This is a genomic window from Micromonospora sp. NPDC085948 (genome assembly GCF_040686315.1).
GTDB lineage: Bacteria > Actinomycetota > Actinomycetes > Mycobacteriales > Micromonosporaceae > Micromonospora.
Genome location: NZ_JBFBJW010000003.1, coordinates 454,929 through 510,879, shown reverse-complemented (window position 1 = coordinate 510,879; position 55,951 = coordinate 454,929). Strand labels below are relative to the sequence as shown.

Here is a 55,951-nt window from a genome sequence, read left to right as displayed (position 1 = left end):
CGACCAGTACAGGACGTTGATGGACGGGATCGTCTCTCCGGAGCTGCCGCCGCCGGTGACGAAGTCCGTGGAGACGACGGTGGCGGTCCAGTTCGGCGTGAGCGAACCGCGCTGGTCCAGGACGGTGACCGGACCCAGCTGGCCGGAGACGGTCGTGCCCTCCACGCCGTTTCCGATGTTCGCCGTCGCGGGCACCGTGATCGAGAGGCCGCCGGCGGCGTTGACGGTGAGGGTCACGATCGTGTCGCCGGTCGTGTCCGCGGCGGCTGGCCCCGCGAGGGCGGCGGCTGCGGCGATACCGGCCAGGCCGGCGGCGAGAACTTTCCTGCGCATCAAGTCTCCTTCATCCTGAAATCCCCCATGGGATGCACCGAGAAGACTATGTGCGCAAGGAGCCTAATACCGGATAAATAGGATGCATTCGCCCATCGAGGGACCATGGGCCCGAGCGAGATGAAGGTCAGGCCGGCACCACGTACGGGAAGCTGGCGGCGCGGGCGGCCTTGGTGACCTCCGGGGTGAGGCCGGACGTGGTGCCCGTGTTGAGCACCAGGGAGAACATCACCTCCGGTGCGTTGTCGGCCATGCCGCGCCCGTTGCGGACCGCGAAGCCATAGTTGGCCGCCGTGCCGACCCGGTACGAGAGTAGGTCGGGGTAGAGCTGCCGGGCGACGCTCCACCCGTACGCCTGCGGGTCGGGGGCGGTGCCGTTCGCCTTGACGACGCCGGCGACGGCGCTCGCGATCTCCTCGCCGTTCTCGGAGAGGTCCTTGCTGGGGTGCCGGACGTTGGCGGGGTCGGAGAAGTCGGTGTCGTGCGGCCAGAACAGGGGCCACATCATCGGGTGGCCGGCGCGGTTGATCTGTCGCCACCCGCCGGCGTCGGTGGCCAGCATCGTGCGGCACCAGACGCCGATGTCGGTGCGGTCGCGCAACAGCGGCTCGTCGTGGGAGACCTCGAGGACGATCGACTCGACTGTCGTACCGGCGAAGCTGTTCTTGGCCTGGTCCATCCGCCAGGCCGACCGGTCCACCCGGGCGCCGTTCTTGATCGCGCCGTTGATGGTGGCGAGTTCGTCGAGGTCGACGTAGAACGGGTCGGTGATCCGCCCGGCCCAGATCCGGACGTTGCCGCCGGTCGACACCTCGCCGGTGTGTCCCTCGGCGATGGGAGTGCCCATCGCGGCGTCGTCGCGGGCATCCGCGCCGGCGAGCTCGTACAACTGGAAGGTCTGCCTGCCGTTGCCGTCGGGCTCGCCGAAGGCGAACCGGTAGGTCAGCCCCTCCATCTCCGCGCCGTTGAAGTGGATCTTGATCTCGTACCGCGCCTCGGCGTGGAAGCCGCGCTTGATGTCCGCCTTCGTCACCGAGCTGTTGACATCCATGACGAACACCGTGGCGCGGTCGCCGTTGAAGACGTACAGATCGTCGATGTAGAGCTGGCCGCCCTGCGCGGCGAGGGGGGTGTCGAGATGGTGCGACATGAGCTGACTCCCGAAATGCCGGATTCTGGACGTATCCGAACATAGCGGGGCGTCACGCGGTCCTTTGTCCTATCGAGGTAAACCCGAGCACCGGACGGTGGTGGGCCATCCGGAGGTGCTGTCGGACGGCCCACCCGCTCGTGTCGGTGTCCTCAGACGCGGGACCACTTCTGGTTGGCGGCCCCGATGCAGTCCCACAGGTGCAGCTTGCCGCCGTTGTTGGGATTGGCCTCCCGCACGTCCACACACCTGTTGGCGTTGACGTTGACCAGGTCGCCGGCGCCGTTGAGGGTGAAGCGCTGCGCGGTGTTGCCGTTGCAACTGACCAGGTTGACCTCGGTGCCGTTCGCCGTGCCGGCCCAGGCGGGGTCCATGCACTTGCCCATCGCGCGGACCGTCCCGTCGGAGGCGAAGGTCCAGGACTGGGCCGCGGTGGTGTTGCAGTCCCAGATCTGGAGCTTGGCGCCCTCGACCGGGTTGGCGCTGGGGATGTCGATGCACCGCCCGCTCTGCGCGCCCCGGATCCGGCTGGTGCCGGGAGTCGGCTCGCCGCCGCCGGAGGTGTAGCTGGACACCCGGACGTAGTCGACGAGCATCTGCTGCGGGAACTGCGTGGAGCCGTCCGGGTAGCCGGGCCAGTTGCCGCCCACCGCCACGTTGAGAATCATGAAGAAGGGGTGATCGAACACCCAGCGGTTGCCGCCGAGCCGCGCGGGGTCGACCCGGTGGTACTGGACCCCGTCCAGGTACCAGGTGATCACGTTCGGCTCCCAGTCCACCCGGTAGGTGTGGAAGCCGTCGGCGAGCGGCGCCCCGATATTGCGGCTGCCGGTGATGCCGCCGCCGCCGGAGTAGCCGGGCCCGTGCACGGTGCCGTACACGGTGTTGGGCTCCCGGCCGATGTTCTCCATGATGTCGATCTCGCCGGCGTCGGGCCATCCACCGCCTGTGCCGAGCATCCAGAACGCCGGCCAGATGCCCTGGCCGCGTGGAATCTTGATCCGGGCCTCGAACCGGCCGTACGTCTGGGTGAAGGTGGCCGCCGACAGCAGCCGCGCCGACGTGTACTCGCAGCGCCCGTAGTGGCACTGGTAGTTGGCGGGATTGTCCCGGCGGGCCGTGATGACCAGGTTGCCCTGGCCGTCGTGGACGGCGTTGCTGGTGCTGCTGGTGTAGTACTGCCGCTCGTTGTTGCCCCAACCACTGCCGCCGATGTCGAAGCGCCACTTGTTCTGGTCGACGGGCGTGCCGGCCGGGGAGTTGAACTCGTCCTGCCAGCTGATCGAGCCGATGGCGGCCTCGGCTCGGTCGGGATGGGCCGGGACGAGCGCCGCGGCGGTCGCGACGAGGGCGACCGCCAGGAGTACGAGGGGACGAGACCGGGTGCGGGCTGTGAACACGGGAGGCTCCTCGGCGGGGAGTGGTGGAGGCTGCGCGGCGAAGGGCGGAGAGCGCTCTCCGTAGAGAAGCATGTCGATATCAAGTCTTTCTGTCAAGAGTGTTTCCAATACGCCCGCAACGCCCTTCGCGCCGTCGCCGTCGTCGTCGGGCGGGGGTTACTCGATAGCGGTCGAATCGACCCTTCCTATTGCCGTGGGGTGTCCACCCGGGACAGGATGGCGAGGCGTGCGGGAAACCTTCTCGTAACCCGCGCGCTGCTGGTCTCTGTCACAAGGAAGTGGGAGTCAGTCATGAGCGACGCGTCGACGGCGCTGGGTGTGCGCCTCTACCCGGATCTGGTCGAGCGAGGTGGTCTGGCCCCCGCGCTCATCGACACCGCTGCCCGCCACGGGCTCGAACTCGGCCAGGTCACCGCCCCCGAGCAGGGGCGGGGCCGTTTCACCTGCGCGGAGTTGCACTCCGGGAAGGGCGAGGTCTGCGTGAAGCTGGGATCGCAGGCCCGCTACTTCATGATCGATCTGCGGGTGTCCGGCGAGGTGCTGGCGCGCGGCGACGTGATGGACCTGTTGCAGGTCGCCAAGGTGGCCGCGGCCTGGCAGGCCGGGCTGACCATCGCCGAACTCACCGCCCAGTTCCCGTTCATGGAGGAGATCAGGCACCGCCCGGCACCGGTGGTCCAGGTCAGCTAGCCGCGCCGCCTCGTCCGCGTCAACACCGCAACCGCGGTGGCAGCGACGCCTCGACGCCGGCACCACGGTCCAGGTAGGTCGACTGGACGAAGGCGACGAACCGTTCCGCGTCGGTCGCGGTGGACGCCAGCCCGAACGAGACACGGACGGCGCCGCCCGTCGGCAGGCGCAGCGCGGCAAGGTACTGGTCGATCGTGTCGACCTGCGCCAACAGCCGCCGCCGCACCGAGTCCCGGCTGATGCCGAACGCGCCCTCGCCCGCGCCCGGGTTGCAGAAGCAGCCGGTTCGCAGGGCGAAGCCGGCCTCCGCCGACTCCCGCGCGACCAACCGCTCGTCGACCAGGGCACCGTCCGGGTCGCGCAGGTTGAACGTCACCGTGCCGCCACGGCCCGCGCCCGTCGTCGGCCCGTACACCTGCACCAGGGGTTGACCGCTGGCGTGCCGCAGCGTGGTCAGCCGCGCCAGCAGCCACTCGGTGAGCAGACCGACCCGGGCGTGCACGAGGTCCACGCCGATCGTGTCCAGCCACCGCAGTCCGAACTCCACGTCCGGGATGCTCAGGAAGTTGAGCGTGCCGTCCTCGAACGCCGACTCGTCGTCCATCGACCGGTGCCAGTCACCCTGCACGCTGACCGCGCGGATCGTGCCACCGGCGAACCACGGCCGGCGCAGTCGGGCCAGCGCGTCGCGGCGGGCCAGCAGCGCGCCGATCCCGGTCGGGTAGCCGAAGAGCTTGTACCAGCTCAGACACACGAACTCCGGCCGGACGACGCGGAGGTCCAGCCGATTCGTCGGCGCGAAGGCGGCAGCGTCGAGCAGCACGTCGTAGCCGTGCTGGTGGGCCACCTCCACCCAGTCCAGCGGGTGCCGCACGCCGGAGAAGTTGCTCTGCGCCGGGTAGGCGAACAGGCCCCGACCCCGCCGCGCGCCACGGCCGGCGTGCAGCACCGTGGCCAGGTCCGACTCCGCGACCCGCAGCTCCGGCCCACTCAGCGGTACGTAACGTACGGCCGCGCCGGCCGCGCGGGCGTACTCGCGGATGCCGTTCACCGAGTTGTGGTTGTCCCAGGTCAGCACGAGCGGAGCGGTGCGGCCGAAGTCGTACGCCTCACCGACCAGTCGGCAGGCGCCGCTGGCGTTCGGTGTGAAGACCACCGCGTACTCGGACGGGTCCGCGTGGAAGAAATCGAGAACCGCGCGTCGTGCCGACTCCACCAGGGAACCGGCCGCCGCGCTGCCGGGGTTCTCCGAGTGCGGGTTGCCGTACAGGCCGGCCAGCAGCCGGTCGTGATGCTCGCGTACCTGGGCTCGCGCCACGACCCCGGCACCGGCGTAGTCGAGGTACACCTGCCCGGCGGTGTCCAGGTGGCGGTACTCGGTGGCGCGCAGCTCGTCGATCCGGCCGGTGGCGGCGTATCCCGGCAGCGCCGCGGGGGAGGCGTGCGGGATCAGTTCAGGACGCATGACGGGAGTCCCGTCGGGCCAGCACCGCCCAGGCGGCGACGAGGAAGAGCACCGTGAAGCCGCCGAGCACCAGCCAGTTCACCCAGACCGGCCGGGAGAAGCTGTCACCGTACGTGGCCAGCAGCGGCGGGCCGAGCGGGGAGCCGCCGTCGCGCCAGAGCCGTTCCACCCCGGCGGTGTGCCCCAGACCCTCGAACGCCCAGCGGTTCGACATCGCGACACTGAGCCACTGACCGCCGACCGCCATGGCCGGCACCGGCAGGATGGCACCGACGAAGAGCACCTGCGGAAAGCAGAGCATCGGCAGCAGCAGCGTCGCCTGGGCCGCGTCGGAGACCGCCGCCGAGCACAGCAGGCCGAGGGTGAGCGCCGCCGCCGAGGAGAGCAACAGGGTCGCGTACAGGGCCGCGAAGTCGGTGCCGACGACCGGCGGCAGCCGGTCGATCCCGCGCAACACCCCGAGCAGCGCCAGGTCCACCAGGGCCAGCAGCGGCAGCAGCACCGCGACCTTACCCAGCAGGTACGGCAGCAGCCGGACACCCGCCAGTCGCTCCCGGCGCAGGATCGGCAGCTCGGTGCAGATCTGCAGTAGCCCGTAGGTCAGCCCGAAGAAGAAGCCGCCGAACGCGATCCAGAACAGGATCATCACGGTCACGGTCGGGCTCGGTCGGGTGGGCTCGAACGCCCCCGGACGGAACAGCAGCGCGAACATGCCGAGCACCAGCACCGGTGAGCCGAGCAGGATCGCCAGGGTCAGTCGACTGCGGACGACGATCTCCGCGTTGCGCGCGGTGAGGACGGCCCACTGGCGCAGCCGGCCGACCCGCCGGGGCGCTGGCAGGGCGCTGTCACCGTCGCCGATCGCACCGGCCGCCGGGCTGGCGTCACGCCGCGCGGCGAAGCGGTCGGGCCACTCGGCCGGATGTGCCGCCTCGTCGAGCCGCAGGTGCACCTCGACGAGGGACGGCAGGTCGAAGAACTCCCGGGCGGCGGCGGGCGTGCCGGTGAACGCCAGACGGCCCTGACGGGTCAGCACGACAACCCGGTCGCAGCGGTCCACGTCGGTGATCTGGTGGGTGGTGAGCACCACAGTGGTCCCGGAGTCGGCGAGCGTACGCAGCACCCGGAGCAACTCCACGGCGATGGCCGGGTCCAACCCCGAGGTGGGTTCGTCCAGGAAGAACACGCCGGGCCGGGTGAGCAGCTCGACGGCGATGCTGGCGCGTTTGCGCTCGCCACCGCTGAGCAGGCCCACCGGGGTGTCGGCCCGGTCGGTGAGGCGCAACTCGCCGAGCACCTCCGCGACTCGGTGGGTGGCCTCGGCCGGCCCGGTGCCGGGCGCCAGACGCAGCCGGGCGGCGTAGCGCAGGGTGCGGGCCAGGGGTAGCTCGCGGTGGATGATGTCGTCCTGCGGGACGAAACCGACCGCTCCCGCCGGGGCGGTGCCGTCGTAGGTCACGGCGCCCGCCGTCGGTCGCCGTACCCCGGCCAGCAGCTCCAGCAGACTGGTCTTGCCGGCCCCGCTGGCGCCGATGATCGCGACCAGTTCGCCAGGTGCGATGGCCAGCGAGACGTCGGCCAGGATCTGGCGACCGCCCCGGACGCTCTGGCCCAGGGCACTGGCGGCGATGCCGACGCCGGTACGTGACGGAGAGGTGGTCTGCTCGGTCGTCATGTCGGGTGCCCGATCCGGTCGGGGGAGTGGTCCGCACGAACATCGTCCCCTGCCGATGCTACTGAGTGACAACGCAGTTTTGTGCGACCGTTGGCCGGTGATCACCACACGGTTGGTCACGCGGAAGGGGACTGTCTCGTGGATCTGCCCGATGACCTGCTCACGCTGCTGCGCGAGCCGAGCACCTGCTTCGTCACGACGCTGATGCCCGACGGCTCGCCACAGCTCACCCAGACCTGGGTGGACACCGACGGCACGCACATATTGATCAACACGGTGGAATCCCACCAGAAGACGCGAAACGTCCGGCGGGACCCACGGGTGGCGGTGGCGATCTCCGACCCGCAGAAGCCGGGCCGCTACCACGAGGTTCGGGGGCGGGTGGTGGGGACCAGCACCGAGGGCGCCGCCGAGCACATCGACACGTTGGCGCAGCGCTACCTCGGTGGACCGTACCCGTGGTTCGGTGGCCGGGACCAGGTCCGGATCATCCTCACCATCGAGCCCGACCGGGTGCGTTCGATGGGCTGACGGCGGTCACCGTTTCGCGGAGTCACCGGCGAAGAACTGCCGCAGGGCGTCGGCGACCAGGGTGGGTGCCGTCATGGTCACGAAGTGCGACTGGCCCGGCCAGACGACGTGGCGGGCTGCCGGAATCGTCCTGGCGAGAGCGTTCATCGTGGTGGGCATCGGCTCCCAGGTGTCCGCGCCTGCCAACAGGAGAGTCGGCACGGCGATCGCGGACCACCGCGCGATGTCGGTGCTGTCCTGCGCGAGGGCCTCGAGATCGTGCAGCCAGCCGATCGCCGAGCGGCGCGCCTCGACCGGGTCGGGCACCCGATCGGCCGCGCCGGCGGCGATCGCGGCGACGATCTCGGCCGGGACCCGCGTCACGTCGTTCAGAACCGCTGCCATCGCGGCGGCGTCGTCCCGCTCGAAGGCGGCACGGTACCGGTCGAGCAGCGGCACGATCTCCGCCCCGGCCGCGAAGAGCGGTGGTTCGAAGATGGCCAGGGAGCGGACGTGGCGCGGATCGGCCAGGGCGGTGTGCAGCGCCACCGTCGCTCCGTAGGAGGCGCCGACGAGATGGACCGGTCGGCTCGAGGATTGGCGGGCCGCCTCGATGACGGCGTGCAGGTCGGCGGTCTCGTCCCGGAAGGATTTGGTGCCGGCCGGGACGTCGCTGGGGCCGTAGCCGCGCCGCGCCGGCAGCCACACCTCGTGGTCGTGGGCGAGGTGCTCAGCCACCGTGGCCCAGGAGTGCAGCCCGCCACCCGAGCCGTGCACCAGGATGACGGGGTCTCCGACGCCCAGGCGTCGCACCACCAGGCGGGTGCCGTCGGCCGACTCGGTCGACTGGTCACGACTGTTCACTGCTGCTCCCGTCTGTGGGTTGGCCAGGTGCTCAAGGTGGTGTGGACCGCGTCGAGGATCGAGTGCCACGACGCGTCCACGGCGCGCGGATGCCCGAATCCGTCGACGACTTCGAGACTCGCGAAGCCGTGCAGGGTGCTGCGGACGAACCGCATCGCGTCGGTCAGCGCCGGCTCGTCGAGCCCGTAGCCGCGCAGCATCGCGTAGCTCAGCTCGATCAGGCGCAGATGCCCGGCCGAACTCGTGCCGACCTCGGGCGGAAGCGGGAGCTGCGTCGCGGCGTACTGCCCCGGGCGCGCCACGGCGAACGCGCGCCAGGCGTCGGCGAACCCGACGAGAGCCCGGTGGCCCGATCGTCCGGCCACGGCCATCGCGAGCTCGTCGGCGAGCGCGGCGGCCGCCCGGACGGCGACCTGCTCGATCAACGCGTCGCGACTGCGGACGTGCACGTACAGCGCGGCGTCCGAGACGCCGAAGTGCCGGGCCACGGCCGCGACGGTCAACCGGGACAGGCCGACCGCGTCCGCCAGTTCGGCCGCGGCGGCCGACACGCGCGCGCTGGTGAGTCCCTGCCGTGGCATCCCGAACCTTTGTCTCGCTAGGAAGAAACTTAGGAGCCCTAAGATAGCACCGCGCTCCAACGCCCCCGGGCATGAACGGCCCGGTCGGGGGAAGACCGGCTCTTTCGTCAGCGAACGGGAGAACGGGATGCGAGCCGTCGTCTACACCGACGTCCGGACCGTCGCGGTGCGGGAGGTGCCCGACGCGACGCTGGAGGCGGAGACCGACGCCCTCGTGCGCATCACCTCCACCGCGCTGTGCGGCACCGACCTGCACATGTACGACGGACGGACCGCTGCCACCCCCGGGCTGGTGCTCGGCCACGAGCCACTGGGCGTGGTGCGGGAGGTGGGCCGGGCGGTGCAGACGGTCCGGCCGGGCACCCGGGTGGTGATCCCCACGCACCTGTTCTGCGGGACGTGTGTGATGTGCGCCCGAGGGCTCTCGGCTGCCTGTCTGCGGGCGCGGGCGGAGGGGCCGGGCGCGGCGTACGGCTACGCCGGGATGGGCACCTATCGCGGTGCCCAGGCCGACCTGCTGCGCGTGCCGTGGGCCGACGCCAACTGCGTACCCGTGCCCGGTGAGCCGGGGGACGGGTACGAGGACGACTTCGTGCTGCTGGCCGACGCGTTCGTCACGGGGTGGCACGCCGCCGCCACCCTCGCCGGGGTCGAGCCCGGTGACACGGTGGCCGTCTTCGGGGCCGGAACCATCGGCCTGCTCGGCGCCTACGCGGCGCTGCTGCGGGGCGCCCGGGTCGTCTACTGCGTCGACGGTGTCGACGCTCGGCTGGACAAGGCCGGGGAGATCGGTGCCGTGCCCGTCGACTTCCGCCGGGGGGATCCGGTCGAGCAGATCCGCGCCGACCGGGCGCGGGTGGGGCTGCCGCTCGGGGAGGAGAAGCTGGGCGGAGTCGACAAGGTGATCGACGCGGTCGGGTTCCAGGCCCGCGACCGGGAGCGCCCCGACCGGGAACGCCCGGACCAGGTGATCGCGGACGCCGCCCGGCTGGTCAACCCCGCCGGGGCGATCGCGGTCGCGGGCGTCTATCCGGAGAAGGACCTGCGCCCCGGACCCGGCGCGGACGCCCACGAGGATCTTGTCGCACCGTGGGGGACGCTGTTCGCCAAGGGCGTCGCCGTCCGGTTCGGCCGCACCCACGACCGCCGCTACACCGTGCTGCTGCGCGACCTGGTCGTCGCCGGTCGCGCCCGGCCCAGCGTCGTCGTGACCCACCACGGCACCCTGGCCGACGCGCCGGAGTTGTACCGCCGCTTCGACCGCCGCGACGACGGGGTGATCAAGGCGGTGCTGCGCCCGAGTTGACCGGTCGGCACCGGGGCGTGAGCCCGGTCGGATGGCCCCCGATCCGCCCTTAAGGGACGTTAAGCCACGGATCCGTCTCCTGGTGGCGGCCCTGAGGCGACGATCATCGTCGATCCGTCCCGGCGATTGAGGCGCGGGTCACACCCCTGCCCGGCGGTCGCCGGGCCGTTCCGGGCGCGGCGTCGGTGTCGCGGTTTCATCATGATCATTCGATGGTGCCGAGCGCGCGGCGTGGCACCCCCTTTCCGGCCTGCCGCGGATCGTGGCTGGTCGCGGGCCTGTCGAGGAACAGGGGAGCCGGGCGCGGCGTTGTCTCCATTTGACAACGTTGCCACCGACGGGCCAAGGTGCCGGGAGGGGCTGCGGAGGCGGCTGTGACAGGCGAAAACTGTGCGTCGTCGATATTGCCGGATTGTTACATTTTCAACAGTCCCTCGCCTTGCGGATGGCCCTTCGGCCGCAATACGTTGCCGACAACAACAAAACCAAGTGAAGGTTCAACCTTCCGGAGGCAACCGATGACGTTGGCGAGGTGGTACGAGCGATGAGCAACGTGCCGACCCTCCTTGAGATGCGCTCCATCACCAAGGAGTTCCCCGGAGTCAAGGCCCTCTCCGACGTCAACCTGGTGGTTCGCGCCGGTGAGATCCATGCCATCTGCGGCGAGAACGGTGCGGGCAAGTCCACGCTGATGAAGGTCCTCAGCGGGGTCTACCCGTACGGCAGCTATGACGGCCAGATCGTCTACCAGGGGTCGGAGACCAAGTTCTCCGACATCCGGGCCAGCGAGAGCGCCGGAATCGTGATCATCCACCAGGAGCTCGCGCTCATTCCAGGCATGTCGATCGCCGAGAACATCTTCCTCGGCAACGAGCCGCGCAAGCGGGGCGCGATCGACTGGAAGGCCGCGAACCGGATGGCGCTGGACCTGATGGCCCGGGTCGGTCTCCAGGAGGACCCGGACACCCTGATCAAGGACATCGGTGTCGGCAAGCAGCAACTCGTGGAGATCGCCAAGGCGTTCGCCAAGGACGTGAAGCTGCTCATCCTGGACGAGCCGACGGCCGCGCTGAACGAGGCGGATTCCCGGCACCTGCTGGACCTGCTGCGCGGCTTCCGCTCCCGCGGCATCACCTCGATCATGATCTCGCACAAGCTGAACGAGATCGAGGCGATCGCCGACCAGATCACCATCCTGCGCGACGGCCGGACCGTGGAGACCCTCGACGTCAAGGCGGACGGGGTCGACGAGGACCGGATCGTGCGGGGGATGGTCGGCCGTGAGCTGGGCAGCCGGTTCCCGGACCACACCCCGAAGATCGGTGACGTCTTCTTCGAGGTCCGCAACTGGAACGTCCGGCACCCGATCTCCGCCGACCGGCAGGTCTGCAAGAACGAGAGCTTCGTGGTGCGCCGCGGCGAGATCGTCGGCTTCGCCGGTCTCATGGGCGCGGGCCGCACGGAACTCGCGATGAGTGTCTTCGGCCGCTCCTACGGGGTGTACGAGTCGGGCACCATCATCAAGGACGGCAAGGAGATCGTCCTGAAGTCGGTCGCGGACGCGATCGACAACGGCCTCGCGTACGTCAGCGAGGACCGCAAGGCGATCGGCCTCAACCTGCTCGACGACATCAAGACGTCGACGGTGGCCGCCAAGCTGTCCAAGATCCGGCACCACGGCGTCCTGAACGAGGTCGAGGAGTACCAGGCGGCCGAGGCGTACCGCAAGGAGTTGCGGACCAAGGCCCCGACGGTCGACGAGGGCGTCTCGAAGCTCTCCGGCGGCAACCAGCAGAAGGTCGTGCTGGCGAAGTGGATGTTCACCGACCCGGACCTGCTGATCCTCGACGAGCCGACGCGCGGCATCGACGTCGGCGCCAAGTACGAGATCTACGGCATCATCCAGCGGCTCGCCGACCAGGGGAAGGGCGTCGTCGTCATCTCCTCGGAGTTGCCTGAGCTGATCGGGCTCTGCGACCGCATCTACACCGTGTTCGAAGGCGCCATCACGGGCGAGATCGCTCGGGCGGACGCCACCCCGGAAAACCTCATGAAGCAGATGACCTCGACGAAGAAGTTGGCCTCCCGATGAGCCGTATCAAGGACCTTCAGAAGAATCTGTTTGGAGGTACGACCTCCAACGCGCGCCAGTTCGGGATGATCTTCACCCTGGTGGCGATCGTCCTGATCTTCCAGATCTGGACCAACGGGCTGACGCTGCGCTCGGACAACCTGATCGCGCTGTTCCAGCAGAACTCGTACATCCTGATTCTGGCCATCGGCATGCTCATGGTGATCGTCGCCGGGCACATCGACCTGTCGGTCGGCTCGGTCGCGGCCTTCACCGGCATCCTGGTCGCCAAGTCGATGACCGAGTGGGACCTGCCGTGGCCCGCCGCCATCGTGTTCGGTCTCGCCATCGGCGCGGTGATCGGCGCCTGGCAGGGCTTCTGGGTGGCGTACGTCGGGGTGCCGGCGTTCATCGTCACCCTGGCCGGCATGCTGCTCTTCCGCGGCGGCAACCAGTTCATCGGCAACGCGCAGAGCATTCCGGTGCCGGAGGGCTTCCGGGACATCGGCTCCGGCTTCCTGCCCGAGTTCGGGCCGGACACCGGCTACAACAACGCGACGCTGCTGCTCGGCCTGGCCGCCGCGGTGGCCGTGGTGTGGCGCGAGCTTCAGGCCCGTAAGACCCGGCGGGCCATGGACGCCGACCCGGCACCCATGTGGATCTCGGTCCTGCGAATGGCCGTCATGGTCGGCGTGATCGCCTTCGCCTCGCTGCGCTTCGCCAGCGGTCGGGTCGGCACCAGCTTCCCGATCTCCGGCATCATCCTGCTGCTTCTGGTCATCGCGTACTCCTTCTACACCCGCAACACGGCAGGTGGCCGGCACATCTACGCGGTGGGCGGCAACTCCCGGGCGGCCGAGCTGTCCGGCGTGAAGCTCAAGCGGGTCAACTTCTTCGTCATGATGAACATGTCCGTCCTGGCCGCGCTGGCCGGCATGATCTTCGTGGCCCGTTCGGCGGCCTCCGGACCGCAGGACGGCAACGGCTGGGAGCTGGACGCGATCGCCGCGGTCTTCATCGGTGGCGCGGCTGTCGCCGGCGGTATCGGCACCATCAGTGGGTCGATCGTCGGTGGTCTCGTGATGGCCGTGCTCAACAACGGCCTCCAGCTGCAGGGCGTGGGCACCGACAAGGTCCAGATCATCAAGGGCCTGGTCCTGCTGCTGGCCGTCGCGATCGACGTCTACAACAAGAGCCAGGGGCGCTTCTCCATCATCGGGAGCCTGATGCGGCCGTTCCGCCGCGAGGACTCCGCTCCACCCGCCTCACCGCCGGACGCGGAGCGCGAGCCCGCCAAGGCAGCGGTGTCCAGCTGACGGTCACCGACCCCTCACCACCCCGTTACACATCCAGAAAGGCAAGTCCTCACCATGCGTAAATTCTTCGGCACGTCGGTGGTCGCCATCAGCGCCGCCGCGATGCTGGCCCTCGCCGGTTGCGGCTCCGGCCGTGACGGCGACTCCGGTTCCAAGGGCGACGCCGCCAAGGGTTTCCCGGCCAACTCGCTGATCGGCGTGGCCCTGCCGGCCAAGACCTCCGAGAACTGGGTCCTCGCCGGTGACCTGTTCAGCAACGGCCTCAAGGAGGCCGGCTTCGAGGGCAACGTGCAGTACGCCGGCGCGTCGACCACCGTCGCCGACCAGCAGGCGCAGATCACCTCCATGGTGACCAAGGGCGCCAAGGTCATCGTCATCGGCGCGACCGACGCCGCGCAGCTGTCGACCCAGGTCGCCGCGGCGCACGCCGCCGGTGTGAAGGTCATCGCCTACGACCGGCTGATCAAGAACACCCCGGACCTCGACTACTACGTCGCGTTCGACAACTTCAAGGTCGGCCAGCTCCAGGGCCAGGCCCTGCTGGACGGCATGAAGGCCAAGAAGCCGAACGGCCCGTACAACATCGAGCTGTTCTCCGGCTCGCCGGACGACAACAACGCCGGTGTCTTCTTCGACGGCGCGATGAGCGTGCTGAAGCCGGAGATCGACAAGGGCAACGTGGTCGTCGCCTCGGGTCAGAAGGACGTCAAGCAGACCGCCATCCAGGGCTGGAAGGCCGAGGGTGCGCAGGCCCGCATGGACCAGCTGCTGACCTCGACGTACGGCAGCAAGGAGCTGGACGGCGTCCTCTCCCCGAACGACACGCTGGCCCGCGCCATCCTGACCTCGGTCAAGGGCGCTGGTAAGCCGACCCCGATCGTCACCGGCCAGGACTCCGAGGTCGAGTCGGTCAAGTCGATCGTCAAGGGCGAGCAGTACATGACGATCAACAAGGACACCCGCAACCTGGTGAAGGAGACCATCAACATGGTCAAGGCTCTCCAGGCCGGTAACGCCCCGCAGGTGAACGACACCAAGTCCTACAACAACGGCAGCAAGGTCGTCGACACGTACCTGCTCCCGCCGGTCGCCGTCACCAAGGCGAACGCGGCCGAGGCGTACGCCAACGACCCGAAGCTCGCGCCGCTCACCAAGTAATCACCGCACGGTAGGCAGCAAGGCCGATGGGTCCCGGATCTCCTCTTCCGGGACCCATCGTCGTCCGGACTGCCCCGCGCCACCCGGCACCGACCCGGAAGGAGGTCTGACCGTGGCAACACCCGTCCGGTCCAGGCCTGCCGGCGTCGGACGCCAGACCGAACCTCCGCTGCCGTCGGTCCCCGGCGCCAGCCAGGAGGAGATCCGGCGGCAGAATCTCGGCGCCGTGCTGCGCTACGTCCACGTGCACGGGCCGACGTCCCGGGCCGAACTGACGAGCCGGCTCGGCCTCAACCGGAGCACCATCGGCGCGCTCGCGGCCGACCTGGTCGCCGGCGGCCTGGTCACCGAGGAGGCGCCGACCACCGCCCGCCGCGCCGGCCGGCCCTCACTCGTGGTCAGTCCCCGCTCCGACCGGGTCTACGCCCACGCGTTGAGCATCGACGCGGACCGGCTCCGCGCCGCACGAGTCGGCCTCGGTGGGCAGATCCTCGATCGGCGGGAGATCCCGCGACCCAGCGGCCTGTCGGCGATCGACGCCGTCCGACCCCTCGCCGACCTGGTCCGGGACATGGAACGGTCCGTGGCCACCGACGCGCTGCTGGTCGGCGGCGCCGCCGCGGTCACCGACACCACCCGTGGTCAGGACGGCCGGATCCGGATCGCCAGCATCGACGAGACGCTCGGCGTCGCGCTGGAGGCGGAGTTCAGCGGCGGCCCCGGTTTCGTGGCCGGTGACCTGGCCGACATCGCCGGGCTGGCCGAGCACGTCCGGGGCGTGGCGGTGGGCATCGACGACGTCATCTACCTGCACGGCGACCTGGGCATCAGCGCCGGCATCATCGTCGGTGGCCGGCTGGTGATCGGTCACCGCGGGCACAGCGGCAAGGTCGGCCACATGGTCGTCAACCCGAACGGCCTGCCCTGCGGCTGCGGCTCACGTGGCTGTTGGGAGACCGAGATCTCCGAGGCCGCCCTGTTGCGGCACGCGGGCCGGGATCCGAGCGACCGCGCGGCGGTGGCCGAGGTGCTGCGCGCGGCGGCCGACGGCGACCGAACCGCCCGGGCCGCCGTCGAGCAGGTCGCCGGGTGGCTCGGCTTCGGCGTGGCGAACCTGGTCAACGTGGTCAACCCCGACGCCGTGGTGTTCGGCGGGTCGCTTCGCGACATCTTCACCGCCGGAGCGGACGTCGTCCGCGAGCGGTTGGACACGATGCCGCTGCCGGCCTCCCGCGAGCACCTGCGCCTGCGGGCGGCGGCACTCGGCCGCGACGCCGTCCTGATCGGGGCGGCCGAGCTGGCCTTCGACAAACTCCTGGCCGATCCGCTGAACGTCGGCGTCGCGGGCCAGGTCGGGACCACCGAGCCCGCGTAGCCGCGACCGCCCCCGTCGACGAACCGTCAGGGACTCGGCACCTCTTCCACCACGCTGCTGCCGCTGCCCGGCCGGGACTCCCAGGACCAGGTCTCGTGCAGCCGCACCCGGCCGTCGGGCAGCACCGACACCTCCGAGACGCAGTGCCCCGAGGACGTCTGACCGTCGGCGTTGAGCAGGACGTACCGGAAGTCCAGTCGGTCGCCCTCCCGGGTGCCGACGAGGTGGCCGCGCCGGATGGACCCGCCGGCGTACTCGGCCCACACCTCGCCGGCCCGCTCGTGGTACGTGAAGACGGTCTGCGTGCCCACCTCACCGGCCACCACGTCTGCCACGGCCCGGAACCGCCGACCGTCCACGGAGATCGAGATCGTCATCTGCCGAACCTAGTCGAAGCATCGTTCCCGTAATCCCTACCGTATGTTGTACGGTAGCGCGGTTGAACGCCTGCGGAAGGGGAGCGCTGTGCCGACAAGAGGTGACGCGATAGTGGCGGACGGGCTGCGTAAGCGGTATCGGGACCGCTACGCGCTGGACGGCTTCGACCTGCGGGTGCGGCCGGGGACGGTGTGTGGTCTGCTCGGCCCGAACGGGGCCGGCAAGACCACCTCGGTACGGATCCTGTCCACCCTGCTCCGGCTGGACGGGGGGCGTGCCGAGGTCGCCGGGTTCGACGTGACCCGCCAGCCCGACGAGGTGCGCTACCGGATCGGGCTGGTGGGGCAGCATCCCGCGCTCGACGAGGCCCTGAGCGGCCGACAGAATCTGGTGCTCTTCGGCCGGCTGTTCCACCTGGGCCGCCGCCGTGCCCGGCAGCGAGCGGTCGAGCTGCTGGAGCGCTTCGGTCTCGCCGATGCGGCCGAGCAGCCGGTCCGCACGTACTCGGGGGGCATGCGGCGCCGGCTCGACCTGGCGGCCGGCATGATCCTGGCCCCCGCGGTCCTCTTCCTCGACGAACCCACCACCGGGCTGGACCCGCGGGGCCGCAACGAGGTGTGGGAGTCGGTCCGGGAGTTGGTGCGTACCGGCACCACCGTGTTGCTCACCACCCAGCACCTGGACGAGGCCGACCAACTCGCCGACCGGATCTCGGTGGTCGAGGCCGGCCGGGTGATCGCCGAGGGCACTCCGGACGACCTCAAGACCCGCCTCGGTGGCGACCGGATCGAGGTGGTCGTCGCGGCCCCGGCCGACCTCGCCGCCGCCGTCGCCCAGGTACGCCGGGTGGCCGGCGACGAACCGACCGTCGACGTGGACCGGCGAATGGTGAGCGTCCAGGTCGGTCACCGGGCGGGCGCGCTCGTCGACGTGTTGCGGGCGTTGGACGCCGAGCACGTACCGGTGGCGGACGTCGCACTGCGCCGGCCCACCCTGGACGACGTGTTCCTGCACCTCACCGGGCACCGCACCCGGGCCACCGAGGAGGTGGCCGCATGAGCGCGGTGAGCACGCCGGTCCCGGGGGTGGACCTGACGCCCGGCCGGCCCGCCCTCCTGGCCGACAGCGCCACGTTGATCTGGCGCGGCCTGGCCCGGTGGCGACGCGACCCCGGCCCGCTGATCGCCTCGCTCGGCTTCAACATCCTGATCGTGCTGATGTTCGCGTACCTGTTCGGTGGCGCGTTGCAGGTGCCCGGCGGTGGCAGCTACCGGGAGTTCCTGATGCCCGGCATGTACGTGATGACGATGGTGTTCGGCATCAGCCTCACCACGATCGCTGTCGCCGAGGACCTGGAGCGCGGGGTGACCGACCGCCTCCGGTCGATGCCCGTCGCACCGCTGGCCCCGCTGGCGGCCCGGGCCGTGGCCGACATGCTGTTCGCCGTGGTCACCCTCGGGATCCTGCTGCTGACCGGTCTCGCGATCGGCTGGCGGGCGCACGGCGGGGCCGGTGCCACGCTCGCGGCGGTGGGGCTGATCCTGCTGCTGCGCTTCGCCCTGATCTGGGTCGGCATCTTCCTCGGGCTGGTCACCCGCGGGCAGACGGCCGTGGTGGCCGTGCAGACCCTGGAGTTTCCGCTCGGCTTCCTCTCCAACGCGTTCGTCGCACCGTCCACCATGCCCGCGTGGCTCGGTGCGGTGGCCGCCTGGAACCCACTGTCGGCGACCGTCGGCGCCACCCGGGAGTTGTTCGGAAATCCCGGCTGGGGTGGTGACTCCTGGGCGGCGCAGCACTACCCGTTGCTGGCGGTGCTCTGGCCGGTCGTCCTGGTCGCGGTCTTCCTGCCGCTCTCGGTCGCCCGCTACCGCCGACTGGCCGGCTGACCCGCCCGACGGACGGGCCTCCGGTGGTCGACCCACCGGCCCGGACGGGTGATCGCCGAGCCCCCGTGGCCCGGCGATCACCCGTTCCTCGACTACGCGATCCGGCGCACCCGGCGGATGGCGAGGTAGAGCAGGAGCAGGGCCAGGGCGACGAAGATGCCCGTCTCGATCCCCTGGAACAGCCAGAACCGGTCCGCCGGCTGGTACAGCTGCCAGTTGTACGCGCCCGGCTCGAGTCCCAGTTCCGCACCGCAGACCCGACCCTCCGGCCCCTTACCGCCCGGCGGACACTGGATCCGGCCGCCCTCCGAGATCATCGTGCCGTCGGGGTTCCGGACGCCCTGGGCGAGGACCCAGTCGCCCCGGCTGATCTCCGGTGGCCCTTCCCCCTCGATCGGGAAGGTCTGGGTGTGGGCCGGCTGGTAGTGCCGTCGGGCCAGCAGCTCCACCGCCGTCCGGACGCCGATGAAACCGGCGAGGGTGATGCCCATGGCGGGCAGCATCCGCTTCCAGACGGTGCCGGCGAAGACGCCGAGCGCCACGGCGAACAGGGTGTACCCGATCGGGACGATGCCCTGCAGATCGAAGACGATCATGCCGAACCGGCCCTCGTGCGCGGCCTGGGTGAGCGGATCGACCCACCAGGACATGCCCAGCCCGTAGATCGTCGCGAGGACCAGGACGGCCCCGCTCACCAGCCCGAACTTCACCAGCGCCCAGCGGGTCCGGCCGACGCCCTGGGTCCAGACGAACCGGTGCGTGCCGTGCTCCACCTCGCGGGCGACCAGTGGGGCGCCCCAGAAGAGGCCGACAAGGGCCGGCAGGGTGATCAGCAGTACGGCCACCAGACTGAGACTGCCGTACTGGTTGCCGAAGCGCCGGAAGCCCGCATCGCAGGTCTCCCGGGTCGTCTGGGCCACGTCGGCGCGGGCGAGTTGGCTGGCGCAGTCCGTCAGCCCGAGGTCGGCGAAGGTGTTCCGCATGGCCAGGCCGATGGGCACCAGCAGGGCGGCGAGCGCCACGAGCCCCAGCAGGGTGTAGAGCGCCTGCTTGCGGTGTTGCCGCCAGGTCAACCAGATCATGCTGCCACTCCCCACTCGCTGTGCCGGGTCTGCGTGGTTCCGTCGGCCAGGTAGGCCAGCACGACGTCCTCCAGGCTGACCTCGCGGACCGTCCAGGCCGGGTCGGTGACCGGGCCGTCGGTGCGGACCAGCAGCGTGGACTGCCGATCGGTGTGGCTGGCCCGGACCACGGCGGCGACGCCCCCGATGACGCCGTCGTCGTGCCGGGGGCCGACCAGTTGGCGGTGCTCGGCGACCAGGTCGTCGACCGCGCCGGTGAGCTGCACCTGGGCGGAGTTCAGCACGATCAGGTAGTCGCAGACCCGCTCCAGGTCGGCCAGCAGGTGCGAGGAGAGCAGGACCGTGGTGCCGGATTCCGCGACGCTGCCCATCAGCGACTGGAGGAACTCCCGTCGGGCCAGGGGGTCGAGGCTGGCCACCGGTTCGTCGAGCAGCAGCAGCCGGGGCTGCTTGGCCAACGCGAGGGCGAGCGCCACCTGGGCCCGTTGGCCGCCGGAGAGTTTGCCGACCGGTCGGTCCGGGGGGATGCCGAGCTGGGCCAACCGCTGACGGGCCAACGTGGCGTCCCACCGCTTGTTCAGCTTGCCGCCGGCGATGACCAGCTCGGCCGCGGTGAAGTCCCGGTAGAGCGGGGTGTCCTGGGCGACGAACCCGATGTCGGCCAGCCCCTCCGTGTCGCCGTAGGGGGATCTGCCGAAGACCCGGACCGCGCCCGCGTCGGGCTTGAGCAACCCGACGGCCAGGTGCAGCAGGGTGCTCTTGCCCGCGCCGTTCGGCCCGACCAGCGCGGCGATCCGGCCGGCCGGCAGGTGCAGCGAGCAGTCCCGCAACGCCCAGGTGCTGCCGTACCGCTTGCCCAGCCGGTCGGCCTCCAAGACCATGTCCATCCTCTGTCCTCTCGATCCGGCTGCGCCCGCGGTGGGGGAGCAGCCGTTGCTTCGGTGCCTGGTGGTTCGCTTGCCGGGCACGCTCAGGCGGGCTCCTTCTGCGGGGCGTCGTCGGCGAGGGTGGCGCGCAGCGTGGTCTCCACCAGGGCGATGACGTCCTCGGCCGAGAGGCCCGCGGTCTGCGCGCGGTGCAACCAGGCGACCAGGTCCTCGCGGAGCTCGGCCTGGTTGGGCAGGGACGCGCCGGCCAGGGTGCGCTGGACGAACGTGCCCACCCCGGGTCGGCCGCCGACCAGACCCTCGATCTCCAACTCGCGGTACGCCTTCAGCACCGTGTTCGGGTTGATCGCCAGTGACTGCGCGACGTCCCGGACCTTCGGCAACTGGTCGCCCGGCGTCAGCAGACCGACGCGCAGCGCCTGCTTCACCTGCTGCACGAGCTGCATGTAGGTGTTCACCTTCGACCGGCTGTCCAACACGAACTCGATCACTCGGGATGATCCTTCCTGTTGTCCTACGACAGTAGGACTAATAGACAGCTTCGTCGGGGACCCCCGCCGCTGTCAAGCGCGCGGCGCGTCGGTCTCGGTGGCACCGGCGGGCCAGAGGTTGGCACCAACGGGCCAACCAAACGGGAAGGGACCGGCACGAAAGTCGTGTCGACGGAGAGGTGTTCGATGGTCACCAACGACGTGGCGACGTCGACAGCGACTCCACTACAGGTGGCTCGCGCCCGGGGGCGGGTACGCGGCCGGCTGATCCTGCTCGGCCCGGCGTTCGTCGCCGCCGTCGCCTACGTCGACCCCGGCAACTTCGCCACCAACTCCGCCGCCGGCGCCCGCTACGGCTACCTGCTGGTCTGGGTCGTGGTGGTGGCCAACCTGATGGCGATGCTGGTGCAGACCCTCACCGCCAAGTTGGGTCTGGCCACCGGGCGCAGCCTGCCCGAGCTGTGCCGGGAGCGGCTGCCCCGGCCGCTGAACCGGCTGATGTGGGTGCAGGCCGAGTTGGTCGCCATGGCCACCGACCTGGCCGAGGTGATCGGTGGCGCGGTCGCCCTCTACCTGCTCTTCGGCATCCCGCTGCTGCCCGGCGGGCTCATCATCGGCACGGCGGCGTTCGCCGTGCTCGCCCTGCGCTCGCGCGGGTTCCGCGCCTTCGAGATCGCCATCGCCGTACTGCTCGGTGTGATCGTCCTGGCCTTCGCCGCCAACCTGCTCGCCTCCGGCTCCGACCCCGGCTCCGCCGTGGCCGGTCTGGTGCCCCGGCTCCAGGGCACCGACAGTGTGCTGCTGGCCGCCGGCATCCTGGGCGCCACCGTCATGCCGCACGTCATCTACGTGCACTCCGCGCTGACCCGCGACCGCATCCCGGCCACCGACGACACCGAGCGTCGGGTCCTGTTCCGGGGCCAGCGCACCGACGTACTGCTCGCCCTGAGCGCAGCCGGCGCGGTGAACCTCGCCATGCTGCTGATCGCGGCGGCCAGCTTCCGCGGCGGCGGCCCGGGTGGCGCGGACAGCCTGGAGGGTGTGCACGCCGGGCTCGGCCAGAGCATCGGCACCGCCGCGGCGTTCGGGTTCGCCGTCGCCCTGCTGGTGTCCGGGCTGGCCTCCACGAGCGTCGGCACCTACGCCGGCGAGGTGATCATGCAGGGCTTCCTGCGGCGGCGGGTCCCACTGCTGCTGCGCCGGCTGGTCACCCTGGTGCCGGCCCTGGCCGTGCTCGCCATCGGCCTCGACCCCACCCGAGCCCTGGTCCTGTCCCAGGTCATCCTCAGTTTCGGCATCCCGTTCGCGCTGATCCCGGTGGTCGCCTTCACCCGGCGGCGCGACCTGATGGGCAACCTGGTCAACCATCCGCTCAGCACCGCGGCCGCGTCGCTGGTGGCCGTACTGGTGGTCGCGCTCAACGCGTTCCTGCTCTGGCAGGTAACCGCCGGTTAAGCCGGCTGGCCGGCTCGCTGGCCAGCCGTCCAGATGCGGACGTCCGCCCGAGCGTGATGCCTGTGAGTCATCTTGATGACTCACAGGCATCAGACGCGTTGGCGACCCTGCCCCCGGCTTCGGGCGGCCGGGCCGGTGGTGCGCGCGGTCAGGTGCGCCGGCCCTCGTCGCGGGTGGGGATCTCCTGGCGCTGTTCCAGGGCGTCCGCCGGGTTGGCGTCGGCCGGCAGTGACGTCACCTCTTCGAGCGTGCCGGCCGGAAGGGCGCCCTGCTCGGCCAGGTCGGCCTCGGACGCCTCCGGGTCGACGTCACCCGACACCCGGTCCGGCGGCCCGTAGTCGACGGCGTCCTGTCGCTGCTCCTGGGCGTCCGCCTCCGGGGGAGGAAACGTGTCGCCCTGGTCATCCCGGTACGTGCTCATCGGAGCCTCCCACCCGGCGGGTGTCGACGTGCCGCCGGGCCACTGCCTACCCGGCATCGCGGAACTCAGACCTGCCGCTTCGATCCGAGCCGCTGGCAACGAGTGACCGGCCGGGGTGGCCTTTCCTCGACGACAGGCCCAGCCACGTCCGCGCGCTGACCCCGCCGGTGGCCCGGATCGGCCAGGATGGGCAGGTGGCCCGGGGCGCGGCCGTGACGAGGAGGGTGGGCGATGCGGGTACGCGGGCGGTTGACCTGGGGGCGGCGAGCCCGTGCGGGTGCGGCGCTGGCGGCGCTGCTCGCCGGCGCGGGGGCGTCGACCATCGCGCTGACACCGGCAGTGGCGGCGGGTGCGGTGGCGGCCGGGACGCCGGTGTGCCAGGTGCGTGACGACCGGCTCCGCGAGATCTCCGGGATGGTCGCCACCGACGACGGGTACGTCATGATCAACGACGGTGCCGACGACGAGGCCCGCCGCCGGATCTTCTTCCTCGACGAGCGATGCGCGGTGGTCCGGGCGGTGGCCTTCCCGTCCCGGCCCCGCGACACCGAGGACCTGGCCATCGGTCGCGACGGCACCGTCTGGGTCGCCGACATCGGCGACAACGACCACTCCCGGTCGACGATCGCCATCTGGCGACTCGCTCCCGGAGCGGACGAGCCGGTGCTGCACCGGATGACCTACCCGGACCGCCCGCACGACGCGGAGGCGTTGCTGCTGGACGCGTCCGGTCGGCCGCTGATCATCACGAAGGGCGGCAGCGGCACCGTCTTCCTGTACGCCCCGACCGCCGCACTGCGGCCGGGGGCGACGACGCCGCTGGCCTCGGTCGGCCAGGTGACCCTGCCGACGACGAGCACCAGCAACCCGTTCTCGTTCCTCGGACGGGGTGTGATCACCGGGGCGGCGAGCGCACCGGACGGGCGTCGGGTGGTGCTGCGCAGCTACGCCGACGCCTTCGAGTACGACGTGCCCGATGGCGAGGTGGTCCGCGCGCTGACCGCGGGCACCGCGCGGGTCACCCCGTTGCCGGACGAGCCCCAGGGTGAGTCGGTCACCTACAGCCGCGACGGCAGGTCGTTGCTCACCGTCTCCGAATCCGCCGACCAGCCACCGGGCACCCGCCCGACGATCCTGCGCTACCCGACCACGGACGGACCGGCCACCGCCGCGCGTCCGACGGGGTCAGCCTCGTCGGAGTTGCCCACCCTCGTTCGTCCCATCGCCGAGGACACCACCGGCCTGAGCCGCCGGACCTGGGTGCTGGCGGCCGGGGCCGGAACACTCGTGGCGCTGCTCGGCCTGGCCGGCGTGCTGCGCTGGCGGCACACGGCGCGCCGGTGAGCGAACGTCGGCGGTGCGGCAGGATGGTGGGATGTCCGTGCTGTCCACGTTGCGTCACCCGATCATCGCGGCTCCGATGGCCGGTGGCCCGTCCACGCCGGCGCTCGTGGCAGCCGTCTCCGCCGCCGGTGGACTGGGCTTCCTGGCCGCCGGGATGATCGACACCGAGCGGTTGGCCACCGACGTCGCGCAGGTCCGCGCGCGCACCGACCGGCCGTTCGGCGTCAACGTCTTCCTGCCCGACCCCGGTGGCGTGGACGACGCCGCCGTCCGGGCGTACGCGGAACGGCTCGCCCCGCAGGCCGCCGAGCGCGGGGTGAGCCTGGGCGAGCCGGTCGGCGGCGACGACGCGTACCCGGAGAAGGTGGCCGCGCTGCTCGCGGACCCGGTCCCGGTCGTGTCCTTCGTGTTCGGGCTGCCGGACCGGGCGACGGTGCGCGCCCTGCGCGAGCGGGGCACCGAGGTGTGGGCCACCGTCACCCGCCCGGACGCGGCGACGGTCGCCGCCGACCTGGGTGTGGACGCGGTGGTGGTGCAGGGCACCGAGGCCGGTGGGCATCGGGGTGGCCTGCCGGACGACGACGACTACGCGCTGTTGCCCCTGCTCCGGCTGGTCGCCGCCCGCTGCGACCTGCCCCTGGTGGCCGCGGGCGGCATCGTCGACGGTCCCGCGCTGGCCGCCGCGCTGGCCGCCGGTGCCGCCGCCGCGCAGCTCGGCACGGCCTTCCTGCGCTGCCCGGAGGCGGGCAGTTCGGCGATGCACCGGGCAGCGGTGGCCGGGGCCGCGCCGACCGCGCTGACCCGGTCGTACACCGGTAAGCGGGCTCGGGGGGTGGCCAACGACTTCCTGCGCCAGCACGACGCGTCGGCGCCGACCGGTTATCCCCAGGTGCTGCACCTGACGCGTCCGCTGCTGGCCGCCGCCCGGCGCGACGGCGACGCGTCGGTGGCGAACCTGTGGGCGGGGCAGGCGCACCCCCTCGCCCGGGAGCTGCCGGCAGCCGACGTGGTCACCGAGGTGAGCGCCGGTGCCCGAGCCGCGCTGGCGGCGGTGGTCGAGCGGTCGGCACGCTGGGGCTGACCGGCGGCCTCGGGTGGGGCGGGACGGGCCGGTCGGGAAACCCGTAGAGTTCCGCCGTGATCGAGATCGGTGCGCAGGTCGACCTGTCCCACCCGCCCGACCGGGTCTGGCTCGCACTGACCGACCGGAAGCTGCTCGGACGGTGGTTCGCCGAGGCCGACACCGTCGAGGGCGTGGCGGACCGGCTGCTGCTGCGCACGGCCGAGTTGCCCGGCTTCGAGGCCGACGTCGAGGTCGAGGTGACCGAGCGGCGGGAGGCGGCACTCCTCGTGCTGGCCTGCGACGAGGCCGGCCGGCTCAGTGAGCTGACCTGCGTGGTCACGGCCACCAGCCAGGGCTGCCGGCTGGAGGTGCGGGAGGTCACGACGCACGGCGCGTGGTCCGCCGAGCAGCACGACCCACGTGAGCAGCAGGTGCGGCAGGCGCTCACCGTACGACTCCCGGCCATCCTCGACTGGCTCGCGTTCCAGCAGGTCGACCTGCGCCGCGGCGACGGTGCGATGACCACCGAGCTGCCGCTGATCGCGCTCCGCACGTCCGGGCGCACCCGCCGTCGGCGTCGGACCCTCGTCGCCCTGATCGGCGGGGCCGCGCTGCTGGCGGGGACGGCGGCCTGGATAACGTTGCCGCCCGAGTCGACACCCACCGCCGCGCCGGCATCGGCAGGCGCGCCGTCGCCGTCCGGTACGGCCGGCACGACCGCCGCCGCCCGTAAGGCGACCCCGTCGGTACGCCCCTCGCGGAGCACCGCGTCCGCGACCACCCGCCCGAGTCCGACCCCGACGGCGACGGCCACGCCCCCGAGTCCGGCCGCGTCCGCTGTGCCACCCCCGCCGCCGGCGTCGCCGGTGCCCATGGTGGCCCGCTACGAGACCGACTCCAGCCGCCTGTTCGGCTACACCGGTGCGGTCGTGGTCGAGAACCCGAGCGGCGTACCGGTGGCGGACTGGGCCGTGGTGGTCACTCTCGGCGAGGGCACCACCGTCGACGACGTCGACGGCGCGAACTGGCGACAGGACGGGCGGTCGATCACCTTCACCGGCGCCGCGGTGGTGGCCGGAGGCTCGCAGACGATCAGCTTCGACGTCCGCGACAGCCGGCCGAAGGCCCGGCAACCGGAGAGCTGCACGATCGGGGGGCAACCCTGCGCGGGCCTCTGACTAGGCTGCCGGCATGGCACTGCTGCACAAGGCGACCCTGAACCCCACGAAGCTCGACCTGCTGGCGACCTGGCTTCCCGACCGACCCTGGTACGCCGGGTCCGCCGGCGTCGAGCTGGTGAGCCGAGGCGCCTACCGCTTCGACGATCCGGCCGGCGAGGTCGGCATCGAGACCATCCTGGTCAGCACCCCCGACGGGCCGGTCCATCACGTCCCGCTCACCTACCGGGCCGGTCCCCTGGACGGTGCGGACGCCTGGCTGGTCGGCACCACCGACCACTCGGTGCTCGGCCGGCGCTGGGTGTACGACGGCTGCGTGGACCACGTGTACGCCGCCGCGCTCGCCCACGCGATCCGCACCGGCGCCGGCCAGGCAGAGCAGTACTTCGAGGTGGACGGTCGGCGTGAGGTGCGCGAGCCAAGTGTGACGATCACCGCCAGCGGCGCCGTGGACGCCGACGCGGCACCGGTCGGTCCCGTGCGCCGGGTGGTCGACGAGGACAGCACGCTCGTCGTCACCGACACCGTCGAGTTGGTCGTCGTCCGCCGCCCCGGTGCCGCCGAGGCCGCCGGGGCGGCCCTGCTCGGCAGTTGGAGCGGGCAACCGACGAGCGTGCCACTGGCGTACGTCCGGACGCGCTGAGCGTGCGGTGGGCGGCCCGACGAGTCCGGCCGCCCACCGCGTTCACCACTGCGCCGGAGGCGGGGGCGGCGACACGGGCGGCCGGTCGTCGCAGGTGATCGTGTTGGGCAGCAGCCACGGCGCGAGCCACCCGCCGTCGTTGCCGCCGAGGTCGGTCAGTGTGAACTCCGAACCGGCCGGGGTGAAGTGGAACGAACCGCAGTTGTTGACAGCCACCGCGCCCACGTGGCGGGCGTCCACGTTGGCGAACGAGGCGGACCCCGCCGCGCGGGCGCTGACCACCGAGGTGCCGGTGCCGTCGACCCGGATGTCCCGGAACCGTACGTTGGAGATCGAGTAGAGGTCCTTCACCGGCCAGTCGCTCACCAGCATGATCGCGTTGTAGGTGCTGTCGAGGTACGCGTCGCCGGTCACCTCGATGGCCGCGTCGATGCTGCGGTCCAGGGCGAAGAACCAGATGGCGCCCAGCCCGATGTTCCAGTTCAGGTCGTACGTGCCGGCGCGGGCGGTGGTGTTGTCGGTGATCCGCAGGTGCCCGGTGAAGGGCTCCGCGCCGAAGCGGGCGCCGACGTGGATGCCGCTGCCCTCGCGGACCGGGTCGGCGACGAGGTTGTGCGAGACGGTGGTGTCCGTACCGCCGTAGATGGCGATGCCGTTGGCCAGGGTCGGTGACTGCACGGTGTTGTGGTCGAACGTGTTGCGCGCGTTCGCCGTCTTCTCCGACCACATCGCCAGACCGTCGTCGCCGGTGTTGCGGACGAAGTTGTGCGCCACGAGGGAGTCGGTCACGCCGGTGTGGAAGTTGAGCGCGTCGGCGATCTGGTCGACGACGATGTTGTTGGTGACGCGGACGTTGCGCATCGGCCCGTCGAACCACAGGCCGGCCTTGGTGTGGCGCAGGTAGAGCCCGTCGATCGTGGAGTCGCTCATCGCCCCACCGATCGCGTTGACCTGGTCGGTGTCGATGCGCTCCCGGACGTCTCCCTCGATGGTGAAGCCGGAGAGGTGGACGTTGCGGCTGCCGCCGTCGGCGGCGTCGCGGCCGTAGAACCCGACGCCGGTGTGCACCGAGCCGTCCGGCGCGGGGGTCGGCAGGGCTACCTCGCGGCCCCTGATGACGGTGTGCCAGTTGCCGGCGCCCTCGATGGTCACGTCGTCGACGATGATGTGCCGGTTGACCTGGTAGGTGCCCGGCGGGAGGTACACCTTGAGGTGGGCGCGCCGGGCGAAGGCGATGGCGCGGTCGATGGCGTCGGCGGAGTCCCGTCGTCCGGTGGGGTCGGCGCCGAAGGCGAGCACGTTCGCCGCGAGCAGCCGGACGCGCGGCGGCGCGACCAACTCGGAGTCGAGCAGGTCGATGACGGTCCAGGCGGCGGCGCTGCCGGTCGGCGCGGTCAGGCGGATCCGGTCGCCGGCCCGGTAGGTGCGCCCGAGCAGCAGGCGTTGCTCGTCGTAGAAGTGGGTGGGCCGGAACGGCTTGTCGATGACCGGGGCCGGGGTGGTGGCCGCCGGCACGCACTGGCACTCGGTGATCCACCAGTCCGGGTGCAGCAGCCCGGCCTGGGGGTCGTTGGTGAACGGGTACTGGTTGTAGAGCCACGAGTACTGCGAGGTCAGCGTCATGGTGCGCGCGTGCTTGCCGTTGACCGCGACGCGCAGCGGAGCGGTGATCCCACCGCCTCGCGGCGCGTCCGGGATGCTGTACCGCACGCTTATCGCGTTCGCCGCGCTGGGTAGGACGAACTCCACGTACTCCCCGGGGGTGAGCCGGACCGCCCGGCGGCCGGAGGCCTCGGCGGGCAGCGTGTAGGCCGACCGGTCGGGGCCGATGATCTCGCCGTTGGTGCGCGCGTTCTCCGCCTCCTGTTCGACGAAGTCGACGTCGGCGCCGCGCCCGGCGACGAGTGCCGGGTCGAGGGCGGCGCGGGTGACCACCGGCCGCGCGCCGGCGGGCGCGGATGGGCCGGCGACGGCCACGGTGGGCACGGCGACGAGCACGGCGAGGCCGGCCGCGAGCGCCACGGCGGTGCCGGCAGGTCGGCCGGGTCGTCCCCGGGCCGACATGAGGCTGTGAATCATCGGTGACCCTCCTGGGTGGGTGGTGGTGGTGGAGGTCCGCCCGGCGCTTCCCCCGACGCCCGACATTGATCGTCATGATGCAGCACCGACCATCCCACTGCAAGACGACAATCGAAGTACGAAAATAGACGACCATTAGACCGCAAGAAATGGACGATCGGTGAGTTGAGGTGTCGCGCCTCGCCTGCGCCGCGACCGCCCACGGCCGGCGTACGCTGGGCCGCGTGGATCAAGAAGATCGGATCGCCCTGTTCCTCGACTACGAGAACCTCGCGTTGGGGGCGCGTGATCACCGTGGCGGCGCGGAGTTCGACTTCCGGCCGATCGCCGACGCGCTCGCCGAACGGGGTCGGGTGGTGGTCCGCCGCGCGTACGCCGACTGGTCCTACTTCGACGAGGACCGCCGGATGCTCACCCGGTCCCACGTCGAGCTGATCGAGATTCCGCAGCGGATGGGCGCGTCCCGGAAGAACGCCGCGGACATCAAGATGGCTGTCGACGCGATCGAGTTGGCGTTCGAGCGCGACTACATCTCCACGTTCGTGATCTGCAGTGGCGACAGCGACTTCACCCCGCTCGTGCACAAGCTTCGCGAGTTGAACAAGCGGGTCATCGGCGTCGGGGTCGAGGGGTCGACGTCGGCGCTGCTCCCGCCGGCCTGCGACGAGTTCCTCTACTACGACCGGCTGGAGGGTGTGGACATCCCGCCGACCCGCAGCCGGCGCGGTCGCCCGACCCGGCCGGCCGGCACGGAGCAGCGCCCGCCCGAGCCGGAGTTGGAGCGCGAGCCGGAGCCGGAGGTGGGCCGCCGGCCCGCCGGTGAGGAGCCCGGACGCGACGTCGACGCGCTCGCCGTGCTCGTCGCCCAGACGGTGGCCGGGTTGCAGGGCAGTGCCAACGGTGCGGTCACCGCGTCCCGGCTCAAGCGCACCCTGCTGCGCAAGGACCCGACGTTCAGCGAGTCCGACTACGGTTTCCGCACCTTCGGGGAACTGCTGCGGCACCTCGCCGAGCACACGGTGATCGAGCTGGCGGAGGGTCCCGCGAAGGGTGACCCCGAGGTCTCGCTGCCCGAGCACGGCGACCGCGAGGTGGCGTTCGGCCTGCTGCGTGGCGTGGTGGCGGAGCTGGGCAGCAGCGGTAACCCGGTGGCGCTGTCCGGCTTGAAGAACCAGCTGCGGCGGGCCCGGCCCGACTTCAGTGAGAAGAAGCTCGGCTACCGCAGCTTCCTGCAGTTCTGCAAGGCGGCGGCCACCAGCGGCGCGGTCGACCTGCGGTGGAGCCCCGAAGCCGACGACTACCTGCTGACCACCCAGGGCTGAGCCCCACGCCCGGCGCGTCCGGCGTCGCATCGACCGCTGTCGAGCGGGAGTGCCGGAACTCCCCCTAGGGTGAGCGGTAGGGCTGCCCGAGGGCGAGGTGAGGGTCGTCATGCCGGGACGTGGCGAATGGACGCTCGTCGGCCGCGACGACGAGCTGAAAATCATCGAGGACGTCGTGTCGTCGCGGATGCCGGGGCTGGTGCTGGTCGGTGACGCCGGGGTGGGGAAGACGCGGCTGCTGCGGGAGGCGCTCGCCCGCGCGGCTCAGGACGGCGTGGAGTGTCACTGGGTCTCCGCCACCGGGGCGGCCCGGTCGATTCCGTTCGGCGCGGTCTCGCACCTGATCCCCGCGCAGACCCGACCGCGTGCCGATCCGGTGGGGCTTGTCGTCACCGTCGAACGCGACTTCGCCCGGCGCGGCGGTGGCCGCCCGATCGTGATCGGCATCGACGACGCCCACCTGCTCGACGAACCCTCGGCCGGGCTGCTGCACCAGCTCGCCGTGCACGGCCTGGCCGTGGCGGTGGCGACCGTCCGGGCGGGCCTTCCGCTCTCCGACGCGCTCACCTCGCTGTGGGCCGGTTCCGGCCGGCGACTCGACGTACGCCCGCTGCCGGCCACCGCCGTGGAGCATCTGCTCGACGAGGCCGCGCCCGGTCCGCTCGACGCGATCAGCCGCCGCCGGCTGACCCGGCTCGCCGACGGCAACCCGCTGCTGCTGCGGGAGTTGCTGGCCGACGCCATGGACACCGGCGGGCTCCGCGAGTCGCGGGGGGTCTGGCGGTGGCGCGGCACTGCGTCGGGCAGCCCCCGGTTGGCCGAGCTGGTCAGTGCCCGACTGCGCGCCCTGGAACCGGCCGCCCGGCAGGTGCTGGAGGTGGTCGCCTGCGGCGAACCGCTCTCCCTGGCGCTGCTGGAACGGTTCACCGACCCGGTCGCGATCGAGGCCGCCGAACGCAGCGGCATGGTGGTCGCGGAACGCTCCGGCGCCCGTACCGCCCTGCGCATGGCCCACCCCCTCTACGGGGAGGCGCTGCGCGCCAGCATGCCGGCCAGCCGGTCCCGCACCGTGTTCGGGCAACTCGCCGACGTGCTGGCGAGCATGCCGCTGCGCCGGCGGGACGACGCGCTGGTCGCCGGGGTGTGGCAGCTCCGGTCCGGCAGCGTCCGGCATCCGGGCATCGCGCTGGCCGCCGCCCGACAGGCGATCGACAGGTTCGACATCGACCTGGCCGAGCGGTTGGCCCGCACCGCGTACGACGCCGCGCCGGGCTGGGAGGCGCAGTGGCTGCTGGCCCGGGTGTTGCAGTACCAGGCGCGCAGCCAGGAGGCGCTGGACATGCTCCCGCCGGCCCCACCGCCGGGCAGCAAGCGCCTCGCCATCTGGGCGATCACCCGTGCCGGCCTGCTCTACTGGGGCCTGGACCGGATCGACGAGGCGCACGAGACGCTGCGGATGGTGCCGGCGGGCTCACCCGGCCACGACCTGACCGAGGCCACCCGGTCGTGGGTGCTGTTCTACGACGGCCGGTGCGAGGCCGCGCTGTCCGTCGGCCAGGCCGTGTTGGCCCGGCCCGACACCGGCGTACGGGCGGCCAGTTGGGCGACCATGGGCGCGGCGTCGGCGGCCGGGATGCTCGGCCGGCTCGGGCTCGCCGCCGAGCTGGCGGAACGGGGCCGGGCGGTGCTCGCCGCCGAACCCGAGCGGATGCCGTGGAACGAGGCGCAGGTCGGGCTGGGGCTCTGCTACGCCCGGTACGCTGCCGGCGAGCTGGCCGGCGCCGCCGACCTGGCCGATCACGGCTACTCCGCGGCGGTGGCCAGCGACGCGCGGGGCATGGTCGCCGTGTGGGCCGGATTCCGGGGGATCGTCGCCAAGACCCAGGGACGGCTCGACGCCGCCGAGGCGAACCTGCGGGAGGCCATCGCGCTCGTCGAGGAGAACGACCAGTACCACCTGGTGCGCACGTACTGGGCGGCGCTGGCGGGAGTCCGCGCGCTGGCCGGTGACCCGTCCGGCGCCCGCCGCTGGCTGGCCGCCGCGGACGCGCGGGAGCGCGCCGCGAACCGGATCTTCCACCCGTGGGTGGAGCTGGACCGCGCCTGGGTGCAGGTGGCCGAGGGTGATCTCACCGCCGCGATCCGTACCGCCCGTACCGCCGCCGACCTGGCGCGGGGCAGCGAGCAGCCGACGATCGAGGCGGTGGCGCTCTACGAGTGCGCGCGGCTGGGCGCGCCCGAGTCGGTACGGGAGAGGTTGGGCGCTCTCGCCGACCGGCTCGGCGGGCTGGCGTCGACGCTCGCCGGCGCGGCCGACGGTCTGGTACGCGATGACGGGCCGGCACTGGAGACCGCCGCGGGTGACCTCGTCGCCCGTGGGCACACCCTGCTCGCCGCCGAGGTGCTCGGTGCCGCCGCCCGGGCGTACGCGCGGCGCGGCCGACCCCGGGTGGCGGTGACGCAGCGGGCCGCGACGCTGGCCCGGGACTGCCGAGGGGTTCGGACGCCCCTGCTCACCGCGACCGCCGCGGGCACCGAGGAGGCGACGCTGACCCGTCGGGAGCGGGACGTGGCCCTGCTCGCGGTGACGCTGCCGAGTCGCGGCATCGCCGACCGGTTGGGACTGTCGGTCAACACCGTCAACAACAACCTGGCCCGCGTCTTCACGAAACTGGGTGTGCGCAACCGCCGGGAGTTGGCCGTGGTGCTCGGCCACGACCGACCGGGGGCGCCGGACAGGTCACCGGGTGCGATCCGGCCTCCACAGTAGGTAAGGGCGACTGATCTACCGGGTTACCGCACGCCTGCCTACCGTGCGGTAACAACTACCGGCGCACCTCAGTCCCTGGAGGACGGCATGAGCCAACTGCACCTGGGTGGACCGCCAGGACCGCGACCCACAAGGTCGCCCCGCGTCCACAATGCTCTCTTCGCCGCCGGGGTGGCGTTGTCGGTGGCCATGGTCACCGCACTTGTCGCCCCGGCCGCCGGCGGCGCACCGGCCGCCCCCGCCGCCAGCGCGGATCGGGCGTCGTACGACGAGCCGCCGTGCACCCGCGAGTTGGAGGGGACGACCTGGTTGCTCGACCCGTGCGTCAAGCCGGGCGGGAAACTTCCGGTGGAGGTCGAGGCGCGGCTCGCGCAGATCCGTACCCAGAAGGCGGCCGCCGCTGCCGACTGCCCGGACCCGACCGGAACGCCGTCGGCCTCGACCGCGCCGACCCGGGCGACCCGGCCGCCCGTCACGGCGGAGCCGGTCGCGAAGCGTGCCCCCGCCGCCACCGCGACCGCACCCACCACGACGGGCTCACCCAGCTCGACGGCGTCACCCAGCTCGACAGCCTCGCCCACCGGAACGCCCTGCCCCTCCGGCAGCGCGTCGCCGTCCGGCAGCGCGTCCCCCTCGGGCAGTGCGTCGCCGTCCGGCAGTTCCTCCCCGTCGGGCAGCGCGTCGCCGTCGGGCAGCTCTTCGCCGTCGGGCAGCGCGTCGCCGTCCGGCAGTTCCTCCCCGTCGGGCAGCGCGTCCCCGTCGGGGAGTTCCTCGCCATCCGGCAGCGCGTCGCCGTCGGGCAGCTCTTCGCCGTCGGGCAGTGCGTCCCCGTCGGGCAGTTCCTCGCCGTCCGGTAGCGCGTCGCCGTCCGGGTCCGCGTCGCCCAGCGGCAGCGGCTCGCCGGAGCCGACCGACCCGCCCAACCCGACCGACCCGCCCACCGGGCCCACCGGCGGGCCGCCGTCGCCGCCACCCCCGCCGCCGACCGGCTGCCCCAACGTGGCCGGCAACCCCACCCTGGTGGACGCCAACAAGGACCGGATCCGCTGCCGCGAGGTGCAGACGGTCACGGACGACACGGTGCTGACCCTGACCGGGGACTCGATCAGTTCCGCGCACCACCAGTTCGGTTTCGGGGTGGGTCCGGGCTGCCCGATGACCTCGTTCGACGGCCGTGGCATGCCCGGCAACAACGGCGTCTACAGCTACGGCCGGCGGTACTTCGATCTGGACACCAGCGTCGTCGACTACGACAACTACGCGCGCACCGGGTACGGCACCGGGGACATCATCGCCGGCCGCGCCGGCCCCGACGCCTGCGGAAACGCCTGGGGTCGGGTGGCCAGCCCGCTCGGCCTCGCCACCGCGCGGATCGCGAAGGCCAAGGCGGACGGGCACCACGCGTACCACGCCACCACCGGCGGTGTGAACAACACCAACTGGAACACCGTGTTGATCCGGCTGGCCATGTGTCGCGCGCTGGAGTTCGCCGGGGAGAGCCTGAACCCCACCGGACTGTTCCGCTTCGAGTGGGCGGCGGTCGGCGGCAAGCAGGGCATCGTCACCAACGGTGGTGGCTGCAACTTCTGGATCGACCTGCCGGCCGGCGAGGACTACTACATCAACATCGGGGTGCCGCGTTACAACGGCCCGGCCCAGTACGCCGGCATCACCGCCGACGCCACCTTCATCGTCAACTCGTTGCTGGCCGCCGGCGCGGACAAGGTCGTCTGGATGCTGTATTACGACATCACCCCGGCCAACGTCGACATCGGCCAGTATTCCTGGGCGAAGCTCAAGTCGTTGCTGCCGACCGGGTTGCAGTCCTACGTCCCGGCGGCCCCGGTGTCGACGCTGCAACCGCTCATCGACCCGCTCTGGGTGGGCACCGTGCGAACCGTGATCAACGATCTCAACTGGGCGGTCCAGCTCGGCGTCCCGTTCGATCCGGCCGTGCGGGTGGCGTTCCCGCCGCCGTTCACGCCCGGTGACATCCAGATCACCGCCGAGGGTGGTTCGCCGCATCCCAGCCCAGCAGGCCAGGACGCGTTGGCCAACACCCTGGCCGGCGTACTCAGCGACATGTGAGCGCGCCCTGATTGGTCGCTCAGGACGGGGAGGACCTGCCGTTGCGGGTCCTCTCCGTCAACGCATAGGCCGAAATGCGCCGGAATTACGGCTATCGCCCTGGTATAAGCCCACCTGCGCCGTACCCTCGGCGCAAAATTTGCTATACGGTCGGCGAATGAAGGTCGAGGAGCATTGGTGGAACGGAGACACGACCCCGCGCGGACGCCGGGACGTGTATATCCGTACTGACGGGCAGGGTTGGGAGGTCCGCGCCCAGATCGGTGGGGCGTCGGGTCGTGAGCGGGTGCAGCAGTGCCCAAGCCGGGCCTCGGCGGCCATCCTCGCCGATGCGTGGCGCGGCACCCACCCATCCTGGCGCGAGCTGAAGCAGCGCTGATCCGGCACCGGGCCGGGCCGGCAACGCTCCTGGGTTCCCCGCCCGGTGCGCTCCCCGGCCGGCCCGGCGCTCGGCTCTTCGGCCAGCCGGCGACGTGCACCTCACCGCTTCTGGAGCATCACCGAAGCGACGTGTGCCATCAGCGCCAGCGCCCAGTCAAGCTGTGGGCAGTCGTAGCGACCTCTGCACTCGAAGCAGCCGCCCGCTCGCCACGGCCGGTCGAGAGCCCGCGTCCAGTGCGAATCCAGTACCCGTTCCGCGGTGAACAACTCGGTCGCCGTGGATACGGGCTCATCGATCGACATCGTCGATCCCCTTCGTAGACACGATCAGGCCCCGCCCAGGCGACGTCTCCGCCGCACTGAGCAAGGGTGGCACGATCCGCCGCTTGCCGAACGAAGGAACCGACCACATCCACCGATGTTAGAGACCTTTAGTACCTAAGGCAATGATGGTCTTGAAGAGCAATGGTCGGCGTGGTCGGATGGAGGGTGCCGAACGAAGGAACCTTCACATGCCCATACCTACCGGCGGATACCGCGAGGTGGCCGAGGACCTCGCCGCCCGGATCAAGAGCGGGGAGTACGCGGCAGGCGAGCGTCTGCCCACCTACAACGAACTCGCGGGCCTCTACGACGTCAGCGTGACCACGGTGCAGAGGGCGATCATCGTTCTTCAGACACGTGGCCTGGTGGTGGGTCTTCAGGGCCGTGGCCTGTGGGTCGCCGAGGACGTCGGTGCACCTGATCAAGGGGCGCCGTAGCTGATCAAGGGACGCCCCAGGTGGCCCGTGTTCCCGCCCTCAGGCCGGGTACACGGAGACCTGCCGGTCGTGCCCGATGGAGGTCGCCAATGTCGCAGAGCCCCGACGAGGAGAACCCCGGCCTCGACGAGGAGGTCCGGGAGGCCGAGCGTCGGCTCGGCAACCTCGGCACCTCGTCGGACGACGCGCTGACCGACGACGACGCCCGGGCGCCGGACGAGGCCCCCTCCGAGCAGGACGACGCCCCTCCCGAGCCGGAGGAGTTCCTCTCCGAGCCAGACGAGGCACTTTCCGAGCCGGACGCCGACCTGTAGATCCACTCGGCTTCGGTGACATCGGGGTATCCGGGGCGGTCTGACACCCCGACATCACGGAAGCCGAGTCGATCATCGACGTGGCGGGACGAGTCGCAGGCGGTCGGCCCGGTCAGGTGGTCGGGACCGGCAGTACCGCGCCCTCGGCGGCCGACCGGTGCGCCAGCTCGATCAACTCGACAGTGGCGACCGAGTCCCGAGGGTCCACCGGCATCGGCGTGCCGTCGCGCAGGGCCGTCGCCACCTGGGCGTAGAAGCTCTGGTACGCGCCGGGCTCGGTCGGCACCGGCCGCAGGTCACCGTCGACGCCGAGCAGGCCGTACCGCTCCGGCGGAACCTCGCCCCAACCCGCCTGGTCCGGTCGGCCGCCCCCGTGCAGCGCCGCCTCCTGCACGTCCAGGCCGTACGACGTGTAGCCGGCCCGGTCGCCCAGCACCCGCAGCCGCGGCCCGAGCTGCGCGGTCACCGCGCCCATCCACAGGTGCGAGCGCACCCCGTTGGCATGGGTCAACGCCACGAAGGCGTCGTCGTCCACGGCCGCACCCGCGCGGCGGCGGTCCACCTCCGCGTAGACGCGGTCGACCCGGCCGAACAGCTGCACCGCCTGGTCGACGAGGTGGGCGCCGAGGTCGAAGAGGGCGCCGCCGGCCTCCTCGGGACCGGCAAGCTCCCGCCAGCCCGGCTTGATCGTCGGACGGAACCGCTCGAACCGGGACTCGAAGCGCAGCACCCGCCCCAACTCGCCCTGCTCCACCAGCCGGCGAGCGGTCCGGAAGTCGCCATCCCAGCGCCGGTTCTGGAAGACCGTCAGCGGCACCCCGCGCTCGGTCGCCTCGCCGATCAGCGCGCGGCCCTCCGCGGCGGTCGGGGAGAGGGGCTTGTCCACGACGACCGGCAGCCCGGCGGCCAGCGCCGCGCGGGCCATCGGCACGTGCAGCCGGTTCGGCGTCGCCACCACGACCAGGTCCAGGGCGTCCGGCGTACGCCACAGCTCGTCGGCGTCGTCGACCAGGCGGGCGTCCGGGAAGTGCTGCCGGGCCTGCTCGCGCCGCTGCGGATCGCGGGTCACGATGGCGTCCAGCCGCAGCCCGGGGGTCGCGGCGATCAGCGGTGCGTGGAACACCCGACCCGCCAGCCCGTACCCCAGCAGACCGACCCGCAGCGCCTCCGTCATGCCGTACCCCCGTCTCGCCGGCCCGCGCCCCTCGCCGGCGGCGGTACCGCTCGCCGAATCTACGCCCCACCCTCGGTCCGGCGCTGGTCAGCCCACCGGGTCGCTGCGCAGGTAGGTGAGCACCGCGAGCACTCGCCGGTTGGTGTCGTCGCTCGGTGGCAGGTCGAGCTTCAGCAGGATGTTGCCGACGTGCTTGCCGACCGCCGCCTCGCTGACGTGCAGTCGGCCGGCGATCGAGGCGTTCGACCGGCCCTCGGCCAGCAGCGCCAGCACCTCGCGTTCCCGGGCGGAGAGCGCGGCGAGCGGATCACGCGGTCGGTGCAGTAGCTGGCGCACCACGTCCGGGTCGATGGCGGTGCCGCCGGCCGCGACCCGGCGCAGCGTGTCGACGAACTCGGTGACCTCGGCCACCCGGTCCTTGAGCAGGTAGCCGACCCGCTGACCGTCGCCACTGTCCAGCAGCGCCGCCGCGTACCCGGTCTGCACGTACTGGCTGAGCACCACCACCGGCAGGTGGGGTCGCTCGGCGCGTAACGCGACGGCTGCCCGCAGCCCGTCGTCGTGGCGGCCCGGCGGCATCCGGATGTCGGTGAGCACCAGGTCCGGTGTGTGCTCCCGGGCCGCGTCCAGCAGGTCGGGCGCGGAGCCGACGGCGGCGCACACCGTGAACTCGAAGCGGGTCAGGAGCGCGACCAGGCCCTCGCGCAGCAGCACCTCGTCCTCCGCGAGGACCACTCGGGTCATCGACGACACGGTAGCTCCACCCGGACCAGGGTAGGCCCGCCAGGCGGGCTGGACAGCAGCAGCCGGCCGTCCACGGCGGCGACCCGGTCGGCGAGACCGGTCAGGCCGGTGCCCCGGGTGGGGTCGGCGCCGCCACGGCCGTCGTCGCTCACCTCGACGACGAGGTCCCCGCCGGCCTGGCTGAGGCGCACCTCGGCGTGGGTCGCCCGGGCGTGTCGGGCGACGTTGCCCAGCGCCTCGGACACCACGAAGTAGGCGGTGGTCTCGACGATCTCCGGCAACTCGCCCTCGACGTCGGCGTGCACGGTGACCGGGATGGTGGCGACGTCGGCCAGCTCGCTCGCGGCGCCGGCCAGACCGAGGTCGGTGAGGCTCTGCGGACGGATGCCGTGCACCAACTGTCGCAACATCACCATCAGGCCCTGAGCCTGGTCGTGTGCCACGGCGAGGGGCCGGGCGGCCGGGGAGTCCTCGGGTACGTCCAACCGGGCCAGGCCCAGCTGAAGGCTGAGGCTGGTCAGTCGTGGTTGCGCGCCGTCGTGCAGGTCCCGTTCGATCCGTCGCCGCTCGGCCTCGTACGCGCCGACCAGTCGGGTGCGTGACCGGGCGACCTCGCGCAGCGCCGTCGCGTCGACCGGCCAGGCCAGTGCCCAGCGGGTCACCTCTGCCTGGGCGACGGCGATCAGGCCGGCCGCGTAGCAGAGGACCGGCAGCAGCAGCACCGCCACGATCGCGTACGGGATGGCTTCCCCGGTGGTCTCAATCGGCTGCCAGATGACGACCGGCTCGGCGTCGCCGGCCAGCCAGGGGCTGGTGATCATCCCGAGGTCGAGTAGCACCAGCAGCAGGAACACCCAGTACACGACAGGCACGAACCCGCCCAGACAGAACAGGTACGCCACCTCGCGCCAGGCCCCGGCGCTGCGGTAGCGGGCGACCAGACCCGGCCACGGCGGTGCGGGCAGCGGGCGGTCGTCCACGAGCCGGAGCCGCCACCGCTCGATGACGGCCACCGGGAAGCTCACGATCGGCGCCACCGCCAGCAGGCTGAGGCTGCCGACGGCCAGGAACAGCAGGAGCGCGACGCCGGGCGGCCGGCCGTGCAGCAGCAACCCGTTGGCGGCGGCCAGCAGCGGTGCGCCGATGATGAGCAGTCCGGTGGCGAGGATGCCCGCGATCGGCAGGGTGCTGATCGCGTAGGCGAGTGCCCGCCAGGGCCAGACGGAGATCAGCCAGTCGCGGCGACGCAGCGCCTCGGCCAGCCGAGTGGGGGGTTCCGTGGTCATGCCGCAAACGCTAATCGCGGACGACGGGGCGCCCCAGCCGTCCAGATCGACTTTCCGAGGTAGGTCCAGCACTACCGACCCATCGCGTGTGCGGCCTCCGGAAACGGGAAGAACGCGGCGTACGTGACCTGTTTCGGTCGGCGGCTGGAGAGACATGGGTGCCAGGACCTTCGTGGTTGTCGGCGGTACCAGCGGCCTCGGCCTCGCGGTGGCTCGGCTGCTCGTCGACGAGCATCAGGTGGTGGTGTTCGGCAACGTGCCGGCCGAGGTCGCCGCCGCGACCGACGAGCTGGGGTGCGACGGCGCGGTCTGTGACATCTCCTCCTACGAGCAGGTCCGCGACGGGTTCGCCGAGGTGGTCGAGCGCTACGGCACGATCGACGGGGTGGCGGCCTGCGCCTCGATGTGGGCGGGCGGCGAGCTGGGGGACCTGTCGGTGGAGCACATCCGCCGAGCCGTGGAGATCAACGTCCTGGGCCTCACGTACCTGCTGCGGGAGGTGGTGGGGCACCTGCACCGGCAGGGCCACGGGAATGTCGTGTACATCGGCGCACTGGCGCTGGCGGCCCCCCGGCCCGGCATCCCCGTCTACCGGGCCACCAAGAGCTACGGGAACAGCCTCGTCGACTCGCTGGCCGAGGCGCAGCACAGCAACCGGGTGAAGGTGATGCAGTTGCACCCCGGGCCGATGCCGACGCGGTTGCAGGAACGGGTGGGTGCCGAGTTCCTGGACGAGGTGTACGCCTTGCCGGAACAGGTCGCCACCGAGGTCGTCCGGTTGCTACTGCTCGCACCCGACGATCTCTACGTGTCCGGTGAGCGCGTGCTGCGCGCGGACGGGCGGTGGTGACGGCCGGAGCCGGACCCGACGAACGTCCGGCGTCGGCCTGGGCACCGCTGCGGACCGCGGTCTACCGCAACCTGTGGTTGGCCCTGCTCGCCGCCAACATCGGCACCTGGATGCAGACGGTCGGCGCCCAGTGGCTGCTGATCCACCACTCCAACGCGTCCACTCTCGTCGCGCTGGTCCAGACCGCCAGCCTGCTGCCGGTGCTGCTGCTGGCGTTGCCCGCCGGGGTGCTGGCCGACAACTTCGACCGCCGGCACCTGCTGATCGCCGTGCAGCTGTTCCTGGTCGCGGTGGCGGTGACGTTGACGCTGCTCACCCTGACCGACCGGATGCCGCCGGCGTTGCTGCTCACCCTCACCTTCGCGTTCGGGGTCGGGCAGGCGTTGACCCTGCCGGCCTGGGCGGCGGTGATCCCGGAGCTGGTGCCGCAGGACCAGCTCCGGTCGGCGTCCGCGCTCGGTTCGATAAGCGTGAACGTGGCGAGGGCCGTCGGGCCCGCGGTGGCCGGCGTGCTGATCGCCCGTACCGGCGTCGCCCCGGTCTTCGGCATCAACGCGGTCGCCTTCGGGATCTTCGCGTACGCGCTGTGGCGCTGGCGGCCCCGCAACGCCCGCGCGGTCGAGGTGCCCGAGCGGTTCACGGCCGCCCTGCGCGCCGGCAGTCGGTACGTACGCCACTCGCCGACCGTGCGCCGGCTCCTGCGTCGTGCGCTGGTCTTCGTGGTCCCGGCCAGCGCGCTGTGGGCGTTGCTGCCGCTGGTGGCCGCCCGGCGGCTGGGGTTGGGTTCCGGCGGGTACGGGCTGCTGCTGGCGGCTCTCGGCGTGGGCGCGATCACCGGCGGTGTGCTGCTGGCGGTGATCCGCACCCGGCTGTCGGCCAACCAGCTCCTGCTGATCGCCGGCGTGCTGTTCACCGTGGCGTTGACAGTGCTCGGCACCGTGCGGGTGGTACCCCTGGTGCTCCTCGCCCTGCTGCCCGCCGGGATGGCCTGGGTGACGGTGCTGGCCAACGTCAACGCCGAGATGCAGCTCTTCCTGCCCAGCTGGGTACGGGCCCGCGGCCTGGCCGTCTACCAGGTGTGTTTCGCCGGTGGGCAGGCGGTCGGCGCGCTGATCTGGGGACTGGTGGCCGACATGGCCGGGCTGGTCCTCGCCTATCTCGCGGCGGCGGCGCTGATGCTCGTCGGCACCGCGTCCAGCCGGCTCTGGCCGTTGCCGGACCTGCGGTCGGTCAACCGTGAGCCGGCGGCCTACTGGCCGCAACTGCACCTGGCGCAGGAACCGGACCCGGGGGTGGGGCCGGTGCTGGTGACGGTGGAGTACACCGTCCGGCCGGAGCGGGCCGGGTCGTTCCTCGCGGCGATGGACCAGGTGCGCGGGGCGCGGCAGCGGACCGGCGCGATGCGGTGGGGACTGTTCCGGCCGGCCGAGACGACGGACCGGTTCGTCGAGGTGTACCTGGTGCCGTCCTGGGACGAACACCTGCGTCAGCACGGCGGTCGGTTGACCGGCGAGGATCGCGCGGCCGAGGAACGGGCCCGGGAGTTGACCGACGGCGAACCGGAGGTGCGGCACCTCGTGCCCGCCGCCGCCGGCCCGACGTTGTCCGACGACCGCGAAGAGCTGTGATCTCGGCCAGAGGTCGGGCCGGCGGCCGACGTACGGCGTACGTCGGCGTTGTTAGGATGGCCGGACCATGGCGAGTGAACGCAAGGCGACCGCGGACCCGGCCCGCAGCCTGGCCATCCTCTGGCGCACCCGGGAGCCGACGAGCCGCAGCGCCGGCCCGGGGCTCAGCGTCGACCGGATCGTCCGGGCCGCGATCGACATCGCCGACACCGAGGGCCTCGACGCGCTGACCATGCGCCGGGTCGGCGAGGCGTTGGGCGTCGGCACCATGTCGGTCTACACCTACGTGCCGGGCAAGGCCGAACTCGTCGCCGTCATGATCGACACCGCGTACGGCGAGATGCCACGCCCCGCCGCCGAGGGGGACTGGCGGGCCCGGCTGGAGCGGGTCGCCCGCGACAATCTCGCGCTCTACCAGCGGCATCCGTGGATGCTGCGGGCCGAGACGACCCGGCCCGTGCTCGGCCCCCACCTGATCGCCAAGTACGACCGCGAGCTGAACACCGTCGCCGACATCGGGCTCACCGACGTCGAGATGGACGCGGTGCTCACGCTCGTGCTCGGGCACGTGAAGAGTGCCGCCCGCGCCGCCTCCGAGGTGGTCGACCTGGAGCGGGAGACCGGCATGTCCGACGGCCAGTGGTGGCAGTCGCACGCGCCCTGGCTGGAGACGTTCCTGACGGCCGGGGCGTACCCGACCGCCTCCCGGGTCGGCACCGCGGCCGGCCAGCAGCACGGTGCCGCCTACGGCCCGGAGTACGCCTTCGAGTTCGGCCTGCAACGCGTCCTCGACGGGATCTCGGTGGTGGTCGCCGAACGGGCCATCGCCGGCTAGGGCGTTGACCCGGCCGGGCGGGGCGTCCCGCCGGCCGCGTGCCGGGCCAGCCGGGCGAGCGCGCGCGCCGACGGGCTGCCCGGCTCGGCGTGGTAGACGACGAGCGACTGGGTCGTGCCGGCGATCGTGAGCTTCTCGTAGCGCAGCTCCAGCTCACCCACCCGGGGATGACGGAACACCCGGACCCCGCCACCGGCGCGGGCGGCCACGTCGTGCCGGGCCCACAGCCGCCGGAACCGTTCACTGCCGGCGGACAGCTCCTCGACCAGGTCGGTGAGCCGGGGGTCGTCGACCTCGGCGCCGACCTGCGCGCGCAGGCCGGCCACCGCGTTGGCCGCGACCGCCTCCGAGGCGGGGTAGAGCGACGGCACGACCGGGTCCAGGAAGACCGCGCGCAGCAGGTTCACGCCGACCGCGTAGATCGGCGCCAGCGCGGTCGCCACCGGGTTGGCGAAGAGGACGTCCAGGTGCCGGCCGTGCACCAGGGCGGGGGTCTGCGTCCACGAACCGACCAACTGTCGGATTCCCACCGGTACGCGTTCCGGCCGTCGCGCCGGGCGGCGGGTCGACGCCTGCTCACCCAGCCGGCGCAGGTGCGTCGTGGCCGCCGCGTCCAGCCGTAGGGCCCGGGCCAGCGCGTCGAGCACCTGCGTCGACGGGTGCCGGTCCCGCCCCTGCTCCAGCCGCAGGTAGTAGTCGGCGCTGATCCCGGCCAACAGCGCCAACTCCTCGCGCCGCAGGCCGGGCACCCGCCGACGGCCGTGCGCGGGCAGCCCGACGTCGCCCGGTCTGATCAGCTCGCGCCGGGCACGCAGGTACTCGCCGAGCGGACCGGCCGTGCGCACCAACCCATCGTAGGAGCGGCCGACGGCCGCCCATCCTGGTCCTGCCACTACCAGGAAAACCAGGAACCCGGCTAGCGCCGGCCGCCGGGGTGACAGTTTGTGGCGTAGGCGTCAACGAGAGATGGGACAGAGATGAGCGAGCGAATCACGACACCGTTCGGCTTCGCCTCGACGGCCGACGAGGTCCTCGCCGGAGTCGACCTGAGCGGCAAACGGGCCGTCATCACCGGAGGCGCCGCCGGCATCGGCGTCGAGACCGCCCGCTCGCTGGCCGCCGCCGGTGCCGAGGTGGTGCTCGCGGTACGTCGGGTCAGCGCCGGCGAGCAGGCCGCGGCCGACATCGCGGCCGGCCTCGGCGCGGAGCGGGTCACCGTCCGCGAGCTGGACCTGGCCAACCAGGATTCGGTACGCCGGTTCGTTGCCGGTTGGGACCAGCCGCTGCACATCCTGGTCAACAACGCCGGGATCATGGCGCTGCCCGAGTTGGAGCGCACCGCCGAGGGCTGGGAGATGCAGTTCGCCACCAACTTCATGGGGCACTACGCGTTGACCGTCGGCCTGCACGACGCGCTCGCCGCCGCCGGTGGCGCCCGGGTCGTGTCGGTCAGCTCCAGTGGCAACCTCTTCTCCCCGGTGATCTTCGACGATCTGCACTTCGCGTTCCGGCCGTACGACCCGCTGCTGGCCTACGGGCAGTCCAAGAGCGCCGAGGCCCTGCTCGCCGTCGAGGCGACCCGCCGCTGGTCCGGCGAGGGCATCTACGCCAACGCGCTCAACCCGGGTGCGATCGCCACCGGACTGCAGAAGCACACCGGCGGGCTCAAGTCGCCGAAGGAGATGCACAAGACCCCGCAGCAGGGCGCCGCGACCTCGGCGCTGCTCGCCGCGTCCCCGCTGCTCGACGGCGTCGGCGGTCGCTACTTCGAGGACTGCGCCGAGGCGCCGGTCGTCACCGAGCGGCCCGCCGACTACACCGGGGTGGCGGCGTACGCGGTCGATCCGGCCAACGCGCAGCGGCTCTGGGACGTGGCGGCCGAGCTGGTCGCGGCCGGGTAGCCGCCCGATGCCGCAGAGGCCAGCCCGGCACGGCGACCAGCCCCGACGCGACGACCTGGTGGAGTTGCGGGTGCACGGCGTGTCGGGGGCCCGACCCTCGGTCGTGCTGCACGAGACGCGGGTGCGGCAGGTCGCGGGCGACGACAGCGGGGGCTTCCACCGCCGCGCCGGACCCGACGGCACCGACCCGGACGGGCTGACGCTGGAGGCGTACCGCTGGGGTGACCTGCCCTCGGGCACCGTGGCTCGGACGCTCTCCATGGTCTTCCTGCTGCCGTTTATGCTCAGCAACCTGGCGGTGTGGATGCGGCCCGCCGGCCGCGCCGCCGCCGGGGTCACCGTCCTGTGCCGGCTGCTCGCGCTGAACCTCACCGTGGTGTACGTGGTGTCCATCGCCGGGGTCGCCCTCGACCTGCTGGCCTGGCGGTGTCTCGGCGCGGCCCACTGCCGGGCGCCCTTCGACACGCCGGCCGGCTTCGACGACCGACACGTCGGGCAGCGGCTGGCCGTGCTGGCGCTGCTGCCGATCGCCGCGGTCGCGCTCCTGCGGCTGCTCGGGACCCGCCGGTCCCGCCCGTCCGGCAACCCCCTGTGGGCGGTGGAGCCGCTGGTGGGGCGGCTGCGGGCGATCCACGTCGCCGCCGCGCTCGCCGTCCTCGATCTCCTGTTGCTCACGGCCCGTCGCGGCGGCGGCGCGACGCCCGCGACGACGCTGCTGCTGACGCTCAGCGCGGCGGTCCTGCTGGCCAGCGTCGGTCTGCTCGCCGTGCCGGGGCTGATCGACCGCGCGACGACGGCGCGGATGTCCACCTGGGCCGCCCGCGCGGTGGGCGTGGTGGCGGCCGCGCTGACCGTGGCCACCCTCGTCGCTGTCGCGAGCGACGAGCGGGGCTGGCCGTCGTCGACCGCGCTCCCCGGCTACGGCGCGATCACGGGCGCGGCGCTACTCGGCCAGATGGTGCTGCTGGTGCTGCTCTGCGGGCTGGTGCTGTGGCCTCTCGGTCGCGCCCGGGACCGCTCCGCCCTGCCGCGCGGACTGGGCGCGACGGTCATCGCGGCCATCGCGGTCGGCCTGACCGGTGCGCTCTCCGCCGGCCTCGTCTACCAGACGGGGGGCCTGCTCGGCGGCTTTCGCAGTGACGGTGGGCCGGCACTGCCGTACCGGTGGACGATCCTGGCGGTGTTCCTGCACGTGGCCGCGGCGGTGCTGGCGTGCGGCGCGGTGACCCTGCTGTCCTGGGGCCGCCGGCGCCGTGCGGCGGAGGACATCACCGCCCGCGACTTTCCCACCTCGCCGCCGGAGGCGACCGGGCGGCTGCGGGAGGTCAGCAGGGCCGTGGCCCGGGCGCGGTTCACCGAGTGGCTGGGTCGGCTGGCCACCGTGTACGCGGCGCTCGCGGTGATCGGGCTGGCCACGAGTCTGCTCGGGCAGTTCGGGCGGGAACCGGGCGAGGTGGCGTGGCAGGTCCTCGGGCTGCCGACCTGGTTCGTCGGAATGGCGCTCACGGGGGGCACCTACCTCGTCACCGCGGTGGGCCTCGTCCTGCTGTCGGGCGGTGTGTTCGCCTACCGGACGCCATGGTTCCGCCGGCACGTCGGGATCCTGTGGGACCTGGGCACCTTCTGGCCCCGGGCCGCCCACCCTTTCGCGCCTCCCAGCTACGCCGACCGCGCGGTGCCGGAGCTGGCCGACCGGATCACCTACCTGGCCGACCGGCACGCCGGGGTGCTGCTGTGCGGGCACAGCCACGGCTCGGCGTTGCTGGCCCTCGCGGTGCTGCGGCTGCCTCCGCGTACCCGCCGACGGGTCGCGCTGCTCACCTACGGCTCCCCGCTGGACCGCCTCTACGCCCGGCTCTTCCCGGCGTACCTGAACGAGACCGTGCTGCGTGAGGTGGGGGAGCGGATCGGCTGGCGGTGGCTCAACCTCTGGCGCGACACGGACCCGGTCGGCGGCTGGATCTTCGCCGCGCACCGGCCCGGCGATCCGCCGCCGGACGCCGCCGACCCGGCCGGGCGGGTCGACCGGAGGCTGCGCGATCCGCGGGACCTGCTGCCTCCGCCGGGGAAGCGTCGACCGCCACCCCTGCGCGGGCACCACCCGGACGAGTCCGCGCCCGAGTTCCGGGCGGCCCTGCGGGAACTCGCCGGCCGGTTGCGCGTCCCGGACGGCGAATGAGCCCTCACCGGTCCTCGGACAGTCGCTCGGACTCCGCGACCACCGTGCGGATCTTGCGCAGGGTGGCGTCGGGGGCGTGCACGGCGGTACGCCACCTGTCGAGCGTGCGGGTCAGCACCCGGACGACGAACTGCAACTGGTTGACCTGCTCGCGCAGCAGCCCCAGTTCCGACCGGGCGCTCACCGCCTCGCTCTCCAACTCGGTGATCCGCATCTGGAGGGGCTGCACGAGCGTCAGGGCGGCCTCGGTGAGCGTGTCGGCGGCGTCGGCCTTGAACTTGCCCCGCTGCGACACGACCGTGGCGATGGCGGCCAGGCCGGTCGTGCCGCCGAGGACGCCGAGCAGACTGAGTAACACCTGCACCCAGTGCGGCGCCTCGGGTGTCGATACCGAGATCACGTGACACCTCCCACGACCCGTCGGTGGGTCGCGCACTGGTGCCCGTAGGCCAGGCAGCGGAGGTCGACGGCGATCTGGGCGATCCGCCAGAAGGACCCCAGCGGTACCGCGCTGATCAACGACGCGGCGACGATGCCCTGCTGGCCCGCCACCGCCACCAGCGCCACCGCGTACATGCCGGTGATGGTGCCGAGCATCAGCACGGACGCGAACTCGATGCCGAGACCGGTGGAGAGCCGACCGGGCCACAGGATGCCCAGCAGCCCGCCCACACCGACGGCGATGAGGGCGACCTCCCAGCCGAGCTGGATGGGTTCCGGCATGGACAGCTGTACCGACGGTGGTCGGACGTCGAGCGCGAGCAGTAGGACCCCACAGACGGGCGTCGTGATCAGCGCGGCCACCTCGAACGGTTGGTGCTTGGCGCGGTTACGCAGATGCCCCACGGCGACTCCTTGGTCGATGACCGTGCTCACCAGCCCGCCACCGGGGCTTGAGCCGTGGGGTGGGTCGCGGCCGCGTGGCGGCCCGTGCGGCGAAGCCCGAGGCGGCGGTGCAGGAAGACGGTCGATGGACGACGCGCCGCCGTTGGCTGCCGATATCTGCCTGTTTATCACCGCCGGGCGGTTCGCGTCCACCCGCGCTTAGTCGCATTTCCGCAGGTCAGAGGCGACCGGTCACCGGCGCAGCAGGTCGCGCAGCGCCCCGACCACCACCGCGGGGGCCTCCTCCGCCATGAAGTGCCCGCAGGTGACCGTCTGGTGGTCGAGGTCAGGCGCCCAGGCCCGCCACACTCCGGCCGCGTCGTAGCCGAGCGCCGCGCCCCAGTCCTGCTGGAGCACGGTCACCGGCATCCGCAGTTGGTTGCCCGCCGCCCGGTCGGCGGTGTCGTGGGTGACGTCGATCCCGGCGGACGCCCGGTAGTCGGCCACGATCGAGGTGACCGCGTCGCGGGACGCGCGCAGGTAGGTGGCGCGTACCTCGGCCGGCAGGGCACCCGGGTCGCGGGTCCAGACGTCCAGGAAGTGGCCGAAGAAGGCGTCCGGGCTGGCGCCGATCAGCTCCTCCGGCAGTCCGGGCGGCTGCGCCATCAGGTACAGGTGGAAGGCGACCGCCGCGTTGACGCCGTGCAGCACGTCCCACATGTCCAGGGTGGGCAGCACGTCGAGCAGGGCGAGGTGGCTGATCGCCGCCGGGTGGTCGAGGCCGGCGCGGAACGCGACAAGGGCGCCCCGGTCGTGCCCGGCCAGGGCGAAGCGCTCGTGACCGAGCGCGCCGGCCAGCGCCACCACGTCGGCGGCCATGGTCCGCTTGGCGTACGCCGTGCCGTCGGCGTCCACCGGCTTGTCGCTGTCGCCGTAGCCGCGCAGGTCGGGGCAGATGACCGTGTGGTCGGCGGCCAGGTCGGCCGCGACGTGCCGCCACATGAGGTGGGTCTGCGGAAAGCCGTGCAACAGCACGATCGGTGGCCCGGAGCCGCCCACGGCGGCGGCGAGCGTCACGCCGTCGGCGACGGTGACGCGCTGGTAGTCGAATCCGTTGATCCTCGGCTCCACGGGGAACCTTCCTGGTGAGCAGGGTCGGCGCGGGCGGTGACCCGTCGCCGTCGTACGTGTCGAGCCTGCCCGGTGGTGATCAGCAGCCGGTCAGCGTCGCATCAGTGCCCGCCGGCACGGCCGCCTAGATTGGTGTCATGACCAGGCAACCGACGTCGCCGATGGAGGTGACGTTCGGCGTACTCGGGCCGGTGACCGCCGCCACCGAGGACGGCCCGGTCCCGCTGCGGGGGCACCGGCAGCGCCTGGTGCTGGCCCGGTTGGTGATCGCCCACGGCCGGGTGGTGCCGGTGGACCGCCTCGTCGACGACCTGTGGGAGGTTCCGTCCGACGGCGCGGTGGGCGCGATCCGGACCTTCGTCGCCGACCTGCGCCGGGCGCTGGAGCCCGACCGGCCGCCTCGGCAGCCGCCCCGCCTCCTGGTCACCGAACCCCCGGGGTACGCGCTGCGGGCCGCCCCGGACGCGGTGGACGCCGAACGCTTCGAGGCGGCCGTCGGCGAGGCGGGACGACTGCTCACAGCCGGACTGCCCGCACCGGCCCTGGCCGCGCTGGACACGGCGCTCGGGCTCTGGCGCGGACCCGCGTACGCGGACTGTGCGGGCACACTCTGGGCCGTCGCGGAGATCAACCGGCTGGACGAGCTGCGGATGCTCGCCGTCGAACGGCGGGCCGAGGCGTTGCTCGCGCTGGGTCGGCCGGACGAGGCCGCCGCCGACCTGCCCGCCCACCTCGCCGGCCATCCGTTGCGGGAGGACGCCTGGCGGCTGCTCGCGTTGGCGCGCTACCGGGCCGGGCGGCAGGGCGAGGCGCTGGCCGCGCTGCGCGACGCCCGCGACGCCGTGGTGTCCGCGCTCGGGGTGGACCCGGGGCCCGAGCTGCGCAGGCTGGAGGCCGACATCCTGGCCCAGGCGGCACACCTCACCCCCACCCCCGTGGTGGCCGGCGCGGCCGGACGCGTTCCAGGTGGCGGGCCCGAATCGCGACCGTTCGTCGGGCGGGACGCGGAGTTGGCGCGGCTGCGGCACGCCGCCGAGGCCGCCACCCAGGCCGGACGGCCGACGCTCGCCCTGCTCAGTGGGGACCCGGGCGCCGGCAAGTCCGCCCTGGCCGAGGAGCTGGGCCGGCAGCTCGCCGCCGAAGGCTGGAGCACGGCCTGGGGTCGCAGCCCCGAGTACGACGGCGCACCGGCCGCCTGGCCGTGGACCCAGATCACCGACGCGCTCACCGGGCCGGCCGGATCGGTGGGCGGCGGGCTGGCCGAGCCGGCGGTGACCGATGGCCCGGGTGATCCCGCCGTGGCCCGCTTCCGTCGGCACCGAGCGGTGGCGGCGCTGGTCTCCGCCGTCGCCGGCCGCGGACCCCTGCTGCTGGTCCTGGATGATCTGCACCGCGCCGACGGGGACACGTTGGATCTGCTCACCGGCCTGCTCGCCGGCCCGCAGCCGGCCACCGGCCCGATGCTGGTCCTCGGCACCTACCGGGCCACCGAGATCAACCCGGAGCTGACCGCCGCGCTGGCCCGCGCGGCCGGACTCGAACCGGTGCGGGAATACCTCGGCGGACTGTCCGTGGAGGCGACCGGCGAGTTGGCCCGTGCCGTCGCGGGGCCGGAGCTGGACCCGCCCACCGTCCGGCTGATCCACCATCGCAGCGGCGGCAACCCGTTCTTCGTCCGGGAGCTGGCCCAGTTGTCCGCGAGTTCGGGTCAGGCTGCGCTGGCGGCGGTACCACCGGGGGTACGCGACGTGATCCGGCACCGCCTCGCACAGCTGCCCGCGCCGACCCGTACCGTGCTGCGGCAGGCGGCGGTCCTCGGCCGGGACCTCGATCCGGTGGTGCTCGGCGAGCTGGCGGGCGACCCGGCGGCGCTTCTGGACGCCGTGGACCGGGGGTTGCAGGCCGGGTTCCTGAGCGAGCAGGAGCCCGACGGACGACTACGGTTCACCCACATCCTGGTCCGCGACACGCTCTACGCCGACCTGTCCGCGTCGCGTCGCGCGGCCTGGCACGCCGCCGTGGCCGAGGCGATGCGACGGCAGCAGCCCGTCGACCCCGCCGCGCTCGCCCACCACCTGCTGCACGCCGGAGGGCGGGAAGCCGCCCACCGCGCCGCCGGCTACGCCCGAACCGCTGCCGAACAGGCCGAACGCGACGGCAACCCGCACGAGGCGGCCCGGCTCTGGGCGCAGGTGCTCGACGCGTACGACCGGGCCGGGCGGGACGAGCGGCGCGAGCGACTCAGCGCGGTGCTCGGTCTCGGGCGCGGGCTGGCGGTGACGGGTCGGTTGGCCGAGGCGCGGCGGTACCGTGCCGCGGCGATCACCGACGCCGAGGCGGTGGGTGACCCGCGGCTGACCGCCGAGGTGCTCGCCGGATTCGACGTACCCGCCGTCTGGACCCGCAACGACGACGAGGCGCTCTCCGAGCGGATCGTTCGCGCCGCCGAGCACGCCCTGACCGGCCTCGGCCCGACCGGCTCGGCGCAACGCAGCCGGCTGCTGAGCACGCTCGCACTGGAGCTGCGCGGGAGCACCGGCGACCGGGGCCGCCGGGCCGCGGTCGAGGCCGAGCGGATCGCCCGGACCGTCGGGGATCCGGGGCTGCTGGCGTTCGCGCTCAACGCGCGTTTCATGCACGCCTTCCACCGGGTCGGGCTGGCCGACGAGCGGGCCCGGATCGGCGCGGAGCTGGTCGACCTGGCCGCTCCCCGTCAGTTGGTGACCTTCGAGGTGCTGGGTCATCTCGTCCTGGTCCAGGCCTGCTGCGCGCGGGCCGACCGGGCCGGCGCGGACGCGCACGCCCGCGCCGCCGACCGACTCGCGCAGCGGTACGAGTTGCCGCTGGTCGGGGTCTTCACCGGCTGGTACGCCGCGCTGCGCCTGGCGGTGAGCGGTGACCAGGACGCCGCGGTGACCGCGTACCGGGCCGCCGCCGAACGCCTGCCCGCCGACGCCATGCCGGGACTGGCCCGAGGGCTGCTGCCGCTCGCCCTGCTCGGCCTGCGACTGGCCGACGCGGTCAGCGAGGCCCGGCTCGTTCCCGGACGTCAGCGCCCGATCCCCGGGCCGGACGAGGGCTGGGCGCAACTGGACTGGGGGCCACACGAGCCCTGGGTCCGACCACTGCTGCTCGCCGCCGCCGGCGACCGGGTCGCTACCGGAGCGGCGCTGCGGGCACTCCCGGACGGGCCGCACGACCTGCTGCGGGAGGTGCGGCTGTGCCTCACCGCTCGGGCGGCGCTCGCCATCGGCGACCGGCCCACCATGGAGCGCGTCGCCACCGCGCTCCGGCCGGCCGCCGCCGAACTGGCCGCCGGCAGCGGGATGGTCACCGCCGGCCCGGTGGCGGGGCACCTCGCCGAGATGGCCAGCGCTCTGGGTCGCGACGAGGAGGCCGCCGGGCACCGCCGTACCGCCCGCGCGCTCACCGCGCGCGCCCGCGCCGACGACCCGACCTGAGCGCGCGGCGGCGCGGGCGTCACATTCGAGATCGTTCCGGTGGTGAGCAGCGCCGACACCCGAGAGGCCGTAGCGCCCTATCTCGACGGAGACTGACTGGTGTCGAAGGCCAGGGTGTACTCCAGGACATAGGAGTGGCCGCCGTCGTCGGACTGGATGATCTCGAAGGTTCCCACGATCCCGGTGAGGTCACCGGAGCCCGTTCCCGGGACGACGCGGATCGCGAGGTGCTCACCGTGGCTGCCGGGTGCGCTGTGTTGGAGGACGAACGAGCCTTTGCGGCCGTCGAGTTCGCCGGTGAATCGCTCCACTGCGACATAAGCAGCGGGGCTGCCCTCGATGTCGGCCACCGACAGCATGGTCACCGTACTGCTGCCGGCCAGGCCACCCTGGAAGGTCTTGGTGATCCGCACCTGGCCAAGCGCGGCCCCCGGGCCTTCGTCGAGCACCTCCGGCTCGAATGAGGTGAGTTCAAACGTTCCGTCAGCCTTCGCGCTCATCTCGCGCCCCCTCTCCGCTTGATCGCATTCATCGTGAGCAGCCTTGCAGACGGCACCGACATCCCCGGGCTACCCGTTGACTTGCCGGTTTCCGCTGGAACCAGCCGGCGAGTGCGGTCAGATTGAAGCACCGGCGCGTCCACCGTCGCGCCAACGATCGAGGGGGTACGCGTGGAGGTGCTCGTCCTGATCGTGGTGCTGGGCGGCACCGTCCTGATCGGCACCACCCTCGGTGGTCGGTACCGGGTCGCGCCGCCGGTTCTGCTCATCGCGTTCGGGGTGCTGCTCGGGCTCACGCCGCCGCTGTCCGAGGTGACCCTGGAACCGGACCTGGTGCTGCTGATCTTCCTGCCGGCGATCCTGTACCGGGAGAGCCTCACCATCAGCCTGCGCGAGATCCGTGCCAACCTGCCGGTGATCGGGCTGCTCGCGGTGGTGCTCGTGGTGCTCACCATGGTGACGGTGTCGTTCACCGCGCAGGCGTTCGGCGTGAATCCGGCCGCCGCCTGGGTGCTCGGCGCGGTCCTCGCGCCGACCGACGCCGCCGCGGTCACCGGCCTGGCCAAACGGTTGCCCCGCAAGCTCCTCACCACCCTGCACGCGGAGAGCCTGATCAACGACGGCACCGCACTTGTGGTCTTCGCGGTGGCGGTGGGTCTGCTCAGTCAGAGCGCCAAGCCGGGTGTGCTGGGCATCAGCGAGGAGTTCGTCGGCGCCAGCGTCGGTGGCGTGGTCGCCGGTCTGCTGGTGGGGGCGGCCGTGGTGCTGATCCGCAAGCGGCTCGACGATCCGCTGCGCGAGGGCGCGCTGAGCGTGTTGACACCGTTCGGGGCCTTCCTGCTGGCCGACTCGGTGCACGCCAGCGGCGTACTGGCGGTGGTGGTCGCCGGGCTGGTGCTGGCCTACGCCGGCCCACGGGTGATCCGCGCCCGGTCCCGGGTGCTGGCGTACGCGTTCTGGGACCTGACCACGTTCCTGATCAACGGCGGGCTGTTCGTCCTGCTCGGCACGCAGATACCCCGGGCGGTGCGGGGCATCACCAGCACCTCGCCCGAGCGGGCGCTGGTGATCGTGCTGGTGGTCACGGTGGTCGTCGTGGCCACCCGGCTGGTCTTCATCTACCTCACCTCCCAGTCGGCGCGGCTGCGGCGACGCCGGATGATGGACGAGGACTCAGGTCCGCCCAGTTGGCGGGTGGGGACCGTCGCCGGCTGGTCCGGTTTCCGGGGGGCGGTGTCGCTCGCCGCCGCCCTGGCCGTCCCGACGATGACGGTCGCCGGTCGGCCGGTGGTCGAACGAGACCTGATCATCTTCGTCACCGCGTTGGTGATCGTGCTGATCATGCTGGTTCAGGGCACCACCCTGCCGCTCGTGGTGCGCTGGGCGGGGCTGGTCGGTGACCCGGAACGCGTCGACGAGACCCGGCATGCCCGGCGGCGGGCCACCGAGGCGGGTCTGGCCGCCCTACCGCAGGTCGCCGCCGAGGTCGGTGCCCGGGAGGAGTCGGTACGCCGGTTGCAGGCCGAGTACCAGCGGCACCTGGCGGACGTCAACGAGACCGGAGGGAACAGCGCCGAGGAACGTCGCCTGGAACATCGCCTGCGCCTCGGGGTCCTCGCGCACAAGCGGCGGGAGGTCACCCGACTGCGCGACAACCGGGAGATCGACGACCTGGTCTTGCAGGAACTCCAGGCCGCGCTGGACAACGAGGAGATCCGGTTGCTGGGGCGCGGGCCCAACGACTGATCGGCCGCCTCGTCAGAGCACCTGCGCGAGGAACCGGCGCAGCCGAGGATGCTCGGCCCGTTCGAAGATCGCCTCGGGCGGGCCGGCCTCCAACACCACGCCCCGGTCCATGAAGGCGACGGTGTCGGCGACCTGCCGGGCGAAGCCCATCTCATGGGTGACCACCACCATGGTCATGCCCGCGGCGGACAGGTCGGCCATCACCCCGAGGACACCCTTGACCAACTCCGGGTCGAGCGCCGAGGTGGCCTCGTCGAAGAGCATCACCTCCGGCCGCAGGGCCAGCGCCCGGGCGATCGCCACGCGTTGCTGCTGACCGCCGGAGAGCTGCGCCGGTCGTGCGTCGGCCTTGCCGGCCAACCCCACCAGGTCCAACTGGTTCCGCGCGACGGTTTCCGCCTCGTCCTCGCCGAGCTTGCGGAGCCGGCGCAGCGCGAGGGTGACGTTGCGCAGCACGCTCATGTGCGGGAAGAGGTTGAACTGCTGGAAGACCATGCCCACCCGCTGCCGCAGCGCGTCCGGGTCGTCGCCCAGCACGCTGCGCCCGTCCAGCAGCACGTCGCCGTGGTCCGGCTCGATCAGTCGGTTGATGGTGCGCAGCAGCGTCGACTTGCCCGACCCGGACGGGCCGATCACGCAGGCCGTCGCGCCGCGCGGCACCGTGAGGTCGACGCCGCGCAGCACCCGGTTCGGTCCGAAGGCAAGGTGCACGTCGCGTACGTCGAGGCTGACCGAGGTGGTCGTGTCGGTGGTCATCACCGGTGTCCTTCCGTCGCGACGTACGCCGAAGCGGTGTCGTCGTCGTCCTCGTCTGTCGGTGCGGTCGCCGGCCGGCCGTTGCGCAGCCGCCGGTCGATCCAGTTGACGACGTGCGTCAGTGGGACGGTCAACACCAGGTAACAGAGCCCGGCCAGCAGCAGCGCCGACTCGTTTCCGGTGGTGGCGGCGTAGTCCTGCCCGATCCGGAACAGCTCCCGTTGACTGGCCACCAGGCCGAGGAAGTAGACCAGGCTGGAGTCCTTGATCAGGGCGATGAGCTGATTCACCCAGGCCGGCAACACCCGCCGGATGCCCTGCGGGATGATCACCAGCCGCATCGCGTCGGTCCAGGAGAAGCCGAGGGCGCGGGCGCCCTCCAGTTGGGCGGCCTCCACCGACTGGATGCCGGACCGGAAGATCTCCCCGATGTACGCGGCCGCGATCAGCGACAGCGCCAGGATGCCCAACGGGTAGGGGTCCGGTCCCCAGACCTGC

General features: G+C 72.2%; 52 protein-coding genes (2 of these 52 only partly in view). 27 read left to right on the top strand and 25 right to left on the bottom strand.

Annotation, left to right across the window (positions count from 1 at the left end; translation table 11 throughout):
• The 3 genes from AB0O48_RS11970 to AB0O48_RS11960 form a co-directional block, all read right to left on the bottom strand.
• Positions 1-333 carry the 5' portion of a hypothetical protein gene (locus tag AB0O48_RS11970; RefSeq protein WP_357246065.1) on the bottom strand. 216 nt of this gene lie to the left of the window's left edge, so 333 of the gene's 549 nt are visible here — the first part of the coding sequence; its start codon is at positions 331-333; its stop codon lies off the left edge, out of view.
• Between the two features lie 127 nt (positions 334-460).
• Positions 461-1,483: a DUF4331 family protein gene (locus AB0O48_RS11965; protein WP_365064985.1), complete on the bottom strand. Its 1,023-nt coding sequence runs from the start codon at positions 1,481-1,483 to the stop codon at positions 461-463.
• Positions 1,484-1,635: 152 nt separating this feature from the next.
• The gene (locus tag AB0O48_RS11960; RefSeq protein ID WP_357570005.1) at positions 1,636-2,883 is read right to left on the bottom strand and encodes a family 16 glycosylhydrolase; all 1,248 of its coding nucleotides are present in this window, start codon (positions 2,881-2,883) and stop codon (positions 1,636-1,638) included.
• Between the two features lie 291 nt (positions 2,884-3,174).
• Between AB0O48_RS11960 and AB0O48_RS11955 the strand changes: the two genes are divergently transcribed.
• Complete coding sequence (locus tag AB0O48_RS11955; RefSeq protein WP_365064982.1) at positions 3,175-3,573, top strand: hypothetical protein; 399 nt, start codon at positions 3,175-3,177, stop codon at positions 3,571-3,573.
• A gap of 19 nt (positions 3,574-3,592) precedes the next feature.
• Here the strand turns inward: AB0O48_RS11955 and AB0O48_RS11950 are convergent, their stop codons facing one another.
• Together AB0O48_RS11950 and AB0O48_RS11945 are read right to left on the bottom strand one after the other, a co-directional pair.
• Positions 3,593-5,038 carry an aminotransferase class V-fold PLP-dependent enzyme gene (locus AB0O48_RS11950; RefSeq protein ID WP_357570004.1) on the bottom strand — a complete coding sequence of 482 codons (1,446 nt, stop codon included), beginning with the start codon at positions 5,036-5,038 and terminating at the stop codon, positions 3,593-3,595.
• Entirely contained in the window at positions 5,028-6,713 is a 1,686-nt protein-coding gene (locus tag AB0O48_RS11945; protein ID WP_365064978.1) for an ATP-binding cassette domain-containing protein, read from the bottom strand. The genes AB0O48_RS11950 and AB0O48_RS11945 overlap by 11 nt, the downstream gene beginning before the upstream one ends.
• A 138-nt stretch (positions 6,714-6,851) precedes the next feature.
• On the opposite strand from AB0O48_RS11945, the gene AB0O48_RS11940 reads away from it, so the two are divergent.
• Positions 6,852-7,244 (top strand): PPOX class F420-dependent oxidoreductase, encoded by a 393-nt coding sequence (locus AB0O48_RS11940; protein ID WP_365064975.1) that lies wholly within the window; start codon positions 6,852-6,854, stop codon positions 7,242-7,244.
• Positions 7,245-7,250: 6 nt separating this feature from the next.
• Here the strand turns inward: AB0O48_RS11940 and AB0O48_RS11935 are convergent, their stop codons facing one another.
• Both AB0O48_RS11935 and AB0O48_RS11930 read right to left on the bottom strand, forming a co-directional pair.
• A complete protein-coding gene (locus tag AB0O48_RS11935) occupies positions 7,251-8,087 on the bottom strand; it encodes an alpha/beta fold hydrolase (protein WP_357246046.1) in 837 nt (278 codons plus the stop codon).
• Positions 8,084-8,668 carry a WHG domain-containing protein gene (locus AB0O48_RS11930; protein ID WP_357570001.1) on the bottom strand — a complete coding sequence of 195 codons (585 nt, stop codon included), beginning with the start codon at positions 8,666-8,668 and terminating at the stop codon, positions 8,084-8,086. The genes AB0O48_RS11935 and AB0O48_RS11930 overlap by 4 nt, the downstream gene beginning before the upstream one ends.
• A gap of 127 nt (positions 8,669-8,795) precedes the next feature.
• Between AB0O48_RS11930 and AB0O48_RS11925 the strand changes: the two genes are divergently transcribed.
• The 5 genes from AB0O48_RS11925 to AB0O48_RS11905 all read left to right on the top strand — a co-directional run bounded on the left by AB0O48_RS11925 (position 8,796) and on the right by AB0O48_RS11905 (position 15,894).
• Entirely contained in the window at positions 8,796-9,974 is a 1,179-nt protein-coding gene (locus AB0O48_RS11925) for an alcohol dehydrogenase catalytic domain-containing protein (protein WP_365064971.1), read from the top strand.
• A 544-nt stretch (positions 9,975-10,518) separates the two neighbouring features.
• On the top strand, positions 10,519-12,066 hold the full coding sequence (mmsA, locus tag AB0O48_RS11920; protein ID WP_357246037.1) for a multiple monosaccharide ABC transporter ATP-binding protein: 1,548 nt from the start codon (positions 10,519-10,521) through the stop codon (positions 12,064-12,066).
• Positions 12,063-13,361: a multiple monosaccharide ABC transporter permease gene (mmsB, locus tag AB0O48_RS11915; RefSeq protein ID WP_357246034.1), complete on the top strand. Its 1,299-nt coding sequence runs from the start codon at positions 12,063-12,065 to the stop codon at positions 13,359-13,361. The genes mmsA and mmsB overlap by 4 nt, the downstream gene beginning before the upstream one ends.
• 54 nt (positions 13,362-13,415) lie before the next feature.
• Complete coding sequence (locus tag AB0O48_RS11910) at positions 13,416-14,519, top strand: sugar-binding protein (RefSeq protein ID WP_357246031.1); 1,104 nt, start codon at positions 13,416-13,418, stop codon at positions 14,517-14,519.
• A 169-nt stretch (positions 14,520-14,688) separates the two neighbouring features.
• The gene (locus tag AB0O48_RS11905) at positions 14,689-15,894 is read left to right on the top strand and encodes an ROK family transcriptional regulator (protein WP_357246189.1); all 1,206 of its coding nucleotides are present in this window, start codon (positions 14,689-14,691) and stop codon (positions 15,892-15,894) included.
• Between the two features lie 26 nt (positions 15,895-15,920).
• On the opposite strand, the gene AB0O48_RS11900 is transcribed toward AB0O48_RS11905, so the two are convergent.
• Positions 15,921-16,271 (bottom strand): hypothetical protein, encoded by a 351-nt coding sequence (locus tag AB0O48_RS11900; protein WP_357570000.1) that lies wholly within the window; start codon positions 16,269-16,271, stop codon positions 15,921-15,923.
• A gap of 88 nt (positions 16,272-16,359) precedes the next feature.
• Between AB0O48_RS11900 and AB0O48_RS11895 the strand changes: the two genes are divergently transcribed.
• Both AB0O48_RS11895 and AB0O48_RS11890 read left to right on the top strand, forming a co-directional pair.
• Positions 16,360-17,331, top strand: a complete 972-nt coding sequence (locus tag AB0O48_RS11895) for an ATP-binding cassette domain-containing protein (protein WP_357246025.1) — start codon at positions 16,360-16,362, stop codon at positions 17,329-17,331.
• Positions 17,328-18,158: an ABC transporter permease gene (locus AB0O48_RS11890; protein WP_365064965.1), complete on the top strand. Its 831-nt coding sequence runs from the start codon at positions 17,328-17,330 to the stop codon at positions 18,156-18,158. The genes AB0O48_RS11895 and AB0O48_RS11890 overlap by 4 nt, the downstream gene beginning before the upstream one ends.
• Before the next feature lie 92 nt (positions 18,159-18,250).
• On the opposite strand, the gene AB0O48_RS11885 is transcribed toward AB0O48_RS11890, so the two are convergent.
• From AB0O48_RS11885 to AB0O48_RS11875, 3 genes are all read right to left on the bottom strand, one after another.
• Entirely contained in the window at positions 18,251-19,240 is a 990-nt protein-coding gene (locus AB0O48_RS11885) for a transporter (RefSeq protein ID WP_357569999.1), read from the bottom strand.
• Positions 19,237-20,127 (bottom strand): ABC transporter ATP-binding protein, encoded by an 891-nt coding sequence (locus AB0O48_RS11880; protein ID WP_357246016.1) that lies wholly within the window; start codon positions 20,125-20,127, stop codon positions 19,237-19,239. Before AB0O48_RS11880 ends, AB0O48_RS11885 begins: the two co-directional genes overlap by 4 nt.
• Before the next feature lie 83 nt (positions 20,128-20,210).
• Positions 20,211-20,618: a GntR family transcriptional regulator gene (locus AB0O48_RS11875; protein ID WP_357246013.1), complete on the bottom strand. Its 408-nt coding sequence runs from the start codon at positions 20,616-20,618 to the stop codon at positions 20,211-20,213.
• Positions 20,619-20,804: 186 nt separating this feature from the next.
• Here AB0O48_RS11875 and AB0O48_RS11870 point away from each other — a divergent pair, with 186 nt between their 5' ends.
• Entirely contained in the window at positions 20,805-22,073 is a 1,269-nt protein-coding gene (locus AB0O48_RS11870; RefSeq protein WP_365064960.1) for an Nramp family divalent metal transporter, read from the top strand.
• 148 nt (positions 22,074-22,221) lie between these two features.
• Here AB0O48_RS11870 and AB0O48_RS11865 read toward each other — a convergent pair whose 3' ends face one another.
• Entirely contained in the window at positions 22,222-22,494 is a 273-nt protein-coding gene (locus AB0O48_RS11865; RefSeq protein WP_357246010.1) for a hypothetical protein, read from the bottom strand.
• Between the two features lie 231 nt (positions 22,495-22,725).
• Here AB0O48_RS11865 and AB0O48_RS11860 point away from each other — a divergent pair, with 231 nt between their 5' ends.
• From AB0O48_RS11860 to AB0O48_RS11845, 4 genes are read left to right on the top strand one after another with little or no spacing between them, the layout of a single operon-like run.
• Positions 22,726-23,838 carry a hypothetical protein gene (locus AB0O48_RS11860; protein ID WP_365064956.1) on the top strand — a complete coding sequence of 371 codons (1,113 nt, stop codon included), beginning with the start codon at positions 22,726-22,728 and terminating at the stop codon, positions 23,836-23,838.
• A 31-nt stretch (positions 23,839-23,869) separates the two neighbouring features.
• Positions 23,870-24,919, top strand: a complete 1,050-nt coding sequence (locus AB0O48_RS11855; RefSeq protein ID WP_357246005.1) for a nitronate monooxygenase — start codon at positions 23,870-23,872, stop codon at positions 24,917-24,919.
• Between the two features lie 56 nt (positions 24,920-24,975).
• Positions 24,976-26,079 carry a cellulose binding domain-containing protein gene (locus AB0O48_RS11850; protein ID WP_357246002.1) on the top strand — a complete coding sequence of 368 codons (1,104 nt, stop codon included), beginning with the start codon at positions 24,976-24,978 and terminating at the stop codon, positions 26,077-26,079.
• Positions 26,080-26,092: 13 nt separating this feature from the next.
• On the top strand, positions 26,093-26,722 hold the full coding sequence (locus tag AB0O48_RS11845; RefSeq protein WP_357245999.1) for a hypothetical protein: 630 nt from the start codon (positions 26,093-26,095) through the stop codon (positions 26,720-26,722).
• 42 nt (positions 26,723-26,764) lie between these two features.
• Here the strand turns inward: AB0O48_RS11845 and AB0O48_RS11840 are convergent, their stop codons facing one another.
• Positions 26,765-28,801 carry a glycosyl hydrolase family 28-related protein gene (locus tag AB0O48_RS11840; RefSeq protein ID WP_357245996.1) on the bottom strand — a complete coding sequence of 679 codons (2,037 nt, stop codon included), beginning with the start codon at positions 28,799-28,801 and terminating at the stop codon, positions 26,765-26,767.
• Positions 28,802-29,025: 224 nt separating this feature from the next.
• Between AB0O48_RS11840 and AB0O48_RS11835 the strand changes: the two genes are divergently transcribed.
• A complete protein-coding gene (locus tag AB0O48_RS11835; RefSeq protein WP_357245994.1) occupies positions 29,026-30,123 on the top strand; it encodes a PIN domain-containing protein in 1,098 nt (365 codons plus the stop codon).
• A gap of 109 nt (positions 30,124-30,232) precedes the next feature.
• The gene (locus tag AB0O48_RS11830) at positions 30,233-32,893 is read left to right on the top strand and encodes an AAA family ATPase (protein WP_357245991.1); all 2,661 of its coding nucleotides are present in this window, start codon (positions 30,233-30,235) and stop codon (positions 32,891-32,893) included.
• A gap of 68 nt (positions 32,894-32,961) precedes the next feature.
• On the opposite strand, the gene AB0O48_RS11825 is transcribed toward AB0O48_RS11830, so the two are convergent.
• The gene (locus AB0O48_RS11825; RefSeq protein ID WP_365064951.1) at positions 32,962-33,903 is read right to left on the bottom strand and encodes a hypothetical protein; all 942 of its coding nucleotides are present in this window, start codon (positions 33,901-33,903) and stop codon (positions 32,962-32,964) included.
• On the opposite strand from AB0O48_RS11825, the gene AB0O48_RS11820 reads away from it, so the two are divergent.
• On the top strand, positions 33,893-34,981 hold the full coding sequence (locus tag AB0O48_RS11820; protein WP_357245985.1) for a hypothetical protein: 1,089 nt from the start codon (positions 33,893-33,895) through the stop codon (positions 34,979-34,981). The genes AB0O48_RS11825 and AB0O48_RS11820 overlap by 11 nt on opposite strands.
• A 157-nt stretch (positions 34,982-35,138) precedes the next feature.
• Positions 35,139-35,360, top strand: coding sequence for a hypothetical protein (locus tag AB0O48_RS11815; RefSeq protein WP_030335934.1), 222 nt, complete (start codon positions 35,139-35,141; stop codon positions 35,358-35,360).
• A 101-nt stretch (positions 35,361-35,461) separates the two neighbouring features.
• Here the strand turns inward: AB0O48_RS11815 and AB0O48_RS11810 are convergent, their stop codons facing one another.
• On the bottom strand, positions 35,462-35,665 hold the full coding sequence (locus AB0O48_RS11810) for a hypothetical protein (protein ID WP_357245982.1): 204 nt from the start codon (positions 35,663-35,665) through the stop codon (positions 35,462-35,464).
• A gap of 209 nt (positions 35,666-35,874) precedes the next feature.
• Here AB0O48_RS11810 and AB0O48_RS11805 point away from each other — a divergent pair, with 209 nt between their 5' ends.
• On the top strand, positions 35,875-36,123 hold the full coding sequence (locus tag AB0O48_RS11805; protein ID WP_357245979.1) for a winged helix-turn-helix domain-containing protein: 249 nt from the start codon (positions 35,875-35,877) through the stop codon (positions 36,121-36,123).
• Positions 36,124-36,212: 89 nt separating this feature from the next.
• Entirely contained in the window at positions 36,213-36,437 is a 225-nt protein-coding gene (locus AB0O48_RS11800; protein ID WP_357569995.1) for a hypothetical protein, read from the top strand.
• Between the two features lie 112 nt (positions 36,438-36,549).
• Here AB0O48_RS11800 and AB0O48_RS11795 read toward each other — a convergent pair whose 3' ends face one another.
• The 3 genes from AB0O48_RS11795 to AB0O48_RS11785 form a co-directional block, all read right to left on the bottom strand.
• Positions 36,550-37,611 (bottom strand): Gfo/Idh/MocA family oxidoreductase, encoded by a 1,062-nt coding sequence (locus AB0O48_RS11795; RefSeq protein ID WP_357569994.1) that lies wholly within the window; start codon positions 37,609-37,611, stop codon positions 36,550-36,552.
• Positions 37,612-37,698: 87 nt separating this feature from the next.
• A complete protein-coding gene (locus AB0O48_RS11790) occupies positions 37,699-38,364 on the bottom strand; it encodes a response regulator transcription factor (RefSeq protein WP_357569993.1) in 666 nt (221 codons plus the stop codon).
• Positions 38,352-39,641, bottom strand: coding sequence for a histidine kinase (locus AB0O48_RS11785; RefSeq protein WP_357569992.1), 1,290 nt, complete (start codon positions 39,639-39,641; stop codon positions 38,352-38,354). The genes AB0O48_RS11790 and AB0O48_RS11785 overlap by 13 nt, the downstream gene beginning before the upstream one ends.
• Positions 39,642-39,795: 154 nt before the next feature.
• On the opposite strand from AB0O48_RS11785, the gene AB0O48_RS11780 reads away from it, so the two are divergent.
• From AB0O48_RS11780 to AB0O48_RS11770, 3 genes are all read left to right on the top strand, one after another.
• Positions 39,796-40,491, top strand: coding sequence for an SDR family oxidoreductase (locus AB0O48_RS11780; RefSeq protein ID WP_357245963.1), 696 nt, complete (start codon positions 39,796-39,798; stop codon positions 40,489-40,491).
• Positions 40,485-42,119 carry an MFS transporter gene (locus AB0O48_RS11775; RefSeq protein WP_357245960.1) on the top strand — a complete coding sequence of 545 codons (1,635 nt, stop codon included), beginning with the start codon at positions 40,485-40,487 and terminating at the stop codon, positions 42,117-42,119. Before AB0O48_RS11780 ends, AB0O48_RS11775 begins: the two co-directional genes overlap by 7 nt.
• 67 nt (positions 42,120-42,186) lie before the next feature.
• Complete coding sequence (locus AB0O48_RS11770) at positions 42,187-42,954, top strand: TetR/AcrR family transcriptional regulator (RefSeq protein WP_357245957.1); 768 nt, start codon at positions 42,187-42,189, stop codon at positions 42,952-42,954.
• On the opposite strand, the gene AB0O48_RS11765 is transcribed toward AB0O48_RS11770, so the two are convergent.
• A complete protein-coding gene (locus AB0O48_RS11765) occupies positions 42,951-43,799 on the bottom strand; it encodes a helix-turn-helix domain-containing protein (protein ID WP_357245954.1) in 849 nt (282 codons plus the stop codon). The two genes, AB0O48_RS11770 and AB0O48_RS11765, sit on opposite strands and share 4 nt — an antisense overlap.
• A gap of 132 nt (positions 43,800-43,931) precedes the next feature.
• On the opposite strand from AB0O48_RS11765, the gene AB0O48_RS11760 reads away from it, so the two are divergent.
• Positions 43,932-44,855, top strand: coding sequence for an SDR family NAD(P)-dependent oxidoreductase (locus AB0O48_RS11760; protein WP_357245951.1), 924 nt, complete (start codon positions 43,932-43,934; stop codon positions 44,853-44,855).
• A gap of 7 nt (positions 44,856-44,862) precedes the next feature.
• Positions 44,863-47,034 carry a hypothetical protein gene (locus AB0O48_RS11755; RefSeq protein WP_365064941.1) on the top strand — a complete coding sequence of 724 codons (2,172 nt, stop codon included), beginning with the start codon at positions 44,863-44,865 and terminating at the stop codon, positions 47,032-47,034.
• A gap of 4 nt (positions 47,035-47,038) precedes the next feature.
• Here the strand turns inward: AB0O48_RS11755 and AB0O48_RS11750 are convergent, their stop codons facing one another.
• The 3 genes from AB0O48_RS11750 to AB0O48_RS11740 all read right to left on the bottom strand — a co-directional run bounded on the left by AB0O48_RS11750 (position 47,039) and on the right by AB0O48_RS11740 (position 48,990).
• A complete protein-coding gene (locus AB0O48_RS11750) occupies positions 47,039-47,434 on the bottom strand; it encodes a hypothetical protein (protein ID WP_357569990.1) in 396 nt (131 codons plus the stop codon).
• The gene (locus AB0O48_RS11745; protein WP_357569989.1) at positions 47,431-47,880 is read right to left on the bottom strand and encodes a hypothetical protein; all 450 of its coding nucleotides are present in this window, start codon (positions 47,878-47,880) and stop codon (positions 47,431-47,433) included. The genes AB0O48_RS11750 and AB0O48_RS11745 overlap by 4 nt, the downstream gene beginning before the upstream one ends.
• A 231-nt stretch (positions 47,881-48,111) precedes the next feature.
• The gene (locus AB0O48_RS11740) at positions 48,112-48,990 is read right to left on the bottom strand and encodes an alpha/beta hydrolase (protein ID WP_357245938.1); all 879 of its coding nucleotides are present in this window, start codon (positions 48,988-48,990) and stop codon (positions 48,112-48,114) included.
• Between the two features lie 137 nt (positions 48,991-49,127).
• Between AB0O48_RS11740 and AB0O48_RS11735 the strand changes: the two genes are divergently transcribed.
• Entirely contained in the window at positions 49,128-52,451 is a 3,324-nt protein-coding gene (locus AB0O48_RS11735) for a BTAD domain-containing putative transcriptional regulator (protein WP_365064937.1), read from the top strand.
• Positions 52,452-52,528: 77 nt separating this feature from the next.
• Here AB0O48_RS11735 and AB0O48_RS11730 read toward each other — a convergent pair whose 3' ends face one another.
• Entirely contained in the window at positions 52,529-52,951 is a 423-nt protein-coding gene (locus AB0O48_RS11730; RefSeq protein ID WP_357569987.1) for a DUF3224 domain-containing protein, read from the bottom strand.
• A 171-nt stretch (positions 52,952-53,122) separates the two neighbouring features.
• Here AB0O48_RS11730 and AB0O48_RS11725 point away from each other — a divergent pair, with 171 nt between their 5' ends.
• Positions 53,123-54,697: a Na+/H+ antiporter gene (locus tag AB0O48_RS11725; protein WP_365064933.1), complete on the top strand. Its 1,575-nt coding sequence runs from the start codon at positions 53,123-53,125 to the stop codon at positions 54,695-54,697.
• Positions 54,698-54,709: 12 nt separating this feature from the next.
• On the opposite strand, the gene AB0O48_RS11720 is transcribed toward AB0O48_RS11725, so the two are convergent.
• Positions 54,710-55,453, bottom strand: coding sequence for an amino acid ABC transporter ATP-binding protein (locus AB0O48_RS11720; protein WP_357245926.1), 744 nt, complete (start codon positions 55,451-55,453; stop codon positions 54,710-54,712).
• Positions 55,453-55,951: the 3' portion of an amino acid ABC transporter permease gene (locus AB0O48_RS11715; RefSeq protein ID WP_365064929.1), read on the bottom strand. Its footprint extends 278 nt past the window's final position; only the last 499 of its 777 coding nucleotides appear in the window; its start codon lies beyond the right edge, outside the window; it ends in the stop codon at positions 55,453-55,455. The genes AB0O48_RS11720 and AB0O48_RS11715 overlap by 1 nt, the downstream gene beginning before the upstream one ends.

Excerpts from the sequence above, each read along its gene's own strand:
- AB0O48_RS11735 (WP_365064937.1), top strand. The coding sequence starts at position 49,128 with ATGACCAGGCAACCGACGTCGCCGATGGAGGTGACGTTCGGCGTACTC.
- AB0O48_RS11815 (WP_030335934.1), top strand. The coding sequence starts at position 35,139 with ATGAAGGTCGAGGAGCATTGGTGGAACGGAGACACGACCCCGCGCGGA.
- mmsA (WP_357246037.1), top strand. The coding sequence starts at position 10,519 with ATGAGCAACGTGCCGACCCTCCTTGAGATGCGCTCCATCACCAAGGAG.
- AB0O48_RS11795 (WP_357569994.1), bottom strand. The coding sequence starts at position 37,611 with ATGACGGAGGCGCTGCGGGTCGGTCTGCTGGGGTACGGGCTGGCGGGT.
- AB0O48_RS11770 (WP_357245957.1), top strand. The coding sequence starts at position 42,187 with ATGGCGAGTGAACGCAAGGCGACCGCGGACCCGGCCCGCAGCCTGGCC.
- AB0O48_RS11900 (WP_357570000.1), bottom strand. The coding sequence starts at position 16,271 with ATGACGATCTCGATCTCCGTGGACGGTCGGCGGTTCCGGGCCGTGGCA.
- AB0O48_RS11955 (WP_365064982.1), top strand. The coding sequence starts at position 3,175 with ATGAGCGACGCGTCGACGGCGCTGGGTGTGCGCCTCTACCCGGATCTG.
- AB0O48_RS11890 (WP_365064965.1), top strand. The coding sequence starts at position 17,328 with ATGAGCGCGGTGAGCACGCCGGTCCCGGGGGTGGACCTGACGCCCGGC.
- AB0O48_RS11950 (WP_357570004.1), bottom strand. The coding sequence starts at position 5,038 with ATGCGTCCTGAACTGATCCCGCACGCCTCCCCCGCGGCGCTGCCGGGA.
- AB0O48_RS11910 (WP_357246031.1), top strand. The coding sequence starts at position 13,416 with ATGCGTAAATTCTTCGGCACGTCGGTGGTCGCCATCAGCGCCGCCGCG.
- AB0O48_RS11845 (WP_357245999.1), top strand. The coding sequence starts at position 26,093 with ATGGCACTGCTGCACAAGGCGACCCTGAACCCCACGAAGCTCGACCTG.
- AB0O48_RS11965 (WP_365064985.1), bottom strand. The coding sequence starts at position 1,483 with ATGTCGCACCATCTCGACACCCCCCTCGCCGCGCAGGGCGGCCAGCTC.
- mmsB (WP_357246034.1), top strand. The coding sequence starts at position 12,063 with ATGAGCCGTATCAAGGACCTTCAGAAGAATCTGTTTGGAGGTACGACC.
- AB0O48_RS11925 (WP_365064971.1), top strand. The coding sequence starts at position 8,796 with ATGCGAGCCGTCGTCTACACCGACGTCCGGACCGTCGCGGTGCGGGAG.
- AB0O48_RS11945 (WP_365064978.1), bottom strand. The coding sequence starts at position 6,713 with ATGACGACCGAGCAGACCACCTCTCCGTCACGTACCGGCGTCGGCATC.
- AB0O48_RS11760 (WP_357245951.1), top strand. The coding sequence starts at position 43,932 with ATGAGCGAGCGAATCACGACACCGTTCGGCTTCGCCTCGACGGCCGAC.
- AB0O48_RS11830 (WP_357245991.1), top strand. The coding sequence starts at position 30,233 with ATGCCGGGACGTGGCGAATGGACGCTCGTCGGCCGCGACGACGAGCTG.
- AB0O48_RS11805 (WP_357245979.1), top strand. The coding sequence starts at position 35,875 with ATGCCCATACCTACCGGCGGATACCGCGAGGTGGCCGAGGACCTCGCC.
- AB0O48_RS11930 (WP_357570001.1), bottom strand. The coding sequence starts at position 8,668 with ATGCCACGGCAGGGACTCACCAGCGCGCGCGTGTCGGCCGCCGCGGCC.
- AB0O48_RS11730 (WP_357569987.1), bottom strand. The coding sequence starts at position 52,951 with ATGAGCGCGAAGGCTGACGGAACGTTTGAACTCACCTCATTCGAGCCG.
- AB0O48_RS11780 (WP_357245963.1), top strand. The coding sequence starts at position 39,796 with ATGGGTGCCAGGACCTTCGTGGTTGTCGGCGGTACCAGCGGCCTCGGC.
- AB0O48_RS11885 (WP_357569999.1), bottom strand. The coding sequence starts at position 19,240 with ATGATCTGGTTGACCTGGCGGCAACACCGCAAGCAGGCGCTCTACACC.
- AB0O48_RS11855 (WP_357246005.1), top strand. The coding sequence starts at position 23,870 with ATGTCCGTGCTGTCCACGTTGCGTCACCCGATCATCGCGGCTCCGATG.
- AB0O48_RS11755 (WP_365064941.1), top strand. The coding sequence starts at position 44,863 with ATGCCGCAGAGGCCAGCCCGGCACGGCGACCAGCCCCGACGCGACGAC.
- AB0O48_RS11860 (WP_365064956.1), top strand. The coding sequence starts at position 22,726 with ATGCGGGTACGCGGGCGGTTGACCTGGGGGCGGCGAGCCCGTGCGGGT.
- AB0O48_RS11800 (WP_357569995.1), top strand. The coding sequence starts at position 36,213 with ATGTCGCAGAGCCCCGACGAGGAGAACCCCGGCCTCGACGAGGAGGTC.
- AB0O48_RS11840 (WP_357245996.1), bottom strand. The coding sequence starts at position 28,801 with ATGATTCACAGCCTCATGTCGGCCCGGGGACGACCCGGCCGACCTGCC.
- AB0O48_RS11785 (WP_357569992.1), bottom strand. The coding sequence starts at position 39,641 with ATGACCACGGAACCCCCCACTCGGCTGGCCGAGGCGCTGCGTCGCCGC.
- AB0O48_RS11870 (WP_365064960.1), top strand. The coding sequence starts at position 20,805 with ATGGTCACCAACGACGTGGCGACGTCGACAGCGACTCCACTACAGGTG.
- AB0O48_RS11865 (WP_357246010.1), bottom strand. The coding sequence starts at position 22,494 with ATGAGCACGTACCGGGATGACCAGGGCGACACGTTTCCTCCCCCGGAG.
- AB0O48_RS11720 (WP_357245926.1), bottom strand. The coding sequence starts at position 55,453 with ATGACCACCGACACGACCACCTCGGTCAGCCTCGACGTACGCGACGTG.
- AB0O48_RS11810 (WP_357245982.1), bottom strand. The coding sequence starts at position 35,665 with ATGTCGATCGATGAGCCCGTATCCACGGCGACCGAGTTGTTCACCGCG.
- AB0O48_RS11880 (WP_357246016.1), bottom strand. The coding sequence starts at position 20,127 with ATGGACATGGTCTTGGAGGCCGACCGGCTGGGCAAGCGGTACGGCAGC.